This window comes from Bradyrhizobium zhengyangense, assembly GCF_022012555.1.
GTDB classification, from domain to species: Bacteria; Pseudomonadota; Alphaproteobacteria; order Rhizobiales; family Xanthobacteraceae; genus Bradyrhizobium; species Bradyrhizobium zhengyangense.
Genome location: NZ_JAKLTZ010000003.1, coordinates 276,861 through 331,280 on the forward strand (window position 1 = coordinate 276,861; position 54,420 = coordinate 331,280).

Below are 54,420 nucleotides of genomic sequence, written 5' to 3' on the forward strand. Positions count from 1 at the left end.
GATGAAATCATAGGCGAGCCGCTCGAGCGGCGCGTCGGCCGCGAACGTGATCGCGGTGAGCGTCTCGGTGCCGCCGAGCCGCCGCTGCAACATCTCGCGTGGCACCTTGAAGATGCTCTGGGAGAACGTGTCCCTGAACTTCAGCTCATAGGGACGCGTGGTATCGTAGAGTGCGAACTCGCCGGGATGGATCACGGTTTCGCGGCCGTCCTGTGTCACACCACCATCGCCGCGATTGCCAAGTGCAACGAGGACATAGTCCTGATCCGAGCGCGCGATGCGCGAGGGCGTGCGGAAGACGTGTTGGCGCTCGGAGCAGACCTCGGAGCAGACGGCTTTGCCAAGCGGGGCCTGGGTGACCGAGCCGTGAAAAGCGCTGCCGAGGTCGGACTTGCAGTCGAGCCCGACGAACACGTCGCAGACGATGTCCTGCCAGAGGGCGAGCCGCCGGTAACCGGGGCTGCCGTCTGTCGTGAACTGGATTGTCATCGTCAGGCCTCCCTTTCACGTCCAGCAAACCGCATGGTGGCGCAGATCCGCCTGATTGCAGGCAAGTTCCGTACCGGGGCGCGATCCCTACCAGTGTCTTTGCCAGTCGAGTTTTTGTTCCGCCGTGGTCGAGCGCGCGGTCGCCCGGCTTGGCCCAATAGACTGCATCGGACGTGGTTTGGGATCAACCGGCAAGGGAGGCGGCAATGGGCATCGAACATCCGAAATACAAGGTCGCGGTGGTGCAGGCGGCTCCGGCCTGGCTCGACCTCGACGCCTCAATCGACAAATCGGTCGCGCTGATCAGGGAGGCGGCCGAGAAGGGCGCCAAGCTGATCGCGTTTCCGGAGGCGTTCATCCCCGGCTACCCCTGGCATATCTGGATGGACTCGCCAGCCTGGGCGATCGGCCGCGGCTTCGTGCAGCGCTATTTCGATAATTCGCTATCCTATGACAGTCTGCAGGCCGAGCGTCTGCGTGACGCCGTGCGCAAGGCGAAGCTGACCGCGGTGATCGGCCTGTCCGAGCGCGACGGCGGCAGCCTTTACCTCGCGCAATGGCTGATCGGCCCCGACGGCGAGACCATCGCAAAACGCCGCAAATTGCGGCCGACCCATGCCGAGCGCACCGTCTATGGCGAGGGCGACGGCAGCGATCTCGCGGTCCATGCGCGCGCTGATATCGGCCGCCTCGGTGCGCTGTGCTGCTGGGAGCATCTCCAGCCACTGTCGAAATACGCGATGTACGCCCAGAACGAGCAGGTGCATGTCGCGGCCTGGCCGAGCTTCTCGCTCTACGATCCCTTCGCGCCGGCGCTCGGCGCCGAGGTCAACAACGCTGCCTCGCGCGTCTATGCCGTGGAGGGCTCCTGCTTCGTGCTGGCGCCTTGCGCAACGGTGTCGCAGGCCATGATCGACGAGCTCTGCGATCGGCCGGACAAGAATGCGCTGTTGCATGTCGGCGGCGGTTTTGCGGCGATCTACGGCCCCGATGGCAGCCAGATCGGCGACAAGCTCGCACCGGACCAGGAGGGACTGCTGATCGCCGAGATCGATCTCGGCGCCATCGGCGTTGCCAAGAACGCCGCCGATCCTGCCGGGCATTATTCGCGGCCGGACGTCACGCGGCTGCTGCTCAACAAGAAGCCCTACAAGCGCGTCGAGCAGTTCGCGCTGCCGGTCGACACCATCGACCCCGCGGACATTGCCGCGGCGGCGAGCTGATCACCGGGATCGAAGGGAGGAGGTACCAGCATGGAATCTGCAATTCCCGCGCATCTTGAAACCCAGCGCACGCGCCACAAGCGCGTGCCCGATGATTATCAGCCGCCATATCCATCCTTCGTGGCGCGCTACAAGCCCGGTGTGAGCCGCGTGGTGATGGCTTATTTCGGCGTGCAGCATCGCGGGGCGGCGTCGGCGGCTGCGATGGGCGCGCTCGCTGAAATCGCCGGGCTGTTTGCCGGCGAGGGCGGTCCCACGCATTGGGACCGCGCGCACTATGTCGATCAGGCCGGACATACCAACATCGTCACGGTGGCCTATTGGGACGACATCGCACGCTTCGACACCTGGTTTGCGCCAGCGCATCAGGCGTGGACCGGAAAGCCGCGCGACGGCATCGGCACCTTCATTGAGGTGCTGCGCCCCACCGTGGCGCGGCATGAAACGCTGTTCTCCTCGCTCGGCAGGCCCGAAGGGGTCGCAGCGATCGCCGACAGCATGAGCGGCGAGGTCCAGGAGCACGCCTATTGGGGCGGCATGCGTGACCGCATTCCGCTGTCGCAGACCGACCCGATGTCGCCGGGCGGTAATCCTGAGCTGATCCGTGACGGTGCACGCTTGCGCGTGAAGGCGCACGACAATCTTTGCCTGATCCGCTCCGGGCAGGACTGGAGCGATACGGAGGCGTCGGAGCGAAAGCTCTATCTCGACGACGTCGAGCCGGTGCTGCGTGAGGGCATGGATTTCCTGCGCGACGATGGGCTCGGGATCGGTTGCTATGCCAACCGCTACATGCAGGTGCTCTCGGTTGACGGCAAGGCGACTGAAAAATCCTACGGCCAGAGCTGGTGGAAGAGTCTCGCTGCGCTGGAACGCTGGGCGGAATCGCATCCGACTCACGTGAAGATATTCGGCGCGGCGATGAAATATCTCTCGACGCTGGGGCCGTCAGCGAAGCTGCGGCTCTATCACGAGGTCACTGTGGCGGCTGCCGATGAGCAGTTCTTCGAATATCTGAACTGCCATCCGAAGACGGGAATGCTTGCGGCGGTCGAGACGGTGACCGCTTAGCCGACGCAGTGGCCGAGCAGCTCCGGATGCGCGGCGCAGATGTGATGCGCGCCGGCATCCCGGAGCTCGGCCTCGCTGCCATAGCCATAGAGCACGCCGATCGCCGTCATGCCGTTGGTTCGGGCGCCGACGACGTCATGACTGCGGTCGCCGATCATGACGGCGCTGCCCGCATCGACTCTTGCCTCGTCGAGCGCGTAGCGAAGCAGATCCCGTTTGTCGACGCGGGTGCCATCGAGCTCGGAGCCGAACACGCGCTCGAAATACGGCTTCAGGCCGAAATGATCGATGATGCGGGTGGCGTAGACCGCAGGCTTGCTTGTTGCCACAAACATGCGCGTGCCGGTCGCGGCCACCGCCGCCAGCGTGTCGTGGATGCCCGGATAGGGTGTGTTCTCGAACAGCCCGACCTCGGAGAACCGTTCGCGGTAGAGCAGGAGCGCCTGGTCGGCCAGCGCCTCGGTTCCGGTCAGCGCCTTCAGGCTCGCATGCAGCGGCGGCCCGATGCACCAGGTCAATTCGTCCTGGCTCGGGACCGCCATGCCAAGTTTTTTCAAGGCATACTGGATCGAACCGGTGATCCCGGGCTTTGGATCGGTCAGCGTGCCGTCGAGATCAAAATAGATTGTCTGCATCCTGGCCGGGCTCGGCGTTGCTAATTCCTGCCGTTGCTAGTTGCCTTGGGGTCCGAATTCAAGGGCCTATATTGGGAGCGACATGGCGTTCGCCGGGGCTCAGAAGCTGATCTGTTGGCTGCTCGCGGCGGCGTTCGTTTGCACGCCGGTGCTTGCCGAGAATGCCCCGATGCCTCCGACGCAGCTTGGCCCCGAGGCGCCGGCAAAACAGGCGGGGAACGAGCCTGCGCGCGAGAGCGACACGCGGGAGTCGATCTGTCTGATCGTGGAGGCGGCCGCGCGCGATGCCAACCTGCCGCTCGAATTCTTCGCCCGCGTGATCTGGCAGGAGAGCCGATTCCAGGCCGATGCAGTGGGGCCTGTGACGCGCAGCGGCGAGCAGGCGCAGGGGATTGCGCAGTTCATGCCGGGAACGGCGAGCGAGCGCGGACTGCTCAATCCCTTCAATCCGGTGCAGGCGCTGCCGAAGTCGGCCGAGTTTTTGAACGAGCTGCGCAACCAGTTCGGCAATCTTGGCCTCGCTGCCGCCGCCTACAATGCCGGGCCGCGACGGGTGCAGGAGTGGCTCGCCGGCACCGGCGGCATGCCCGAGCAGACGCGCAACTACGTCTACGCCATCACTGGCGCGACGGTCGACGCATGGGCCAAGGTCGGCAGCACGGGCAAGGAACCGCCGAGCTCGCCGCCGACGAGCTGCCGCGACCTGATGGCGCTGCTCAAGCGTGCGCCGAACCCGTTCGTCGCCGAGCTCGAGCAGCATGTCGAGCTCGCTGCCGCGAAGATCTGGGGCGTTCAGCTCGCGGCCGGCTTCGACCGCAACAAGGCGCTGGCGATGTATTCCCGCGCCGTAACGCGCCTCACTGCCGTCATCGGCGACCATGATCCCAGCCTGCTCTCCTCGGTGGTCCGCAGTCGCGGCTCGCACGCCTTCTATCAGGTGCGCATCGGCGCTGACACGCGAAGTGAGGCGGACGATCTCTGTAACCGTATCCGCAAAGCGGGCGGGGCGTGTTTCGTGCTGAAGAACCGCGGCGTCAGCGGGTAGGGAGCACCGTGCATGCCAGCCCCGCCGCAGGCTTCCTTGACGCGGGTGCTTGCATTGCCCGTTATGCAGGCACGATTCCTCTCCGGCCGGCCAGTCTCCCGTGGCGCTTCCTTCGCTCGATTCCCCGCAATGGCAAAGCCCGTGGCGCGCCTTCGCCTGGGGTGTGCGCTCGATCACGCAGACGATCCTCACGCTCGTCCTGTTCGCGACCTATCTTGGCATCGGCGCGCTGGCTCATGACACCCATTTCAGCTTGCTCTGGGCGCTCTGCTCGACGCTGTTCGTCTGGGCGGGGCCCGCGCAGATCATCCTGATCACGACGCTCGGCTCGGGCGCCACCATCATCCAGTCGGCGATCGCGGTCACCGTCAGTGCGATCAGGCTGTTTCCGATGGTAGTCTCGGTGCTGCCGTTGATGCGCACGCCGACGACCAAGCGGCGCGAGCTGTTTTTCGCGGCACATCTGACGGCGGTGACGCTGTGGGTGGAATGCCATCGCTTCCTGCCGCTTGTGCCGCGCGAACGACGCATCGCCTTCGTCAACGGGCTCGGCTTCGGCCTGGTCTCGGTGTGCCTGACCGCGAACACGCTCGGCTATTTCCTCGCCGCCAATCTCACGCAGACATTGGGCGCCGCGATCCTGCTGCTGACGCCGCTGTCGTTCCTGTTCTCGACCGCACGCAATAGCCGCGAGGTCGCAGACGTGGTCGCGCTGACGCTTGGAATTTTGCTCTATCCGCTGGCCGCGAGGATGAACTCCGGTCTCGACATCCTCGTCAGCGGCGTGGCGGCCGGCACGATCGCCTATGGCGTGCACTGGTGGCGGGAGGTGCGCGCATGAGCGCCGCGCAACTGATCGGCGATTGGCAGGCGCTGGTTGTGCTGTTCGTCGCCGGGGTCGTGCCCAACCAGATCTGGCGCATGCTCGGCCTGTGGTTCGGCGGCGGTATCGATGAGGGTTCGGAACTGCTGGTTTGGGTGAGGGCGGTCGCGACCGCGATCCTCGCCGGCGTCATCGCCCAGATCGTGGTCGAGCCGCCCGGTGCGCTCGCCAGCGTGCCGGATGCTCTGCGCTATGGTGCGGTGGCCGCCGGCCTCGTCGTGTTTCTGCTGACCCGCCGTTCGATCTTCGCGGGCGTCGTCGCCGGTGAAGTCTTCATGCTGGCCGGCAAGTGGTGGTTAGGCTAAAACCGCCTCCGAACAGCCAAGGAACAGGAAATATGGTTCGCGAAAACGAGCTCCGCGAGGGCGAGGTCGCCATCGAGCTGCCGTCCACGGAAGATGCCGGCCTCGTCTTCATCGGCCGCATCCGCACGCCCTGGACCTCGCGGCTGGAGACGCCGCGGCAGGGGCGCCAGGACGGCCCGATCTGTCGCCTCGAGATCTTCGAGCCGTTCGTGCCGGCGATCAAGGGCGTCGATTTCTACAGCAATCTCGAAGTGCTCTACTGGCTCGACCAGTCGCGCCGTGACATCGTGCTGCAAAGCCCGAAGAACAACGAGAAGACCCGCGGCACCTTTTCGCTGCGCTCGCCGGTGCGGCCCAATCCGATCGGCACCTCGATCGTCAAGCTCGTCGGCATCGAAGGAAATGCAATTTTGGTGCGCGGGCTCGACTGCATCGACAATACGCCGCTGATCGACATCAAGCCGGATCGTTGCGAGTTCACGCCGCTGGCCGCGCCGCAGCCGGGAGATTTCCAGACGGAGTGACGATCAGCTCTTCAGCGCCGCGATCAGCTTGGCCGCGTTCTCTTCCAGCACCTTGACGTCTTCCTTGCGGCTCGCGGGCGGCAGCATGGCGACGCCGTCATGGCGCGGCATGACGTGCATGTGCAGGTGAAACACCACCTGTCCGCCGGCGGGCTCGTTGAACTGCTGCACAGTGATGCCGTCGGCGTTGAATGCCTTCATCGCGGCCGCAGCAATCTTGTGCGCGCCCCGGGCGACATGGGCATAGTCGTCCGCCTTGATGTCGAGGATGTTGCGGGCAGGAGCCTTCGGGATCACCAGCGTGTGGCCAGGCACGCGCGGCATGATGTCGAGGAAGGCGAAGACATGCTCGTCTTCGTAGACCTTGTGGCAGGAAAATTCGCCGCGCAGGATTTTTGCGAAGATGTTGTTCGGGTCATAGGCGGTCATGGCAGCGGCTCCCAAGAACTCTGCGCTTACTGTCACCAGCGACGGCAAACCGTCAAGGCGCCTCGTCGATGCCTTTCCGGAACGGGCCGAGTTCGGCCAGCTCCCGCCCAGCCTCCGCGACATAGGCGCGCTCGCGCTTGAGATAATCGTCGATGGCGCGGCGCAGGCCCGGATCGGCAATGAAGTGGGCGGAATGGGTCGTTCGCGGCAGGTAGCCGCGCGCGATCTTGTGCTCGCCTTGCGCACCGGCCTCGACATGCGTGAGACCACGCTTGATCGCAAAATCGATCGCCTGGTAGTAGCAGACCTCGAAATGCAGGAAGGGGTGATGCTCGACCGCGCCCCAGTTGCGGCCGAACAGCGTGTCCGAGCCGATGAAGTTGATCGCACCTGCGATCCATCGGTTGTTGCGGCGAGCCATCACCAGCAGCACGTCCTGGCTCATGGTCTCGCCGACCAGCGAGAAGAATTCGCGCGTGAGGTAGGGCCGGCCCCATTTGCGCGAGCCGGTCTCCATGTAGAAATCGAAGAAGGCGTCCCAGGCATCCTCGGTGATGTCCTTGCCGGTGAGCCAGTGGATGGTGATCCCCGCGGCAAGCGCATCGCGCCGCTCGCGCTTGATCGATTTTCGGTGGCGTGAGTTCAGTGTCGCCAGGAAATCGTCAAAGGTCGTAAAGCCCTCGTTGTGCCAGTGGAACTGCTGGTCGGTGCGCTGGAGGAAGCCGTGCTGGGCAAGCAGCTTCCACTCGGCCTCGCGCGCGAAGGTGACGTGCACCGAGGACGCCTTGCTGACGCCGCACAGCGCCACCAGGCCGCTCGCCAGCGCCTCGGTGATGCGCTCGCGATCGACGCCGTCACGCACCAGGAGCCGCGGCCCGGTGGCCGGCGTGAAGGGAACGGAGACCTGAAGCTTGGGGTAATAGCGGCCGCCGGCGCGCTCATAGGCGTCGGCCCAACCGCGGTCGAAAACATATTCGCCTTGGCTGTGTGATTTCAGATAGCAGGGCACGATTCCGGCGACGCGGCCGTCGATTTTGGCCACAAGGTGCCTCGGTCCCCAGCCGGTGCGGATCGTGGCCGAACCCGATTTCTCGACGGCGGAAAGAAAGGCGTGCGAGACGAACGGGTTATAGCCGGACTTTAACAGGCCGAGCGAGTTGCCTGGAAGCCCGGCTGAGATTCCCAAGCCGTGCCCATTGCAGGAATTCTCATTAAGAGCCCTGCCAGGATTAGCGCAGGCGTCCCAATCCTCCGGCGAGACTTCGCCAATGGACGGGACCGCCTCCAAGGTGATTTCGGATGATGCCATTGCGCCCAAGATCGTGCATTGCAGCAGCGACTTCAAGGGTCGCGAACATCAAGCCTACGGCAGGAAGCCCTCGAAAATCATCTGATCGGCATATTGCGCAACCCGAGTCCGCTGCTCCGGTGTACGGGTGGTCCAGCCGAGCAGGGCGCAGCCGAAGACGTTGCGGGCGATCCAGGGGGCGGGCGCCGGCAGGTGATCGACCTTGAAGGCGACGAAATGCGGCTGGGTCTGAAAGCCATGGCGCAGGTACAGCATGCTGTCGCGCTGTTCCTGAGTGAGATAGGTCCAGTATTCGTCCTCATAGCTCCGCTGCGCGACGATACCGCGCGGGCGGGACGGCAGCAGCTCGCGCAGCGCCAGCACCTGGTCGGGGTCGAAGGACATGCCGACCGCATGGCCCTGATAGGACGCCAGCACCTCGGCCATCCTCTTCACCAGCTTGCGGTCGCCGTCAAAATGGCTCTTCACCTCGATCACCAGCGGAACGCGGCCGGCGACCATGGCGCAGAGGTCACTGAGCGACATCATCCGCTCGGGCGTGTCCTTGAACGTGATGGCCTTGAGCTCGGCCGCGGTCTTGGCGACGACCGGGCCAGTGGCGTCGGTGAGGCGGCCGAGCGCATGGTCGTGATGCACCATGGCCTCGCCGTCAGCGGAGAGCTGAATGTCGACCTCGATCGCAAAATTGCCTGCGATCGCGGCCTGCACCGCGCCCGGCATGTTCTCGACGATGCCGCGAGAGATGTCATGCAGACCGCGATGGGCGACCGGCCGCGCTGTCAGCCAATCCGGAGCACGCACGATGCTGACCTCAGGCGACCTCGAACACGCCTTCGACCTCGACTGCCGCGTCCGCGGGCAGCGAGGCGACGCCGACCGTGGTGCGGGCGTGGCGGCCCTTGTCACCGAAGGCGGCGACCATCAAATCGGAGGCGCCGTTCAGCACCTTCGGTCCGTCCACGAAGTCCGGCGCCGAGTTGATGAAGCCGCCGAGGCGCACCACGCGCACGACCTTGTCGAGATCGCCGAGCGCAGCCTTGACCTGCGCGAGCAGATTGACGGCACAGCCGCGCGCGGCTGCGGCACCGTCCTCGATCGAGACGCCGGCGCCCAGCTTGCCCTTGGCGATCAGCTTGCCGGCAGGGTCGAAGCAGACCTGACCGGAGACGAACAGCAAATTGCCGGTACGTACGAACGGGACGTAATTGGCGACGGGAGATGGGGCCTGGTGCAGCTTGATGCCCTGTTCCGCCAGTTTCTGCTCGACCGTGCCTGCCATGTCTCGACCTCGATGTCTGAAAACTCGTCCGTCCGGTGCGTTTGGGTAGCCGCCGGGTGCGCCCTGTTTCGCCCATCGTGCCGCCACATGCAAGCAAGCGGATCTGTCTGCGCGAGGGCCGGGGCGGACTGCATTTTCTTGAGGCAGGTCAGAAGGTTCGACGGAGAGGCGCAACATTACGTGAAACCGCCGCAGTTGCGACGCAATGGAACGGTCATTAAAGTGTCGAATCTGCGCGTCCCCAGGGAACAGATATGGTGCACCTTTTCCGGACTTCACTCGGTGTGATGGCGCTCGCGGCGGCCGCACTCGGCGCCGGCAGCAGCGCGCATGCCGCGAACGGTCCGTTCCTCGCGCACCAGGCGCTCTATGATCTGAGCCTGGTCAAATCGCGCTCGAATTCGATCAACAGCGCGCGCGGCCGCATTCTCTACAATTTCGCAGGCAGTGCTTGCGAGGGCTATACGTCCGAATTCCGCCAGGTCTCCGAGCTCGACAGCGGCGAGGGCAAGATCACGCTCAGCGACCTCCGCTCCAATTCCTGGGAGGATGCCGGCGGAAAAAGCTATCGCTTCAAGATAGAGACACGGATGAACGAGGCCGAGGCCGGCCTCGTCGACGGCTCAGCGGAGCGCGACGGCGACCACATCAACGTCAAGCTGAAATTGCCGGCGCCGAAGAACTTCACCCTCGACGGCAAGATCGTGTTCCCGACCGAACAGATCCAGCGCATCATCGCCGCCGCCAAGGACGGCAAATCGCTGCTCGAGCTCTCCGTCTATGACGGCTCCGACGATGGCCAGAAGGTCTACAACACCTTGACCGTGATCGGTCAGCCGATCCCCGCCGACCGCACCGCCTCGCCAGATCCGTCGACAGCGGACGAGCACATGAAATCGCTGACGCGCTGGCCGGTGACGGTCAGCTATTTCGATCGCGAAGCCCAGCAGAAGGAAGGCGAGCAGACGCCCGTCTACGCGATGTCGTTCGAGCTTTACGAGAACGGCGTCTCCCGCCAGCTCGTGCTCGATTACAACGATTTTGTGATCTCCGGCGCGATGGGCAAGTTCGACGTCAAGGACAGCAAGCCCTGTAATTGAAGAAGCCCTGCAATTGAGCGGCGACACTAGCCCTCAACGCCATCTCCGGTTACGCTCGCTTCCAATCATAAACGTCGGGAGCCAGCCCATGCCCAAGCTCGATCATCTCCGCCCCAGCGGCCTGCATCACAATCCCGCTTATTCCCACGTCGTCACCGCCTCCGGGGCGCGAACGATCTACATCTCCGGTCAGGTGTCGACCGATGAGGAGGGGCGGATCGTCGGCGAGGGCGATATCGCCGCGCAGACCACGCAGGTGATGCAGAATCTCGGTCACGCCTTGAAGGCGGCCGGCGCCACTTACGCCAACATCGTCAAGATCACGACCTTCGTCGTCGGCTACAAGCCGGAGCTGCGCCCGATCATCGGCAAGGCCCGCTCGGCCTTCTTCGAAGGCAGGGAGCCGCCAGCCTCGACGCTCGTCGGCGTCTCTGCGCTGGCCGTGCCGGAGTGGCTGATCGAGATCGAGGCGATCGCGGTCGCGGATTGAGTGCGGTGTTCCCTCCTTGCCGAGCCGTGCCGGCAAGAAGTGGAAAACAACCCCATGCACAGTAGAAGCGCGTTTGGAACGGATGCCGCTAATTCGTATTTTACGAATTTTGTTTGACGCGTCGGGCAAAACAGTGGCATTATGCCATGCTGGTCTTTTTCGAAATGGGCAAGGGTGATAGCCCCACCAGCAACGCCATCGCTTCGTCAGCCCGGTCTGCGGGCACGAAGAGGTGGTCGTGATGAAACGCTGACACGGCGTTGACGCTGATGCCGGCTTCGGCCAGGGGCGCCGTGATTGCCGCAAGGAACCCCACGGCGTCAAGTGCGGAATGGACTGTCAGCGTGATGAGGCGCGAAGCAAATGCATGGTTTAGTCCTGCAGCTTCGGCTTCTTCAAGTGGGATGACCAGCGTCGTTCCTTCCTGCTCGCGAAACGTCAGCAGCGGTGTGACTGTCCCTGGAATGCTCGCGCCTGGCGGAATCGTGCAGAACACGAAGATGCCCAGCCGCAGCTCCGGCTTCATGTTTTGCAGTAGCGCGGTGAGATCGCATTCAGCTGTCACGATTATTCCTGTCATCGCAGTCGGAGGTAAGAACCTATCCCCGTCATCCTGAGGTGCCGGAGCGCAGCGGAGGCGTCGAAGGGTGAACGGCGCGGCTGCGTCTCGGCCGTCTATCCTTCGAGGCTCTCCACCCGGCGCGTTGCGCCACGTGTTTCGCACCTCAGGATGACGGGATCGACACCTCCGTCGCCGCGAGATCACTCCTGCACCTTCTCCGGCCCGTCATAAGCAAGGCCGCGAATGACTGCGGCATTTCCGAACTTCTTGCGCAGACTGTCGACCGCCCGCTCGGCATGGGCGGCGCGGCGGTCGAGCATGTCGGTGTCGTCGGCGGGGGAGCCGTCGCGGAGCGCGCTGACGCCGGCGCCCATCAGGCGGAAGGCGGTGCCGTCGATCTCTTTCGCCAGCATCTCGCGGCAGATCGAGAAGATCTTTGCGGCAAGCTGCGTCGGGGCTGCAATCGACTGCGAGCGCGTGCGCTGGCGGAAGTCAGCCGTCTTCAGCTTCAGCGTGACGGTCGAGCCGGCAAGCTCGCTGCTCTTGAGCCGCGACGACGTCTTCTCGCACAGCCGCCACAGGATCTTCTCCAGCGTCGCGAAATCGCGGATGTCGGTCTCGAACGTGGTTTCGCTGGAAATCGTCTTGGCGCCGCGATCGGCCTCGACGCGGCGATCGTCGATACCGCGCGCCAGCCGCCACAGCCGGCGGCCCTCGCTCGGAAATTGTCGCATCAACTCGATCTCGTCGGCCTTCTGGAGATCGGCGATGATGCGGAAGCCGCGCTGCATGAGACGTTCTTGCGTTGCCGGGCCAACGCCAAAAATGAAGCCGACCGGCTTTTCCGCCAGCATGGTCCGCGCTTCCTCCTGGTCGAGTGCGGCGAAGCCGCGCGGCTTGTCGAGGTCGGAGGCGATCTTGGCCAGGAACTTGTTGCAGGACAGGCCGACCGAAACGGTGATGCCGACGTCGCGCTCGACCTCGCGGGCAAAGCGCGCCAGCACTTTTGCGGGGATCATGCCGTGCACACGCTCGGTGCCGGAGAGATCGAGAAAGGCCTCGTCGATCGACAGCGGCTCGACCAACGGGGTCAGCGCCTGCATGGCCTGCCGAACCTCGCGGCCGACGCGGACATACTTCGCCATGTCAGGCGGAATCACGGTCGCATGCGGGCAGGCCTCCAACGCCTTGAACATCGGCATCGCCGAGCGGACGCCATAGGTCCGCGCGATGTAGCAGGCGGCCGAGACCACGCCGCGTTTGCCCCCGCCGATGATGACCGGCTTGTCGGCGATGTCAGGATTGTCGCGCTTCTCGACCGTCGCATAGAAGGCGTCGCAGTCGACATGGGCGATGGTGAGCCCCGCAAGCGCGTGGTGACGGACGAGGCGAGGGGAGCCACAGGCGGAACAGCGCCGCACACCCATATCCAGATCGGCCAGACAATCCCGGCAGAAGCAGCGGGGTCCGGCCGTATCGGGGGCGGTCACGGCACGTCGCGCTCCCAGGTCCGGTCGCCGAGCGCATCGCCCAGCACCTGCCGCGCGGCGGCAACGTTGGTCGGATGCAGTTCCGAGGCCTTGGCAAAGGCCTTCACGGTGTCGTCATCGCGCAGCACGAAATCGAGCACGCTGAGCAGGAAATTCGGGTCCGAGGCGGCATTCCGGAGCGTCTCCGGACCGACCCCTGTCTCGGCCAGGAACAGGCCCAGCCTTTCAGGCTCGCCGGCGACGAAGGACAGAGCCTGAATCGCAACGATTTCAGCGACTTCGCGGGGGTTGTGAACAGGCTTTTTCAAGGGCCCGGTTTGCCTTTCCGTTAACTTTCGGTGTCTACTTTGGAATATGCCCGAGTCTGGGGACTGAGTCTCGGCCTCGAATCCTGCTGGCCCAAACAAGCAACTGGAAACCACATCGCAGAAAGTGGCCCCTCGGGTTTAACGAAACTCAAGCGAATCTGAGGCTAGTTTGAATCCAGTTTTCGAAGCGCCGGAAAGCGGCGCCTGAGGCGTCACATGCATCGGTCTTTGGACCAAACAGGAGGGCGGGATGGCTAAGACCGTCCTGATCGTGGAAGACAACGAGCTCAACATGAAGCTCTTCCGCGACCTGTTGGAGGCGCACGGCTACCAGACCACCGGCACCAGCAACGGCTACGAGGCGCTCGACCTCGTCCGCAAGATGCGGCCCGACCTCGTGCTGATGGATATCCAATTGCCTCAGGTCTCCGGCCTCGAGGTGACGCGCTGGATCAAGGACGATCCGGAGCTGCGTTCCATTCCCGTCGTCGCGGTCACGGCCTTCGCGATGAAGGGCGACGAAGAGCGCATCCGCGAGGGCGGCTGCGAAGCCTATTTGTCCAAGCCGATCTCGGTCGGCAAATTCATTGAGACGGTCCGGCGTTTTATCGGATAGGAAGTGAGTTCAAAGTGTCCGCGCGTATCCTTGTCGTCGATGACGTTCCCGCCAACGTCAAACTCCTCGAAGCCCGTCTCTCGGCCGAATATTTCGACGTGATGACCGCCTCGAACGGCACCGAAGCGCTGGCCCTGGCCCGCCGCGCCGAATGCGACATCATCCTGCTCGACGTGATGATGCCCGACATGGACGGCTTCGAAGTCTGCCGCCGCCTCAAGACCGATCCGGCTACGCACCACATTCCCGTCGTGATGGTCACCGCGCTCGACAGCCCCGCCGATCGCAACCGTGGCCTCGAGGCCGGCGCCGACGACTTCCTGACAAAACCCGTCTCCGACGTCGTATTGATCGCGCGCGTGCGCTCGCTGACGCGACTGAAGATGATGACGGACGAGCTGCGCATGCGCGCCATCACCTCGCTCGAGATCGGCATGCAGGCGCCCGAGCGCAGTGCCGTGGCCGACACCGGCAAGGGCGGTCGCATCCTCCTGGTCGACGATCGCGCGTCGTCCTACGAGCGGCTGGCGACGATCCTCGCCGCCGAGCACACCGTCGACGTCGAGCCCAATCCGACCGAAGCGTTGTTCCACGCGGCCGAGGGCAACTACGATCTCCTGATCGTCTCGCTCGACCTCAACAATTTCGATGGCCTCAGGCTGTGCAGCCAGGCCCGCTCGCTGGAGCGCACGCGTCACGTGCCGATCCTGGCGATTGCGGAAGCCGAGAACTCCACGCGGCTGCTGCGTGGCCTGGAGATCGGCGTCAACGACTATCTGCTGCGCCCGATCGACAAGACCGAGCTCCTGGCGCGCGCCCGCACCCAAATTCGCCGCCGCCGCTACACCGATCATTTGCGCGACAACGTGCAGAACTCGATCGAGATGGCGATCACCGACGCGCTCACCGGCCTGCACAATCGCCGCTACATGGAAAGCCATCTGGCAACGCTCGCCGAGCAGGCATCCACGCGCGGCAAGCCGCTGGCGCTGATGATTTTGGACATCGACTTTTTCAAGTCGATCAACGACAATTTCGGCCACGACGGCGGCGACGACGTGCTGCGCGAGTTCGCGGTGCGCGTGCGCAAATCGATCCGCGGCATCGATCTGGCCTGCCGCTACGGCGGCGAGGAGTTCGTCATCGTGATGCCGGAGACCGATCTCCACGTCGCCGGCATGGTCGCCGAGCGCCTGCGCCGCTCGATTGCCGGCGAGCCCTTCGCCATCCACAAGGGCACCAAGCGGGTCGAGGTCACGATCTCGATCGGCCTGACCACGCTGGAGCAGAAGGGCGAGGCGGTCGCCGACGTCCTCAAGCGTGCTGATATGGCGCTGTATCGTGCCAAGCACGATGGGCGCAATCGGGTGGTGTCGCAGGCGGCGTGATAGTCGTGTGCAGTCGCTAGCGCCACACCCTCCGCTGTCATTCCCCGCGCAGGCGGGGAATCCAGTACGCCGCAGCCTCTCGTTCAATCACAACTGCCTCTGGAATACTGGATCACCCGCTTTCGCGGGTGATGACATCTGGGCATGCTGCGACAGCGGTTATTGCGGCGCGCGCTTGCCCTTCACGGCCGGCTTCGCATCACCCCCCACATCCACCCCCGCATTCCGCAACAACACCTTCGCCGCTTCCTTGGCTGCCCGCGCCATCGCTGGATCGTCGCGCACCAAATCCTGCGCGATCGAGCCGTCGACCAGCAGCACGAGTTGCGTTGCGAGCGCATCTGCTTCCGCAACCCCTAGCTCGTTCAGCCGTTCGCGAAACCAGACGCGGCGGCTTTCCTTGAAGGCGATGGCGATCTTCTTCACGGCGCGGTCCGTGGGGCCGAGCTCGGCGACCGCATTCACGAACGGGCAGCCGCGAAAATCCTTGGCTGAGAAACGCCGCTCCAGCGAATCGAAGGTGCCGAGAATCTGCTCGACCGGCGGCCTGTCGGAGGGGCGGGCGCAGACGAAGCGGCGCTCCAGATAGGCCGCGATCAGCGCATCCTTGGACGGGAAGTGGTTGTAGAGCGTGCGCTTGGAGATGCCGATCTCGGCTGCGATGGTGTCGACGCCGATGGCGCGAATGCCCTGCAGATAGAACAGCTTGTCGGCGGTCTGAAGGATCCGCTCTTTCATCGTCTGTGGGGCGGGCGGGGGAGCCATGCGTCGTGATGCGTCCTGTTGGCTTGACAGCGCCGGCCTCTTATAGACTAATTACACAGGTCTGTGTAATCAAAATCAACGCGAAATGCGGATGCCGGCGCGCCTGAAGCGCCCATGAGGGAGAACAAAAATGCCCCTGTTGCAGGTCCTGCGTCCGACATTGCCGATCCTGATCGGCGCCTCGATCATGCTGACGCTGAGCATGGGTCTGCGGCAATCGCTCGGCATCTTCATGCAGCCGCTGACGCACGACATCCACCTCTCGGTATCGGACTTCACGCTGGCGCTTGCGGTTCAAAACCTCGCCTGGGGCTTCCTCCAGCCGCTCGCCGGCGCGATGACGGTGCGCTTCGGCTTCCGCCCGATCATGATCGTGGGCGCGCTGATGTACATTGTCGGCCTCATCCTGATGGCGACCGCCAACGGTCTCGTCAGCATCATGATCGGTGCCGGCGTGCTGATCGGCACCTCGCTGGCCTGCACGGCTGCGGCGATCGCGATGTCGGTGGCGGCGCGCGCGGTCCCTGCAACAGTGCGCTCGACCGTGCTCGGCATCGTCTCCGGCGCCGGCTCGCTCGGCGCGCTGCTGTCGGCCCCGATCGGGCAGATGCTCAATGAAGGTTTTGGCTGGCGTATCGGCCTTGCCGGCTTCGTCGTCATGTCGGTGCTGATGATCCCCGCCGCGTGGTATGCTGGCCGTGTTGACGCCATTCCACTGCCGAAGCCGGCCGCTGACGACCTCGGCGATGCCACGGCAGCGTCCGTAGCGAAGGCCGCGTTCGGCAATGCCGCCTTCGTGGTGATGACTTGCGCCTATCTCGTCTGCGGCATGCAGCTCGTGTTCCTCACCACGCATCTGCCGTCGTATCTGGCGATCTGCGGCCTAGATCCGATGCTCAGCGCGCAGACGCTCGGCATGATCGGCGGCTTCAACGTGCTGGGCTCGCTGTTCTTCGGTTGGGCCGGCCAGCGCTGGAACAAGCTCGCGCTGTTAGGGGCGATCTACGTCCTGCGCTCGCTGGCGCTCGCCTGGTACTTCATGCTGCCGGCGACGCCGTTCTCGACGCTGCTGTTCGGCGCCATCATGGGCTTTCTGTGGATGGGCGTCGGCCCGCTGGTTGCGGGAGCCGTCGCCGAGATGTTCGGCCTGCGCTGGCAGGCCATGATCCAGGGCCTCGCCTTCATGAGCCATCAGATCGGCAGCTTCCTCGGCGCCTACGGAGGAGGGCTGATCTACGACGCGCTCGGCTCCTACAGCATGGCCTGGCGTATCGGCGTCGCGCTCGGCCTTGCCGGCGGCGTCATCCAGGTCGCGTTCGCGCTGATCCGTCCGTCGCAGCCGCCGGCGCCGGTGCTGCGGACGGCCTGAGTCACTTGGTATTTCATTGTCACCTCCGCGCAACTGCGCCGCGTGGCTCGCACCTCAGGATGACGGATCAGAAAATTACCGGCCCCGCGTAGCAGCGTTGCCGGACGATGTCGCGCATCGCCTAGGCTGCAGCGAGTCCGGGACACGAGCGGTGGTGACTTGATCACACCGGCAGGAGCAAAGCCTGATCCTGCTTTGACCGCCACGCTGAAACCCGGCCCTCCAATTCGTCGCGAACGTTCTCCACGACGCCAGTCCAGTCCCCTCGCTGCGTTTGCCTGAACAGCCGCATCGACTGATACCACGGGCTGTCATCGCGCTCGAGCAGCCAGCGCCAATCAGGATTGAAGGGCACCAGCGTCCAGACGGGGGCTCGAAGCGCGCCGGCGAGGTGGGCGACGCTGGTGTCGACGGAGATCACGAGATCGAGACAGGAGATCAGCGCCGCTGTTTCGCTGAAATCGGTGAGCTGCTCCGTGAGGTCGACGATGTCACGGCGTTCGGCGAGGAAGGCACGGTCCTGATCGCGTACGCCTTTTTGCAGGGAGACGAACTGGACGTCGCAATCAAGTAGCGGCGCGAGCGTGCGCAGCGCCATCGATCTGTTGTGATCGTTCTTGTGATCAGGGTTGCCCGCCCAGACCAGGCCGACGCGAAAGCGATCGTGGGGGCCAAGCCGGTCTTGCCATGCCTTTACGCGCGCTGCCGGCGGGGCAGGGATATAGCCTTGCGCGAGTGGGATCGTATCGAGCCGCGTCCCGAATGCCAGCGGCAGCGTTCCCAAGGGGCAGTGCAGGTCGAAGGCTGGCGTCGACGATCGGCCGATGCACTCTGCGACTCCTTCGATGCCGCCCAAAAGCTGCTGGATCGGAGGCTCGACCTCCAGGATGACGTGCGCGCCTGATGCCGCCACCATCGGCACATAGCGGGCGAACTGGATCGCATCGCCTAGCCCCTCGTCGGAGTGCAGCAGGATGGTCTTGCCTTCGAGCGGCCGCTCGCCGCGCCAGAGCGGTTTTGAAAAGCCGCGATCGACCAGGCCGACTGACGGCAATCTCCAGCGCGCCTCGCGAGCGGGCCAGCCGCGCTCGAAATCGCCGGTGAGGAGCTGAAGCGTCGCCAGATAGAACAGCGTCTGCGCATCGTCGGGGGCGGCCGCGAGCGATCTGTGCAGGGTCGCGAAAGCCTCGTCCAGCATTTGCAGGTGCAGCAACACCACGGCCTTGTTGTTGAGCACGGCATGGGAATCCGGGCGAAGCGCCAGCGCCCGATCGAAGCAGGCAAAGGCCTGTTCCAGCCGGCCAAAGCGCCAATGCAAGAGGCCGAGATTGTTGTGCGTCTCCGCGAGGTTCGGATCGAGCGCGATGGACTTTTCGTAGTCGGCCTCCGCTTCGTCGAAGCGGTTGAGCGCGGAGAGACAAACGGCGCGCATCTGATGCAGGGCTGCGGAAGTTCGATTCAGTTTCTCGGTGACATCAAAGCATTCGACGGCTTCCGCATGCCGGCCGAGTTCAAGAAGCAGCATGCCACCATTGTGCGCGGCTTCCCAGTAATTCGGATTGAGCTTCAAGGCCTGCTGCAAGTGCTTTGCGGCTTCGTCCTTGTGCCCGAGTTGCCAGAGCAGATTGCCGATGTGATTCCAGAGGCTGGCATCATCGGGTTTGAGACTCGAGGCCTTGCTGAAATGCTGGCGAGCGTCCTCGAGCCGGCCCTGTCGCTCCAGCACCGTGGCAAGGCTGAGGAGATATTCTGCCTTCGGCGCCTGTTGGACGGCGCGGTCAATCCATTCCACGGCTGCGTCAGGTTGTTGCGCGTGAAAGCAGAGCGCCCCGAGCAGGTGAAGCGCATCCGGATGTTGCTCGTCGAGCGTCAACGCCTGCCGGCAGCACAGCTCGGCTTCGGCAATGCGTCCCGATTGAAGATGCGCAAAGCCGGCCTGGCAGAGTGTGGCCGGCGTGACCCTTCCGGAATGTTTGGCCGCGGTGGCTCGGCGCTCTCTGCGATTCATGGACGGTTAGAGTGGAGGAGTATCCACCCCGCAATGGAAGGCCGCGAGGCTACTCCTTCTAACCATGCCGGGATTTCGCGAGGCTGGCGGCGTGCTGCGCGTCCGGGACAGGAGAGGGGCGCGTGCTGCCACTCCATGCTCGCAATGACGTGTGGAGAGATTGGGCCCCGAACGAAAACGGGGCCCGAAAGGGCCCCGCAAAACTCATCGCTATCGCCGATCTTACTTGATCTTGGCTTCCTTGAACTCGACATGCTTGCGCGCGACGGGATCGTACTTCTTCTTGACCAGCTTGTCGGTCATGGTGCGCGAATTCTTCTTGGCGACGTAGTAGAAGCCGGTGTCGGCCGAGGACACGAGCTTGACCTTGATGGTGACCGCTTTGGCCATGTTCTGAACCTCAGAAAATTGGGGAATCTGGAGCCGGCCAAACGGCCCGCGTTGGCCGGCAACCTAGCCAGAAACCGCCTGATGTCAAGGTTTTAGGGCTGGAAAACCACTCAAATCGGGCCGATTACCCCTCGAAGAAGCGGTTTTTTGGCCGCGGAAGGCCCAGATTCTCCCTCAAAGTAGCGCCTTCATACTCTTTGCGGAAAATCCCGCGCTTTTGCAGCTCCGGGACGACCTTGTCGACGAAATCGTCGAGGCCGGCGGGCAGGAACGGGAACATGATGTTGAAGCCGTCGGAGCCGCGTCCGACCAGCCATTCCTCCATCTGGTCGGCGATGGTTTTCGCCGTGCCGACGAAGGACAGCCCGCCGTAACCGCCGACGCGCTGGGCGAGCTGGCGCACGGTGAGCTTGTCGCGCCGGGCGAGGTCGACCATGCGCTGGCGGCCGCTCTTGCTGGCGTTGGTCTCGGGAATCTCCGGCAGCTGTCCATCAGGATCGAAGCCGGAGGCATCGGTGCCGAGGATGACGGAGAGCGACGCGATGGCGCTGTCGTAGTGCACGCGGCTATCGAGCAGCGCGCGCTTCTCCTTCGCCTCGTCGACGCTGTCTCCGACCACGACGAAGGCGCCGGGGAGAATCTTCAGGTGTTCGGGGTCGCGGCCGATCTTCTCCATGCGGCCCTTGATGTCGGCATAGAGCTTCTGTCCGTCGGCGAGGCTGCCGCCGCCGGTGAACACGGCCTCCGCGGTCTCGGCCGCGAGCTGCTTGCCGTCTTCGGAGGCGCCGGCCTGCACGATCAGCGGCCAGCCCTGCACGGGACGGGCGATGTTGAGCGGGCCGCGCACCTTCAGATATTTGCCCTGGTGGTCGAGCACGTGCATCTTTGCGGGATCGAAGAACAGCCCGCTCTCGACGTCGCGCACGAAGGCGTCGTCGGCGAAGGAATCCCAGAGGCCCGTGACGACGTCGTAGAACTCGCGGGCGCGCTTGTAGCGCTCGGCGTGCTCCATGTGGTCGTCGAGGCCGAAATTCAGCGCCGCATCCGGGTTGGAGGTGGTGACGATGTTCCACCCCGCACGGCCGCCGCTGAGATGGTCGAGCGAGGCGAAGCGGCGGGCGACGTGATAGGGCTCGTCGAAGGTGGTCGAGCCGGTCGCGATCAGGCCGATGCGCTCGGTGACGGCGGAGAGCGCCGAGAGCAGCGTGAACGGCTCGAACGAGGTCACGGTGTGGCTGCGCTTGAGCGCATTGACCGGCATGTTCAGCACGGCCAAATGATCGGCCATGAAGAAGGCGTCGAACTTGCCGGCCTCGAGCTTCTGGATCAGCTGCTTGATGTGACCGAAGTTGAAGTTAGCGTCGGGCCAGGCCCCGGGATAGCGCCAGGCGCCGGTGTGGATGCTGATCGGGCGCATGAACGCGCCAAGCTTGAGTTGCCGTTGTGCCATCGCGCCCTGGTCCGTTCTTGATGTCGTTCGGAAACACATAGGCACGCCGGGGAACTCCGCCATTGGGATGGCTAAGAGAATTTTTTGTTTTTCGCGACACGCTCAGCACAATCGCGTCATTGAGGGCCATGAGGGGACGAGAGCGGGGCGGCTCTCGAACCAATCGGCCGGTCGATCCGACCAAGCCAAGAACCGAAGGGAAGCATGACATGGCCAGCGCAATGACCGTAGACGGCAGCATCGTCCGGATCGACCGGCCGATGCCGTGGTTCGGCCGGCTGCTCTCGCTGCCGCTGCTGGCGGCCAGCGGCTATCTGCTCTGGAATGTCGCGCTCGGCCTGCGCCAGGATTTCTCCGGCTTCGGCCGGTTGGCCGACGATCTCGTGCCGGTGCTGGTGTTTTCGGGTCTCGGGCTGCTCGTCGGCATTCCCGGCCTGATCCTGCTGACCTTCCGCACCTTCGTCGTGCTCAACGAGGCGTTGCGCCAGATCGTCGTCACCAGGCAGTTCGGCCCGCTGAATTTTCGAAAGTCCCGTGATCTCGCCGATTATCACTTCATCAGCATCACCGACGACTATGATCCTCAACTGACCACCTACGACGTCAATCTCTGCGGCAACAAGGGCACCGAAGCGATTTCGCTGATGAGCTTCACCAAACGCGAGGACGCCAACCAGCTTGCTCGGGACCTCGGGCGTGCCCTGAATTTGCCGGCGCGCGATTATGTCGGCACGGAGCCGGACGCGGATTGAAAGTCTTGTTTTGACGCGTTTTCTTCACGCGAACCGGTAGCCACTTCGCTTGAAAACGCTACGTCAAGACATCCTTCTGCATCTTGCCGCCGTAGAAGTGGAAGAACGGCACCGGCCCATCGTGACGCAGCGGGCCGGTGGCAAGACGCGTGTCGAGCTCGTTGAGGACATTCCGTGTCATGGGATGCAGATCGGCGAGCGGCTTTGAGCCGAGTTCGACCCAGACCAGTTCGACCAGCTCCGCATCCGCATGGATCACGCCCTCGACATGGTGGGTGATCGCGGAGGCATCTGCCGTGAAGAAGCGCGTGTCGAACCGCTTCACGCGGCCGGGCGGGGTGATCGCGCGCGCGATCAGGAACAGGCTGGAGGGATCGGGCAGGAGGCCAGCATCGGCGAACGGCTTCCAGGGGCCTTCGAGTTTTGCTTTGCCTTCATTCTTGCGGCCGAGGCAGAGGCCGGTCTCCTCGCAGGCTTCGCGGATCGCGGCAATCGCCAGCGATTTGGCGCGCGAGGCCGGCGTCTTCGGGCTGCCCTTGGCGAGATTGGCTTCGAGCTCGGCGGTGATGGGGGCAGCACACGGCACGCGGTGATCGTCCTTGTCGACGCGGCCGCCTGGGAAGACGAATTTGCCGGGCATGAACACCACCTTGTCGTGGCGCTTGCCGACCAACACCTTTGGAGTGCCGCCGCTGCGATCGACCAGGATCAGCGTCGCCGCATCCCGCGGGCGGAAATAGGGATGGTGATCGGCTTCCTTTTCCTCGTGGACTTTTGCCTTCTCGGTCGTCTGCGCCGTGTCGCTCATATCCTCACCCGGACTGTTCTTGCTTATTGTGCTTACACAGGCGGAATACCATCAGGCGGGTTCTCGTCAAACCCGTGCATGCGCAGAGCCCATTGCAAGCCGACCACAGCTCCCTTCACCGGCTGCAGCAGGGCGAGCGACGCAAAGAAGGTGAACGGCAGGTAGGCCACGAAGCTGAGCCAGACCGGCGTCGTGTAATTGGTCTCGATCCAGAGGATCGTGGGCACCACGATGTGGCCGACGATGACGATCACGAGATAGGCGGGCAGATCGTCGGCGCGGTGCGGCGTGAAGTCGAGGCCGCAAGCTGCACAATTGTCCGCCGTCTTGAGGAAGGCGCGGAACAGCTTTCCCTGGCCGCAGCGCGGGCAGCGGCCGCGAAAGCCGCGCTTCATCGCGGCCCAGAGATCGCGCTTCTCAACGAGGCCGGTCTCGCGCGTCCAGATTTTTGGCGCCGTGCTCATGGTCACCATGCCTTGCCCTTCTTGCCCTTGCTCTTGCCCTTGTTCTTACCCTTGCCCTTCTTGCCGGGCTTGGGCTTTGACGGCTTGCGTTTTTTATCCGGACTGCGGCCCGGATGCGCCTTGAACGAGGGACGACGTTGCGGGCCGGGTCGCCTGCGATCGCGCGGGCTCGTCTCGCTTGAGGACGACAGCAACTCGAAACGCAGCGCGCCGGCGATGGGGGCCGCTTCAATCAGCCTGATGTCGACGACGTCGCCGAGCTGGTACATGGTACCGCTGCGCGTGCCGATCAGCGCGTGGCGGCTCTCGTCATAGTTGAAATATTCCGTGCCGAGGGATCGGATCGGGATCAGGCCGTCGGCGCCGGTCTCGCTCAGCTTGACGAACAGGCCGGCGCGGGTGACGCCGGAGACGCGGCCCTGGAAAGTCGAACCGATACGGTCGGCGAGGTGATGGGCGATCAGGCGGTCGACGGTCTCGCGCTCCGCCTTCATCGCACGCCGCTCGGTCAGCGAAATATGCGCGGCGACTTCGCCCAGCGATTCCGCGGTCTCGCTGTCGGGCAGGGCGCCTTCGCCCAGGCCCAATGCGCGGACCAGCGCGCGATGGACGACGAGGTCGGCATAGCGGCGGATCGGCGAGGTGAAATGCGCGTAGCGGCGCAAATTCAGGCCGAAATGCCCGTAATTCTCGGAGGAGTATTCCGCCTGCGCCTGGGCGCGGAGCACCACCTCGCTCACCAGCGGGAAGTGGTCGTGGCCCTCAAGCTGCGCCAGCACGCGGTTGAACAGGGCCGGGCGCAACGCGCCTGATTTGGCGAAGGGAACATCGAGCGTTTGCAAAAATTCCGAGAGTGCGTGGACTTTTTCGAGCGTCGGCTCGTCATGCACGCGGTAGATCAGCGGGAGCGATTTCTTCTCCAGCATCTCGGCCGCCGCGACATTGGCGAGGATCATGAACTCCTCGATCAGCTTGTGCGCATCGAGGCGCTCGGGCACGACGACGCGGTCGACCGTGCCGTCGCTCTTCAGCAGGATCTTGCGCTCGGGCAGATCGAGATTGAGCGGATCGCGCTCGTCACGGGCCCGCTTGACGCAGGCATAGGCTGCATAGAGCGGCCTCAGGATCGGATCGAGCAGGGGGCCGGTGGTGTCGTCAGGCCGTCCATCGATCGCGGCTTGTGCCTGCGCGTAGCTCAGCTTGGCGGCCGAGCGCATCAGGATGCGATGGAAGCTGTGCGAGCGCTTGCGGCCGTCGGGCGCAATGATCATCCGCACCGCGAGCGCGCCGCGCGGCTCGCCCGGCACCAGCGAGCAGAGATTGTTGGAGATGCGCTCGGGCAGCATCGGCACGACGCGGTCGGGGAAATAGACCGAGTTGCCACGGTCGAGCGCGGCGCGATCGAGCGCGGTGCCCGGCTGCACGTAGAAGCTCACATCCGCGATGGCGACGTCGACGATGAAGCCGCCCTTGTTGTTCGGATCGGGATCGGCCTGCGCGTGCACCGCGTCGTCGTGATCCTTGGCGTCAGGCGGATCGATGGTGACGAGCGGCACGTCGCGCCAGTCCTCGCGTCCCCTAAGGTTAGCCGGCTCCGCCGCTTCCGCCTCGCGCTCGGCGGCGGAGGAGAATTGCAAGGGGATGTCGTGGGCGTAGATCGCGATCAGGCTGATCGCCTTCTCCGACTTGACCGAACCGAGCTTCTCCTTGACCCGGCCCGAAGCCAGCCCGAAACTACGGGTGCGGACGATGTCGACGCTCACGAGGTCGCCGTCCTGCGCGTCGCGCGTGTCGGCGGCTGCGATGTTCAGCTCGCGGTCGGCGGACTTCTTGTCGACAGGGACCAGCCGTCCGCCACCTTCAGGCAGACTGCGGAAGACCCCGAGGATGCGGCTCTTGGTCTTGTCGAAGACCTTGATGATATGGCCGCGATAGGCCGGGCCTTCGTTCTCGTTGGTCGGCTCGACCCGCAGCAGTGCGCGGTCGCCGACGCCGGCGGCGGTACCCGGCTTCGGCCGGCGCGGCATTGTGATGAGGATCTTTGGCGGCTCGCCGCTCTCGACCTCGTCCCATTCGCTGGGGGAGGCGATCAGTTCGCCGTCAGAATCGCGACCAGTGATGTCGGCGACCAGCGTCGTCGGCAGGCTGTCCGGCTCGGAGACGGTGTGGCGCTTCTTCTTGATGGTGCCGTCGTCGGCAAGCTCGCGCAAAATGCGCTTGAGCTCGATGCGATCGGCGTTCTTCAGGCCGAACTCGCGCGCGATGTCGCGGGTTCCGACCTTTCCTGGATGTGCCTTGATGAAGGCGACGATGGCTTGCCTGTCGGGAAAGCCATGGTCATTCTTGCGTTTCACTTAACCTCTAATTGGTGCCGGCACTCTTCTTGGCCGGAGCTTTGGCTGCGCCACCTGACTTGGTCGCCGAGGTCTTTGCCGTCGACGCCACGCCTGCGCGCGCCTTGCTGGTGGATTCGGTTTTGGTTTTGGCCGCGGTTTTCTTCGCGGCCGGTTTCTTTGGCTTCGGCGCGGTGTCGTCACCGTCCGCGGCCTTCTCTGCAGTCTTCTTGGCCTTGGCCGGCTTCGCAGCCTTCTTTGCCGTCTTGGTGGTTGTCTTGGCCTTGCCGCCGCCCTTGGCGGCGCGCTCGTCGATCAGTGCGATCGCCTGTGCCAGCGTCACCGTGTCCTTTTCGAACTCGGCCGGGATCGTCGCGTTGACGCCGCCCGCGGTGACATAGGCACCGTAGCGGCCGCTCTTCACGGTGACGGTGCCGAGCGAGGGGTGATCGCCGAGCGCCTTGCCGGGATCGGCGCCGAAGCGACGGCTCGGGCCCTTGGCAACCTTTTCCGCGATCAGCGTCACCGCGCGATTGAGGCCGATGTCAAAGACCTCGTCTCCGGCCTCAAGGCTGGCATAGGTCTTCTCGTGCTTCACGAACGGCCCGAAGCGGCCGAGGCCGGCCGTGATCGGTTGGCCGGTCTCGGGATGCTTGCCGATCTCGCGCGGCAGCGACAAGAGCTTGAGCGCAAGCTCGAGCTCGATATCGCTGGGCGATGTGCCCTTGGGGATGCCTGCGCGCTTCGGCTTCTCGCCTTCCTCATAATCCTTCTGCTCGCCGAGCTGGATGTAGGGGCCGAAGCGGCCGGCCTTGACCCAGACATCGCGACCCGTCTCCGGATCCTGGCCGAGCGAACGGTCGGCGGTGGTCTCGCTGTCGGCGGCGAGCTGGCGCGTGTAGCGGCACTCCGGATAGTTCGAGCAGCCGACGAAGGCGCCGAACTTGCCGGCCTTGAGATTGAGCCGGCCGTTGCCGCAGCTCGGGCACTGCCTGATGTCGCCGCCATCCGTGCGCGGCGGATAGATGTGCTGGCCCAGCATGTCGTCGAGCACGTCGAGCACCTGTGCGACGCGCAGATCCTTGATCTCGTCGACAGCGCCGATGAAGCCGGTCCAGAAATCCTTCAGCACCTGCTGCCAGGAGATCTCGTTGTTGGAGATGCGGTCGAGCTGCTCTTCGAGATTGGCCGTGAAATCGTATTCGACGTAGCGGCTGAAGAAGCTCTCCAGGAACGCCACCACGACGCGGCCCTTGTCCTCGCCGTGCAGGCGCTTCTTCTCCAGCTTGACGTAACCGCGGTCCTTCAGCACCTGGAGGATCGAGGCATAGGTCGAGGGCCGGCCGATGCCGAGCTCTTCCATGCGCTTGACCAGCGATGCTTCCGAGAAGCGCGGCGGCGGCTCGGTGAAATGCTGGGTGACGGAAAGCGACTGCCGCTTGAGTGCGTCGTTCGGGCTCATCGCGGGCAGGCGGCGGGAGTCCTCGTCTTCCTCGTCGTCGCGGCCTTCTTGATAGAGTGCCAGAAAGCCGTCGAACTTGACGACCTGGCCGGTGGCGCGCAGCTCCAGCGTGCGACCGCCGGCCTTCGCCGTGATGTCGACGGTGGTGCGCTCGAGTTCGGCCGATTCCATCTGGCTGGCGATAGTGCGCTTCCAGATCAGCTCATAGAGCCGCGCCTGATCGGCATCGAGCTTGCGGCTCATGCTGTCGGGGCGGCGGGAAAGATCGGTCGGGCGGATCGCTTCGTGCGCTTCCTGGGCGTTCTTGGCCTTGGCCTGATACTGGCGCGGTGCATCCGGGACGTAGGCGTTGCCATAGTCCTCGCCGATTACCTTGCGCGCCTGGGTGATCGCAGAGGGATCAATCTGCACGCCGTCGGTACGCATATAAGTAATGAGTCCGGTGGTCTCGCCGCCGATGTCGATGCCCTCATAAAGGCGCTGCGCGATGCGCATGGTGTGCGCCGGCGCAAAGCCGTATTTGCGGCTGGCTTCCTGCTGCAAGGTCGAGGTGGTGAAGGGGGCCTGCGGATTGCGGCGCGCCGGCTTGGCATCGACCGCGGTCACCGCGTAGGTCGCCAGTTCCAGCGCCTTCTTGAAGTCTTCGGCCTCAGCGCCGCTGCCGATGTCGAGGCGCTGGATCTTCTTGCCGTCGGCACCGACGAGGCGCGCCTCGAAGGCATCGCCGCGGGGCGTCAGCAGGGTCGCGATCAGCGACCAATATTCGCGCGGCACGAACTTCTCGATCTCGAGCTCGCGGTCGCAGACGAGGCGCAGCGCCACCGACTGCACACGGCCCGCCGAGCGGGCGCCCGGCAGCTTGCGCCACAGCACGGGAGAAAGGGTGAAGCCGACCAGATAGTCCAGCGCCCGGCGCGCCATATAGGCGTCGACCAGGGCGCCATCGATCTGGCGCGGGTTCTTCATCGCGTCGGTGACGGCCTGCTTGGTGATGGCGTTGAACACCACGCGCTCGATCTTCTGATCCTTCAGCGCGCGCTTCTCTTTCATCACCTCCAGCACATGCCAGGAGATGGCTTCGCCCTCGCGATCAGGGTCGGTCGCCAGAATCAGGCGGTCGGCACCCTTCAGGGACTTGGCGATATCGTTGAGCCGGCCGGCCGCCTTGGGGTCGACCTCCCAGATCATCTTGAAATTGGCGTCGGGATCGACGGAACCGTTCTTCGCAGGGAGGTCGCGGACATGGCCAAATGAGGCCAGAACCTCATAGGACGAGCCCAAATACTTGTTGATCGTCTTGGCTTTCGCCGGCGACTCCACAATGACGATATTCATGTAGTTCCAGTAACTTACGGGGAAATATTGGGCCGATTTCCTCTAGATTCGGGTCGGCCGTTTCGTCCCGAACATGGGTGGTGGGGCGGGTCCTGTCAAATCGAAGGGTGTTGAAAGCCCGCGGATTGGGAAAAGTTTCATATCGAGAAAGTTGCAAATTACCACCTTGGAGTTGCGGCCGCTATCGGCGTAATGTCCCCGCGGGGCATGGATTCGGGTGGGGCTGGTGGCAAAGCCAGAGAAGAAGCGGGCGCGCGCCGCGTCGGGCGCACAAGCAGTTTCGCGCAACGAGGAACCGGGCGAGGGCGGGGCTGATGAGGCGGTTGCCTTCATTGCCGAGCAGGTCGCCAGCTTGCGCAAGCTCGCCGAGCGCCACAAGCTGGACGTGCTCCATTATCTCCTGGGCATGACCAAGCTCGAGGCCGACGAGCATTTGCGGCTACGGAGCAAGCGGAAGCTGTCGTGAGGGTGGCTGTCGCTCCACAACATTCGTCATTCCCCGCGAAGGCGGGGAATCCAGTATGCCGCAGCTTATCGGGGAATCACGACCGCCTCTGGAATACTGGATCGCCCGCCTTCGCGGGCGATGACATCGAGTGTTTGGTCACGGCTTTGCCACAGAGCGACTGGTACGATAGTTATCCCGCCGACCGCCGCCGCGGTGCCGGCCGCGGCTTCAGCGTGATGTCGGCGAGGCTGAGCAACCGTCCATCCTCGGCGTGCAGCTCGAGCTTCTTCACCGGACGGCCTTTGGCACGATCGATCATGATGGTGTCGATCTCCTCGGGCGCATCGTCGAACTCTTCGCTCCATTGCCGGAGCGCGACCAGGATTGGGAACAGGCCGCGTCCCTTCGGCGTCAGCAGATAATCCTGATAGGCGCTGCCGTCGGAGGCGGGGGCTGTTTCCAGAATTCCGTGGTCGACCATTGATCGCAGCCGCGCGGACAGGATGTTCTTGGCCACGCCCAGCTTGCTCTGAAACTCGCCGAAGCGACGCAAGCCGAGCATCGCATCGCGGATGATTATGAGTGACCACCAATCGCCGATCACCTCCAGCGATCGCGCGATCGGGCAGCCATCGCCCTCAAAGCTCGTTCGTTTCACCATCGTCCTGGTCCTATCGCGTTCGCACGATGTTGGGGCGGATCACGCGGATGTGTGGTTGCATCATAAAACCATTCGGCCTAGATGGCAACATAGTTTCATTATGCAACCACTGGAGGCGAACATGAGGCTGACGAATAAGACGGCACTGATCACCGGCGGCAATAGCGGCATTGGCCTGGCAACGGCAAAGCTGTTCGTGGCCGAGGGCGCGAAGGTGACCATCACAGGGCGCAACAAGGAAACGTTGGAGGCGGCCGCAAGGGAACTCGGCCCGAACGCGATCGCGCTCGCTGCGGATGCGACCGACATCGCCGCGACCGAAGCTGCGATCAAGAAGGGCACCGACAAGTTCGGCAAGCTCGACATCTTGTTTGTAAATGCCGGCATCCCCGGCGGCACACCGCTCGGCTCGACGACGCGTGAGATGTTCGAGAAGGTGATCAGCACCAATCTCACCGGCGTGTTCTTCACGGTGCAATCGGCGCTGCCTTATCTCAACGACAACGCCTCGATCATCCTCAATGGATCGGTGATCTCAGTGCTCGGCAATCCCGGCTACTCCGCTTATGGCGCGGCGAAGGCGGGTGTGCGGGCGATGGCGCGGATCATGGCCTCGGAACTCTCGCCGCGCGGCATCCGCGTGAATGTCGTTGCGCCGGGTGCGATCCGCACGCCGATCTGGGGCGCCGCGATTGCAACGCCCGACGCGGAGAAGGCGTTCGAGAAGCGCATCGGGCTCGCGACGCCGCTCGGCCGCATTGGTGAACCCGATCACATCTCGAAGACGGTGCTGTTCCTCGCCTCCGACGATGCCGGGCACATTCAGGGACAGGAGATCTTCGTCGACGGCGGCGCGGTGGCCTCGCCGAGCGGTGCGCCGATCTATCGCTGATGATCAAGTGAAGTGAAAATTGAATCGGCTGGTGCGCCGAAAATGGTTGCGCCGGCCGGTTCCCGCGTCTTGCGAGATGTATTTTCTGAACCTTGCGTGATGCGTTGAACCTTCGCGTGCGCTGCCAAGACCTTTCTACGGGCAGGGGGTCATAAGACCCATTAAAGGGAGCCCGTTATGCCGAAAGCAGCACGCATTTTTGCTCCGATTTCAGACCCGCGTATTTACACTGAACGTTCCGCAGTTCCCGCCAGGCACTCCGACATGTCGGAATTCATTGGGGTTGCCATATTCTCGGGCATCGGCTTGCTCATGTCGCTCGTTGCCGTGATCCTCGGCGTGCAGGGCGCCTGGTTTTAGCTTTGTCGATCTTTCAGCCGCCGCCGGGGTCCGGCAGCGGCTGTCGTCGGCGCAGCCTTACGCCGCTCGCAAGGAGGTGGCCGCCTGGAGCGCGCCGGCCAACGCTTTCTCGCGATGGTCGGGGCCAACCTGGATTCCGTCAGCGACGATGAATTCGGGGTTGGTGATGCCCATGAACGCGAACACGCCGCGCAGATAGCTCTCGAGATGTTCGAGTGAGGCTGCCGGAGTGCCCGGACCGTAGTAGCCGCCACGCGAGATCGCCACGACCACGCGCTTGCCGCCGGCAAGGCCCTGCGGGCCGTTGGCGTCATATTTGAAGGTCTTCCCCGCCACGAGCACGCGATCGATCCAGGCCTTGAGCTGGCTTGGAATCGTAAAATTGTACATGGGTGCGCCGATCACGACGACGTCGGCCGCGAGGAACTCGTCCAGCACGGCTGCGCTTGCCGCGAGATCGGGTCCGAGTTCCGCCGGCGCCGGCGCGCCCTGGGCGGCCGCAAGATGCGATCCGGAGAGATGCGCGAGCGGGGTCTGGGTCAGGTCACGGTAGACGAGGTCGAGCGAGGGCGTCGCCTGTCTGAGCCGGTCGACGATGGCGGCAGAAACCTGTCTGGAGACGGAGTGGGGGCCGAGGACGCTGGAGTCGATATGGAGGAGTTTCATTGGGGTCACCCATGGTATAGATTTGTAACCAGCACTACATGAGTGACTGTCAAAACTCCCGCAAGAACGCACTTTTTTGAGCCATGGGCACATCTTTGGAACCGACACACATCGATTTTCCTGCCGAGCGGAGGCCGGATCCCAACCATTCCGACTGCCGCAGCGTCGCTTCGATCCTCGCGCGCGTCGGGGACAAATGGAGCGTGTTCGTCATCATGATGCTCAGCGACGGACCGAAGCGCTTCAATGAGCTGAAGCGCATGATCAACGGCATCTCGCAGCGGATGCTGACCTTGACGCTGCGCGGGCTGGAGCGCGACGGCCTCGTCACGCGCACGATTTTCCCGACCATTCCGCCGCGCGTCGACTACGAGCTGACCGATCTCGGCCGCGGATTGCAGCAACCGGTGAAGGCACTGGGCGAGTGGGCGATGACCCACCAGGACCAGATCGCGGCGGCAAGAACGCGGTTTGACGAGCGGAACGGCGGCTAGAGCAGCGACACAAGTCCGCCGCCGTGGCGCTCGAGCCGACCGGCGAGCTCGAGCTCCAGCAGCACCATGCGCACGATCGCGGGCGAGGCGCCGGACATCCGCACGATATCGTCGATCGAGATGGGGGCGGGGCCGAGCAGGCCGGTGATCTGATCGCGGTCATGTCCTTGCGGATCGCTCTCGAACGGTTCGCCGTCGGGCTCGCTCGCAGGCCTCATCAACGGCCGCTCCATGATCGGCTGAACCGCGTTGATGATGTCGGACGCTTCGGTGACGAGCGTTGCGCCCTGCTTGATCAGATCGTTGGTGCCGGCGGCGCGCGGATCGAGCGGCGAGCCGGGGACCGCGAACACCTCGCGGCCCTGTTCGGCGGCCATGCGCGCGGTGATCAGCGAGCCCGAGCGGTGCGCGGCTTCCACCACGACCACGCCAAGCGATGCGCCCGAGATCAGCCGGTTGCGGCGGGGGAAGTCGCGGGCGCGCGGCTCATGGCCGAGCGGCATTTCGGAGATCGCTGCGCCCGCGTGATCGAGGATCGCGCCGAGCAGATCGCCATGCTCTGGTGGATAGATGCAGTCGTGGCCGCCGGCGAGCACCGCGATGGTGCCGCTCTCGACGCTGGCGCGATGCGCCGCCTGGTCGACGCCGCGGGCAAGGCCGGAGATGACGATGAAGCCGGCTTCGCCGAGCTCGCGCGCGAGTTGCCCGGCGAATTTCAGGCCGGCGCCGGAAGCATTGCGCGAGCCGACGATCGCGATCATCGGACGCATAAGCGTTGCGACGTCGCCGCGTACGGCGAGCAATGGCGGGGCATCGTCGAGCGTCGCGAGCCGCGCCGGATATCCGTCCTCGCCGGGTGCGAGCCAGGCGATGCCGAACTTGCGGCTTGCGGCGAGCTCGGCCTTCGCATCATCCACGCTGCAGATACGGCCGGATCGCTGTGCGCCGCCGCGGCGCGCCAGATCCGGCAGCCGCTCCAGCGCTGCGCGCGCCGAGCCGAAATGTTCGACCAGTGACCGGAAGGTGCGTGGCCCGACATTGTCGGTGCGGATCAGCCGCAGGCGGTCGATCCGCTCTTGCTCGGTCAGCTCGCTGCTCGGATTGATGGCGTCCACGGTGTCTCCTTGTAGAGGCAGCATGGAACAACCTGAAGGCGTGAGCAAGCGTGGCATGCGCTTGCGCGGCCTTGTCGCAATGCTAAAAGCGATGCCAATAACAAGGGTATTGCCATGATTTCACTTGCCGATCTCCAGCGCCGCATTGAAGCTGGCGAGCTTTCGCCCGATGCCGCGATCGCCCAGTCGCATGCGGCGATCGAGGCCAGGGAGAAGGACGTTCGCGCTTTCGTTCGTCACGACAAGTCGGCGAAAGCGCAGGCCTCCGGACCGCTGCGCGGTATCGCGGTCGGCATCAAGGACATCATCGACACCGCCGATATGCCGACCGAGATGGGCTCGGAGATCTATCGAGGCTGGCAGCCGCGCGCGGATGCGGCTGTGGTGATGATGCTGAAGCGGGCGGGTGCCACCATCATCGGCAAGACCACGACCACGGCGTTCGCCTCGCGCGATCCGACGCCGACCCTCAATCCGCACAATCCCGGCCACACGCCGGGAGGTTCGTCCTCGGGATCGGCGGCCGCGGTCGGCGCCGGCATGATCCCGCTGGCGCTGGGCACCCAGACCGGGGGCTCGGTGATCCGGCCTGCCGCCTATTGCGGAGCTGCTGCGATCAAGCCGTCGTTCCGGATGCTGCCGACGGTCGGTGTGAAATGCTATTCGTGGGCGCTCGACACGGTCGGCCTGTTCGGATCGCGCGCGGAAGATCTCGCGCGCGGACTTTTGGGAATGACCGGCCGCACCGAGTTCTCCGGCATCGTCGCGGCGAAGTCGCCGCGCATCGGCGTGGTCAGGCAGGAGTTTGCCGACGCCGTCGAGCCGGCGGCAGAGGAGGGCTTGCTGGCCGCGATCAAGGCGGCCGAGAAGGCGGGGGCCAGCGTGCAGATTGTCGATCTGCCTGAAGCGGTCAAGGAAGCCTGGCGCATCCATCCCATCATCCAGGATTTTGAGGCGCATCGCGCGCTCGCCTGGGAGTTTGACCAGCACCATGACGAGATCGCGCCGCTGCTGCGCGCCAGTCTCGATGAGACCGTCGGACTGACACCGAAGCAGTACGACGATGCGCGCCGCATCGCCCGCCGCGGCCGTCGCGAGATGGCTGAACTGTTCGAGGGTTTCGACGTGCTGCTCACTTATTCCGCGCCGGGCACGGCGCCGGCCAAGGAGCTCGCCTCGACCGGCTCGCCCCGATACAACCGGCTGTGGACGCTGATGGGCAATCCTTGCGTCAACGTGCCGGTGATGAAGGTCGGAGGCCTGCCTGTTGGCGTGCAGGTGATCGCGCGCTTTGGCAACGATCCCGGCGCGCTCGCTGCGGCGTGGTTTTTGGAGAACGCGCTGGCGAAATCAGGCTAGCGCCGGCTCGGCCACGGGCAAAGCGCGTCGGGCTTCAGTGCCTGTCGTGCCTTGCCTGAGCCAGCGCTCGGCGGCCTCGCGGCCGCTCCTGTGCAAAGTGCGAATGAAGCCGCGGCCGAGATCGGCGGATGAGCGCTGCGCGAGCCCGTCAACGGAGTCTTCGGCCGCGATCCTTGAGAACCGCAGCGTTGGCGCCGCGTGCGCCTGCGCCCATTCGATCGCGGCGATCTCGGCCTTGAGCGCGGCGTTGGCCGCGATCTGGTCGAGACGGCGATCGATCGCGGCGAGCGTGATGGGCACGTAAGCATCGCGCGTCGGCGTGACCTGAACGAGGAGCAAGTCGGCGGTCGTCGATTGCTGCGCCAGCTTGATCAGCGGCGGATTGCCGCCGAAGCCCCCATCCCAATAGGCCTCGCCGTCGATCTCGACCGCGCAGTGCACCAGCGGCGGGCAGGTCGAGGCCAGCGCGACATCGGCGGTGATGACGTCATTGCCGAAAATCTGCAGCTCGCCGTCGCGGATTCGCGTCGCCGCGATCAGCAGCTTCGGGCATTTCGCGTCGCGCAAGGCGGCAAAATTGATGTCGCGCGAGAGCGTCTGGCGCAGCGGGTCGAGATCGAACGGATCGAACTGGCCGGAGCGCAGCGTCGCCCCGAAGGCGACGGAGCTTCCCGCCGGCGAGAAGCCGCCGACCAGCATCAGCGAGCGGAACGAGGCCTCGTGCATCAGCCGGGTCCAGAACCGGTTCAGACGATTGCGGGCGCCTTCGCGGCCGCCTTCGGCAAGGCCGCAGCCGAGCAGCAGCGCGTTGATGGCGCCGGCGCTGGCGCCGCTGACGGTGTCGAATTCGATGGACGGCTCTTCCAGCAGCCGCTCCAGCACGCCCCAAGTGAAGGCGGCAAAGGTGCCGCCGCCTTGGAGCGCCAACGAAAGTTTTCGCGGTGGCCATTGGTTCGCACGCGTTCGCACGGGTGCGGGCCTCGGTGCCACGTCGACCGTTACAGGGGCTTGCGCGATGCGAGCAGGCTGCGGCGGCGGAACGGGAGCTGGCTCTGGGGCCGGAGGCGGCGAGGGCGCATCCGACCAGACGTTGGTCAGCGAGAGCAGGCGGCTTGCCGCAGTGCCCTGCGAGCCACCACCATCATGCGTGCCGTCAATCTTCTCGCTCATTCTGAGCTACCGCGTAACGCCATGTCCACGGTCAGGATGACAGGCAAGGAACCTGACCGCCACTAGCTCCCGCGAGTCGGATGAAAGTTGCGAACAGGATTTGGCATATAATGCGGAGAGGGCGCGGCGGTATCCGTACTTTTTCCGGTCTCGGAATCGAAAGCGGGACTTAAGCCTTCTCGCCGATGCGGCCTTCTTTTCCTGATTGCAGCCGCTTGATGTTCTCGCGATGCATGTAGAACAGCAGCAGCGTCAGCACGGCGGACAGCGAGGCCAGGGCAAGGTGGCCGAACCACCACAGGAACAGCGGCGTGATGAACGCCGCCACCAGCGCCGAGAGCGAGGAGTAGCGGGTGGTGAAGGCAGTCGCCAGCCAGATCACGCAGAACACCAGCGCTGCCGGCCAGAACAGGCCGAGCAGGATGCCGATATAGACGGCGACGCCCTTGCCGCCCTTGAACTTGAGCCAGACCGGGAAGAGGTGGCCGAGGAAGGCGCCGAGTCCCGCCAGCATCGCGGCATTGGGGCCGGCGAGATAGCCCGAAATCACCACCGCCGCGGTGCCCTTGAGCGCGTCGAGCAGCAGGGTTGCCGCGGCGAGGCCCTTGCGGCCGGTGCGCAGCACGTTGGTGGCGCCGATATTGCCGGAGCCGATCGAGCGCAGATCCTGCGTGCCGGCGAGCTTGGTCAGCACCAGCCCGAATGGAATCGAGCCGAGGAGGTAGCCGATGACGAAGGCCACCGGCAGGAATGCATCAAGCCCCACGGCGGCCTCTCCATGGCTGACATAACCAGCGCCCATTAGACATGCTCGTAAACCGTTCGTCCGCCGACGATGGTCCTGATGGCGCGGCCTGTAAAGCGCGCTTCGTCGAACGGGGTGTTCTTGCAGGGTGATTTGAGGTCGGCGGGATCGACCACCCAGGGGACATCAGGGTCGATCACCACGACATCGGCCGGGCTGCCCACGCGCAGGGTTCCGCCTGCTAGACCCAGCAATTCGGCCGGCCGTGTCGACATCGCCCGGATCAGCGTCTTGAGGTCGAGCTCGTCATTGTGCACCAGCCGCAGGCCCGCCGGCAGCATGGTCTCGAGCCCGATGGCGCCGGGAGCGGCTTCCGCGAAGGGCAGACGCTTGACCTCGACGTCCTGCGGATTGTGATCGGACATGATGACGTCGACGAGGCCGGAGGCCACCGCCTCGACCAGCGCGCGGCGATCGTCCTCGCTGCGCAGCGGCGGCGACAATTTCAGGAAGGACCGGTAGGGCCCGATGTCATTCTCGTTCAGCGCAAGATGATTGATCGAGACCGAGGCGCTGACGGCAAGGCCGGCGTCGCGGGCGCGCTTCAGGATCTCGAGCGAGTCGACGCAGGACAGCGAGGCCGCGTGATAGCGGCCGCCGGTGAGCGCGACGAGGCGCATGTCGCGCTCCAGCATCACGGCCTCCGCGGCGTTCGGGATGCCCATCAGGCCGAGCCGGCTCGCGAACTCGCCTTCGTTCATCACGCCTTCGCCGACGAGGTCGGGGTCCTCGGTGTGATGCACGATCAGCGCGTCGAAATCGCGGGCGTAGGTCAGCGCGCGCCGCATCACCTGCGAATTGGTCACGCTGCGGTCGCCATCGCTGAAGGCAATCGCGCCGGCGGCCTTGAGCAGGCCGAACTCGGTCATCTCCTCGCCGCGCATGCCTTTGGTCAGCGCGGCCATCGGCTGGATGTTGACGATCGCGGTGTCGCGTGCGCGGCGCATCACGAAGTCGACGGTCGCCGAGTTGTCGATGACCGGCGACGTTTCGGGCTGGCAGATGATGGTGGTGATACCGCCGGTCGCGGCCGCCTGGCTCGCCGACGCAAAGGTTTCGCGATGGCTGAAGCCAGGCTCGCCGACAAAGGCGCGCATGTCGATCAGGCCGGGGGCCACGATCTTGCCGGAGCAGTTGACGACGTCGGTACCTTCGGGGACGCCGGCAGCACCAATGCCGCGGCGGGTCTCGCGGATGATGCCGTCGGCAATCAGGACGTCGCCGGGGCCGTCGAAATCCCTCGAGGGGTCGACGACGCGGGCGTTGGCGAGCAGGATCGGGCGGCGGTCGGTCAGCATGGGCATCACGCGTTCGGAAGGTTACGGGCGAGCGCTTCCAGCACCGCCATGCGCACGGCAACCCCCATCTCCACCTGTTCGCGGATCAGGGACTGCGCGCCGTCGGCAACCGCGGTGTCGATCTCGACGCCGCGGTTCATGGGACCCGGATGCATCACCAGCGCGTCGGGCTTGGCGTAGGCGAGCTTCTTCTGGTCGAGCCCAAAATAGTGGAAATATTCCGAGGTCGACGGCACGAAGGAGCCGTTCATGCGCTCGCGCTGCAGCCGCAGCATCATGACGATGTCAGCGCCGTTGAGGCCCTCGCGCATGTCGCGCGCGACTTCGACGCCCATCCGCTCGATGCCGGGCGGCAGCAGCGTGGAGGGGCCGACGACGCGGACGCGGGCGCCCATGGTGTTGAGCAGGATGATGTTGGAGCGGGCGACGCGCGAATGCAGCACGTCGCCGCAGATCGCGACGACGAGGCCCTCGATCCGGCCCTTGTTGCGGCGGATGGTGAGCGCGTCGAGCAGCGCCTGGGTCGGATGCTCATGCGCGCCGTCGCCGGCATTGATCACGGAACCGTCAACCTTGCGCGCCAGCAGTTCCACCGCGCCGGAGGCGTGATGGCGCACCACCAGGATATCAGGGTGCATGGCGTTCAGCGTCATCGCGGTGTCGACCAGCGTCTCGCCCTTCTTGATGGACGAGGAGGACACCGACATGTTCATGACGTCGGCGCCGAGGCGCTTGCCTGCGAGCTCGAACGAGGATTGGGTCCGGGTGGAGGCCTCGAAGAAGAGGTTCACCTGCGTCCGTCCACGCAGGACGGTGCGCTTCTTGTCAACCTGGCGGTTGAGCTCGACATATTCTTCGGACAGGTCGAGAAGGCCGGTAATGTCGGCCGCGGAAAGGCCCTCGATGCCCAGCAAATGCCGGTGGCCGAGGACGAAGGTCGATTTCGATGTCATTAAAGCGAGAGCTATAGGCGCGGATGGCGGGGGGAGCAAGGGCCAATGCCGGGGCGGGGAGTTATCCCCTGATCTGTCTGACTTCTCGCCGCAAAAAGGGCTTGGATGGCCGGGACAAGCCCGACCAGGCGATGCAGGGGCATTCCGTGAAATCAATTCGAATTGCAATTGTACTGATCGCGACCGTTTCCGCAGCCCACGCCCAGTCACTCCCCGGCGGCTTCGTCTATCTGCGCGATATCGATTCCAGCATCATCCAGGACATCCGCTATGCGACTGCGAACAATTTCGTCGGCCGTCCGCTCGCCGGCTACGGCGCCGGTGAGTGCGTGGTGAAGCGGGACGTGGGCTTGCGGCTGAAAGCGGTCCAGCAGGAACTGGCTGCGCAGAACCTGTCGCTGAAAATGTTCGACTGCTACCGGCCGGCGCGCGCCTCGCTCGACATGGTGAGATGGTCGCAGAACGGCCATGAGAGCGCAGCAGATCGACGCTATAACCCGCGGATCGCCAAGACCGAGCTGTTTCGTCTCGGCTATATCGCAAGCCGCTCGCAGCATTCGACGGGCGCGGCGCTCGACCTCACGCTGGTCGATCTGAAGGCCGACAATTCGGCCAGGATTGATCCCGCAAAATCCTACGCCGATTGCACGGCGCCGGTCGCGGCGCGGCTGCCGGAAGGCAGCGTCGACATGGGCACCGGCTATGACTGCACCGATGAGAAAGGGCATACCGCAGCACCGTCGATCTCGCCCGATCAGCGCGCCTGGCGCAAGCGGCTGGTGGCGGCGATGGCGAGGCAAGGCTTTGTGAACTATTCGAAGGAGTGGTGGCATTTTTCCCTGCCGGGGGCGGGCGGGGCGGCCTATGATTTCCCGATCCAGCCGCGGCGGAACTGATTCCGGTCCGAGACCCGTCATGACCCAGCCTGTATTCGCGACCCACGAGGTCTTCAACCAGTCGCCACCCTTTGAGGATGTCGACCTGTTTGCCGTGGACCGTCCGCTGGTCGAGGCCGTGAAGGCCAATGGTGGCGCCGCAGCGGAACGGGAGCTGTCGGAGTTCGGCAAGCATTGGGGCTCGGCGGCGATGGCCGATCGCGGGCGCGTCGCGAACGAGAACACGCCGAAGCTCCGCACCTTCGATGCCAAGGGCAACCGCCGCGACCATGTCGAGTTTCATCCTGGATATCACGAGCTGATGGCGCACAGCGCGCACGCGGGCCTGCACAATTCGACGTGGACCGCGGACGGGAAGCCTGTGGGCGACGCCGCCGAAGTCATACGTGCGGCAAAATTCTACATGGCCGCGCAAGTCGAGACCGGCCATCTCTGCCCGATCACGATGACGCGCGCCTCGGTCGCCGCGCTGGCGATGCAGCCGGACCTGCTCGGCAAGGTGATGCCGGTGCTGTCGACCAAAAGCTACGATCCGAGCTTTGCGCCGTGGTGGGACAAGCGCGGCATGACACTCGGCATGGGCATGACCGAGAAGCAGGGCGGCACCGACGTGCGCGCCAACATGACGCGCGCGGTGCGCGATGGGAATGCTTATCGCGTCACCGGCCACAAATGGTTCATGTCGGCACCGATGTGCGATGCGTTCCTGGTGCTGGCACAGGCCGAGCAGGGACTGACCTGCTTCTTCATGCCGCGCTTTGCGCCTGATGGCTCAGTCAATGCGATCCAGTTCCAGCGGCTGAAGGACAAGCTCGGCAATCGTTCGAACGCGTCGTCCGAGGTCGAGTTTGTCGGCGCCTATGCCGAACGCGTCGGCGAGGAGGGCAAGGGCATCCGCACCATCATCCAGATGGTGCAGCTGACGCGGCAGGATTGCGCGATTGCCTCTAGCGGCCTGATGCGCTCAGGCCTCGCCCATGCGTTGCATCACGCCCGTCACCGCAGCGTGTTCCAGAAGCATCTCGCCGATCAGCCCTTGATGCAGGCCGTCCTCTCCGACATGGCGCTGCATGTGGAGGCTAGCATAGCGCTGGTGATGCGGCTTTGCCGCGCTTTCGACCGCGCGCCGCATAATGCGGCGGAGGCCGCCTATATGCGGCTGTTGACGCCCGCGATCAAATACTGGACCTGCAAGAGTGCGCCGCCATTCCTTTACGAGGCGATGGAGTGCCTCGGCGGCAACGGCTATGTCGAGGACGGCATTCTGGCGCGCCATTACCGGGAGTCGCCGGTCAATGCGATCTGGGAAGGTTCGGGCAATGTGATGTGCCTCGACGTACTCCGCGCGCTCTCGCGCGAGCCGGAGGCGGCGATGGCCGTGCTGCAAACGCTGGCGGCCGAGACGAAAGGCCTGCCCGGGGCAGGCGAGGTTGTCGCCTTCATCGGCAAGACCTTCCGCCGCGCCGATGGCGAGCGCGTTGCGCGGCTGGCGGTCGAGAAGCTGGCGCTGCTGGCTGCGGCCGCTGCGCTCAACGACATGTCGCCTCACAACGCTGAACTGTTCGCCACCACCCGCCTCGCCACCAATCACGCCAGCATGTATGGCGCAGTCGAGCTCGAGGGTGGCGACGTGCGCGCGCTGCTCGGGCGGGCGCTGCCGTGAATCTTTTTGCATCCACATCTGCACCGTCATTCCGGGGCGCCCGAAGGGCGAACCCGGAATCTCGAGATTCCGGGTTCGATGCTGCGCATCGCCCCGGAATGACGGCAGTCCGTTAACGAAAGTCTCCTGATGGACTCCCTCAATCCCGACCATCCGTCGTTGACCATGACGCCGGCGCGGCCGCGCGTCTGGAAGTTCTGGGGCACGGCGTTGTGGGGCTTTTTGCTCCTTGTCGCGATGTTCGTCGGGCAGCTCGGCGCGGTCGTGTTGCTCGTGGTGGGTCGCGGTCTGTCTCTCAACCTCGCATCGATGCAGGTCGTCGGCGCCGAGCCTAAAGCGCTCGCCCTGTCGGTCATCATGGGGCTGCCCGCGACGCTTCTCGTTGCGTGGCTCGCCATTCGTATCAGGAAGGCCTCCTTCGTCGATTATCTCGCGCTGCATTGGCCGTCATGGCGGCAAATCGTGCTTGGCGCGGTCGGTCTCATCCTGATCGTGCTCGCCTGGGAAGTTGTCTCCCGCTCGCTGGGCCGCGAGGCGACGCCCGGCTTCATGACCGATCTCCTCAAATCGGGGCGCGACAAGGGCGGCGCGCTGCTGCTCCTGCTGGCGTTCAGCCTGGCCGCGCCGATGTCGGAGGAGGTGCTCGCGCGCGGATTCCTCTATCGCGGCTGGTCGGAAACCTTTCTGCGTGTGCCCGGCGCGATCGTACTGTCGTCGCTGGTGTGGACGGTGGTGCACATCCAGTACGATCTCTACTTCCTCGCCGAGGTTTTCTCGATTGGTCTGTGGTTCGGCTATATGCGTTATCGCGCGGGCTCGTTGTGGCTCACCATCGTGCTGCATGGGCTGAACAACATGACCGCGGTGGTGCTGACGACGTGGTTGGGAAGCTAGCCGAGCGCTCGCCCCACGTTCCGTCATTGCGGGCCACCGGGTCCGCGCGAAGCGCGGCCCGATGACGAGGCGTGAGAGGTGCGCTTGCGCCGACGAACTCTACGCCACCAGCGCGATCGCGATCGGCATCGTGATCGCCGCCAGGATCGTCTGCAGCGTGATGATCTGGGCCAACAGCGGCGCATCGCCACCCATTTGGCGGGCCAGCACATAGGCGCTCGGCGAGGTCGGCACCGCCGCGCAGATCGCGACGATCGCGAGGTTGGTGCCTGACAGTCCGAACCAGATGGCGAGCGCCAGTGCGAGCACCGGCATCAGGGCCAGCTTGAACGCCACGCCGATCGACGCGCCCAGGCTCGGACGGAGCAGACCCTTGAGCTGAAGGCCGGCGCCGGTGACGAGCAGGCCAATGGCGAGCGAGGAGCGGCCGAGCGCGTCAGCGACCTCGTGCCAGATCTTTGGCAGCGGCAGATGGACGACATTGATGCCCATGCCGATGACGCAGGCCCAGATCAGGGGATTGCGGATCACGGTCATGGCGATCGCGCGCGCGGATTGCTTCTCGGGCGATGCGTAATGCGCGAGCACGGCGACGCTGAACACGTTCACAAGGGGGATGATCGCGACCATGGCGACAGAGGCCAGGGCCAGGCCGACGTCGCCGTACAGATTCGCAGAGACGGACAGCGCCACATAGGTCTGCCAGCGCGTCGCTCCCTGGAAGATCGAGGTGAAGGCGGGACCGTCGATGTCGAGCCGCGACAGGGCCGGGCGCAGCGCAAGGCAGAGCAGCGACATCGCGAGTGCCGCCAGCAGCAGCGCGCCGCCGACGCCGGCGACCGGCACTTTTGAGAGATCGGCCTTCACCAGCGTCTGGATCAGCAGCATCGGGAACAGCACGAAATAGGTCAGCCGTTCCAGCCCGTGCCATTGCGTGTCGAGCCGCATCAGGCTGTGCCGGAGCACCACGCCGATCACGATGAGAATGAAGACCGGCAGCAGTGCCGCGATCACGACGACCATGGATCAGCCAGCCCCTGGGCTGGCGCGCAGATTGGCGAGCCGGTCGAGCGCGCCTTGCAGGATGAAGATCGCGGCGTGCTCGTCGATCACCTCGGCGCGCTTGGCGCGGCTGACGTCCATGCCGATCAATTCGCGCTCGACGGCCGCGGTTGACAGACGCTCGTCCCAGAGACCAATGGGGAGCGTGGTCAGATTGGCCAGATTGCGGGCGAAAGCGCGAGTCGATTGCGCGCGCGGCCCCTCGCTGCCGTCCATGTTGATGGGAAGACCGAGCACGATGCCGACCACCTTGCGTTCGGTTGCAATGGCGAGGAGGCGGGCTGCGTCCTGCTTGAATTGCTTGCGTTGAATGGTTTCGACACCGGTCGCGAGGCGGCGGTCCGGATTGGACACGGCGACACCAATGGTCTTGGTGCCGAGATCGAGGCCGATCAACCCGCCGCGTTCGGGCCAGTGGGTTGCAGCATCGATGAGAGGCAGGATAAGAGCCGGCATGGTTTAGCGCATATCACGCGGCGCGCTGCGGAGTGAACCGGGAACATGGATGCGCTGACATTATTCGGTCTGTTTGCGGTGACGGCGATGCTGGTCACTTACGCCTTCGAGGACCGCAGTCCCTGGTTCGTGCTGTTGTTCGCGGCCTCCTGTGCCCTCGGTTCGGCCTACGGCTTCCTGCAAGGGGCTTGGCCGTTCGGCCTGGTTGAGGCGATCTGGGCCGTGGTGGCATTGCGGAGGTGGTCCATCAGGCCGCGATGATTTCGTCGTCCTTGGTCAGGCAGGATACAAAGCCTTCGAGCGCGCTGGTTTGATGGCCGGCGCGCCGCTGGATGAACAGTGTCTCGACGCGCCCGTGCGAGGGGCTCAGCGCGTGCATCGTCACGCTGCCGGTCATCGCGCTGCGCTCGACCACCGCGCGGGGCAGCAACGTGACGCCCATATCGGCAGCGACGCAGCCGATCATGCCATCCAGCGTGCCGAGCTCGAAGCGCGCGGCCGAAGGCCAGCCGAATTCGACGAAGATCTGTTCGAGGCGCTGGCGATAGGTGCAGCCGGTGCGGAACACCAGGGCGGTCGGGCCCGACTCGGGCGTGCCTGCGCGCAACTCGGCAAGCGAGGCCCAGCGCCGCGCGCTGACCAGCACCAGCTCTTCCCGGAATGCGCTTGTCACGGAGAGGTCGTCATGCGCGATGGGGCCGGCGACGAAGGCGCCATCGAGCGTGCCTTCGAGCACACCGGCGACGAGATCGGCGGTCGTTGACGTGCGCAGGCTGAGGCGTACTGCCGGGAAGCGACGGTGGAAGTCGGCGAGCAGCGGCGGCAATCGCACTGCCGCGGTCGTCTCCATCGAGCCGATCGAAAGCGGTCCTTTCGGCTCGCCATCGTCGCGCGCCGCGAGCAGGGCTTCGCGCGACAGCGCGGCCATCCGATGCGCGTAGGGGAGGAGGCGCTTGCCGGCGCCTGTCAGCGCCATGCCGCGGCTGTGACGCTCGAACAATGGCGTGCCGATCTCGGCCTCCAGGGCTTTGATGCGCTGGGTGACATTGGATTGCACCGTGTTGAGCTCTTCGGCGGCGCGGGTGATGCCGCCGGTGCGGGCGACCGCGGCAAAGGTCTGGATGTCGCTCAGTTCCATGGCGTCGTTTCGCTTTTGTGATGGCAGCGTTCGCAACAATTCATTTTTCGAGAATGCTAGTTGGGCTTACTCTTCCTGTCCAGAGTGGGAGACCCCATGCCGATCGCCACGCCGTTGACGGAGCTTCTCGGGATCAAGCATCCGATCCTGTCGGCGCCCATGGATACGATCGCGGGCAGCCGGCTAACCCGTGCCGTGAGCGAGGCGGGTGGCTTCGGCATTCTGGGTGGCGGCTACGGTGACCGCGCCCGGCTTCAGTCCGAGGCCGCGGAGCTGAAGGGCTTTGCACCGTTCGGGATCGGCTTCATCACATGGAGCCTGGCAAAGCAGCCCGAGCTTCTCGACATTGCGCTCGAAGCGCACCCTCAAGCCGTCATGCTGTCGTTCGGCGATCCCGCGCCGTTCGCGCCGCGGATCAAAGTGAGTGGGGCGCGCTTGATCTGCCAGGTGCAGAACGAGGACATGGCGAAGCAGGCGCTCGATTCCGGCGCGGAGATTTTGGTCGCGCAGGGGACCGAGGCAGGCGGCCATGGCGCCTCGCGCACGACGGTCGATATCGTGCCTGCGATCGTCGATCTCGCGGCCGGGCGCATCCCAGTCGTTGCGGCCGGCGGCATTGCCGATGGTCGGGGGCTCGCAGCGATGATGATGTTAGGCGCATCCGGCGTGCTGGTCGGCACGCGTTTCTATGCGAGCGTCGAGGCCAATGGTGCCGACGCAGCCAAGGAACGCATTCGCGCGGCCGACGGCAACGGCACCGTGCGCGGCGTCGTCCCCGATTGGTCGCGAAAACTGTTCTGGCCGACGCCGTTCACTGCGCGCACGCTGGTCAACAACCATATCAAGACCTGGACCGGCCGTGAGATCGAGCTGCTGCAGCGCGCGGACGAGATTGCCAAGGACTATGCCGCGGCAAAAATGGCGGGCGATTTCGAAATTGCGGCCGTCTTTGCCGGAGAAGCGGTCGGCCTGATCCATGATATTCCACCGGCGGCCGAGATCGTGGAACGGATTGCGTCCGAGGCCGAGCAGTTGCTGGACGGCCGGCGCAATTCCATCGCGTCGCTCGCCTGAACCAAGAGAGAACAACCATGTGGCCTGACCGTCGACTGATCGATCTGTTCAAGACCGAATTCCCGATCGTGCTGGCGCCGATGGCCGGCGTGATGGATGCGGAGCTGGTGATCGCCGTGGCCGAGGGCGGCGGACTTGGCTCATTGCCGAGCGCAATGCTGTCGCCGGAGAAGGCGCGCGAGCAGGTCAACGTCATTCGCCAGCGCGTGAAGGCGCCGGTGAACATGAACTTCTTCTGCCACACGCCGATCGAGCTCACGGCGGAGGCTGAGGCGCGCTGGAAGCAGCGGCTCACTGGTTACTACACCGAGCATGGTCTCGATCCGGCGGCGCCCATCAATGCGGCCAACCGGGCGCCATTCGATGCCGCCTTCTGCGAGGTCGTCGAGGAGCTGAAGCCGGAGGTCGTCAGCTTCCATTTCGGCCTGCCGGAGCAGGCGCTGCTCAAGCGCGTCAAGGCGGCGGGCTGTCTCGTCATTTCGTCCGCCACGACCGTGCAGGAAGCGGTCTGGCTCGAGCAGCATGGCGCTGATGCCGTCATCGCACAGGGCGCCGAAGCGGGCGGCCATCGCGGCATGTTCCTGACCGAGAAGATCGCGGAGCAGCCCGGCACCTTTGCGCTGGTGCCGCAGGTCGCCGATGCCGTGAAGGTGCCTGTCATCGCCGCGGGTGGCATCGCGGACGGACGCGGCATCGCCGCGGCCTTCGCACTTGGCGCCTCCGGTGTGCAGATCGGCAGCGCCTATTTGCGCTGCCCGGAGTCCAAGGTCAGCGCGGGCGGCCGCAAGGCACTCGCCGAGGCGCGGGACGATTCCACCGTCATCACCAATGTGATGACCGGCCGCCCGGCGCGCGGTGTCCAAAACCGCCTGATGCGCGAGGCGGGCCCGATCTCGCCGGACGCGCCGCCGTTTCCCCATGCCGCGACGGCCCTGGCGCCGCTCAAGGCTGCTGCCGAGAAGCAGGGCAAGGTGGACTTTACCAATCTGTGGGCCGGGCAAGCCGTCGCCCTGGGCCGTGAGGTCCCTGCGGCCGAATTGACCCGGGATTTTGCCAAATCGGCGCTGGCCCGCATGAAAGCGCTGGCCGGCTAGGGCGCGATATGATCATCGCGCTTTAGGTTATTGTTTGCGCATGATCTTTCGGAAAACCGCTGCGCACTTTTCCGGATCATGCGCCCGCGCCGGTTGCGGCGCAAAACCGGCCTCTGCTATACGGCACATAGGTTTTGCCGTGAGAGGCCTTATATAATGTCCGTCGACGCCGCTACCGTCCGCCGCATCGCGCATCTAGCGCGCATTGCGGTTGCTGAGGACGAGGTTCCGCATCTGCAAGGCGAGCTCAACGCCATGCTCGCCTTTGTCGAGCAGCTCTCGGAGGTCAATGTCGAGGGTGTGGAGCCGATGACCTCGGTGACCCCGATGCAGATGAAGAAGCGGCAGGACGTGGTCACCGACGGCGAGATCGCCGACGATATCGTTGCCAATGCGCCGGCGACCGAAGGTCACTTCTTCCTGGTGCCCAAGGTCGTCGAATAATTCCCAGGACGCCTCCCGATGTGCATGCTTTGCGACGATGAGAAGGCCTATCAGGCCTACATGAACTACCTCGACAAAATGGAGCGGCAGGGCAAGGCTGCCGATCCCAATGTCGCCGTCAATGCCGTGCTCGACGAGCTCCAGGCCGCCGCGAATGTGGCCGAAAAAAAAGACGACCCGGCCAACGACAAGACCCTGTCTCCGTTCTTCTGCAGCCCGATCAATAAATGACCGATTTGACATCGCTGACGCTCGCCGAGGCCCGCAAGGGTCTCGCCGACAAGACTTTCACGTCACTCGAGCTGACTGACGCGCATCTTTCCGCGATCGAGAAGGCGCGCCTGCTCAACGCCTTCGTTCTGGAGACGCCCGACCAGGCGCGCAGCATGGCACGGGAGGCCGACGCCAAGCTCGCCAAGGGCGAGGCTGGCCCGCTCGCCGGCATTCCGCTCGGCATCAAGGACCTGTTCGCGACCAAGGGCGTGCGCACGACGGCCTGCTCGAAGATCCTCGGCAATTTCGTGCCGACCTATGAGTCCACGGTGACCTCGCAGCTCTGGCGCGACGGCGCCGTGATGCTCGGCAAGCTCAACAATGACGAGTTCGCGATGGGCTCGGCCAACGAGACCTCGTGCTTCGGTCCCGTCGGCAATCCCTGGCGGCGTGAGGGAAGCAATACGACGCTGGTGCCGGGCGGCTCATCCGGTGGCTCTGCGTCGGCTGTCGCCGCGCTGCTCTGCATGGGCGCGACCGCGACCGACACTGGCGGCTCGATCCGCCAGCCGGCGGCGTTCACCGCGACCGTCGGCATCAAGCCGACCTATGGCCGCTGCTCGCGCTGGGGCATCGTCGCCTTCGCGTCCTCGCTCGACCAGGCAGGCCCGATTGCGCGCAGCGTGCGAGACAGCGCAATGCTGCTGCGTTCGATGGCCGGTCATGACCCGAAGGACACCACCTCGGTCGACATCGCGGTGCCTGATTACGAGGCCGCGATCGGCAAGTCGGTGAAGGGCATGAAGATCGGCATCCCCAAGGAGTATCGTCTCGACGGCATGCCGGCCGAGATCGAGAAGCTGTGGAGCGAGGGCGCGGCCTGGCTGAAGGCGGCCGGCGCCGAGCTGGTCGAGGTGTCGCTGCCGCACACGAAGTACGCGCTGCCGGCTTACTACATTGTGGCACCCGCGGAGGCGTCCTCGAACCTCGCGCGCTATGACGGCGTCCGCTACGGCTTGCGCGAGCAGGGCAAGAGCATCACCGAGCTCTACGAGAATACCCGCGCTAGCGGCTTTGGTGCCGAGGTGCGCCGCCGCGTCATGATCGGCACCTATGTGCTCTCGGCCGGTTATTACGACGCCTATTATCTGCGGGCCCAGAAGGTGCGCACGCTGATCAAGAAGGACTTTGAGGATTGCTTCGCCAAGGGCGTGGACGCGATCCTGACGCCCGCGACCCCGTCGGCCGCCTTCGGCATCGGCGAGAAGGGCGGCGCCGACCCTGTCGAGATGTATCTCAACGACATCTTCACGGTGACCGTGAACATGGCGGGCCTGCCGGGCATCGCGGTCCCATCAGGCAAGGACGCGCAGGGCCTGCCGCTCGGGCTTCAGTTGATCGGCCGCCCGTTCGACGAGGAGACGCTGTTCTCGCTCGGCGAGGTGATCGAGCAGGCCGCCGGCCGCTTCACGCCCGCGAGGTGGTGGTGAATGTCGCCGATTTCATCGCGAGCCTCGACGGCGCGGCACCCGCGCCTGAGCTGAACGCGCCGCTCAGAGGTCTCTGGTGGGCTGCGAAAGGCGACTGGGACCAGGCGCACAAGATCGTCCAGGACGATCAGGGTCGCGACGCCGCCTGGGTGCACGCCTATCTGCACCGCGTCGAAGGTGACCTCGGAAATGCCGGCTACTGGTATCGCCAGGCTGGCCAGCCGGTCGCAATGGATTCATTGGAAGCGGAGTGGCAGCGGATCGCTGCCACGCTGCTCGGGAGCAAGACATGAGCACGGCCACGCACAAGCTTCTCAAGGGCGCCACCGGTGACTGGGAGGTGGTCATCGGCATGGAGATCCATGCCCAGGTGACATCGAACTCAAAGCTGTTCTCGGGCGCCTCCACCGCGTTCGGTGGTGAGCCGAATACGCAGGTGTCGTTGGTCGACGCCGCGATGCCGGGCATGCTCCCCGTCATCAACGAGGAATGCGTCAGGCAGGCTGTCCGGACCGGGCTTGGGCTGAACGCGAAGATCAATCTTCGCTCGGTGTTCGACCGCAAGAACTATTTCTATCCCGATCTGCCGCAGGGCTATCAGATCAGCCAATACAAGTCGCCGATCGTCGGCGAGGGTGAGGTGCTGCTCGAGCTCGAGGGCGGCAAGACCGCCACCGTCGGCATCGAGCGGCTGCATTTGGAGCAGGACCCGGCGAAAATGCTGCACGACAAGTTGCCGTCGCAGTCATTGATCGATCTCAATCGCTGCGGCGTCGCGCTGATGGAAATTGTCTCCAAGCCTGATATCCGCGATGCCGAGCAGGCCAAGGCCTATGTCACCAAGCTGCGCTCGATCCTGCGCTATCTCGGCACCTGCGACGGCGACATGGAGAAGGGGTCTCTGCGCGCTGACGTCAACGTCTCCGTGCGCAAGCCGGGCGCGCCGCTTGGCACCCGCTGCGAGATCAAGAACCTGAACTCGATCAACTTCATCGGTCAGGCGATCGAGTACGAGGCGCGGCGCCAGATCGAGATCATCGAGGACGGCGGCAAGATCGACCAGGAGACGCGCCTGTTCGACGCCAACAAGGGCGAAACGCGCGCGCTGCGCTCCAAGGAGGAGGCACACGACTACCGCTACTTCCCCGATCCGGATCTGTTGCCGCTGGAGTTCAGTCAGAGCTTCGTCGACGAGCTGAAGGCGAAGCTGCCGGAGCTGCCGGACCAGAAGAAGGCGCGCTTTGTCGCAGACTTCGGCCTGTCGGCCTATGATGCGAGCGTGCTGGTGGCCGAGCGCGAGAGCGCGATGTTCTACGAGACGGTGCTCGACAGGCTCGCCAACCGCGTTCGCGACGCCAAGATGGCGGCGAACTGGGTGATCAACGAGCTGTTCGGCCGTCTCAACAAGGAAGGCCGGGATATTACGGGCTCTCCAGTGTCATCCGAGCAGCTCGCGGCGATCATCGACCTGATCGGCGAGGGCACGATCAGCGGCAAGATCGCCAAGGATCTTTTCGAGATCGTCTGGCAGGAGGGCGGAGACCCGCGCGCGCTGGTCGAAAGCCGCGGCATGAAGCAGGTGACGGATCTTTCGGCGATCGAAAAGGTTGTCGACGACATCATCGCAGCCAATCCCGACAAGGCCGCGCAGGTGAAGGACAAGCCGCAGTCGCTGGGCTGGTTCGTCGGCCAGGTGATGAAGTCATCAGGCGGCAAGGCCAACCCGCAGGCGGTCAACGAGCTGCTGAAGTCCAAGCTCGGCGTCTGATCTCGCGCGATCGGACGAGGTGACGACATGCTTCGTCACCTCGCGATGCGACGCACGCACGCGTCATCGACGGCAAGCATCATCCCATTCGAGCGCGCAGCTCCACCGAATCGCAGTCCGCGCGATTCGCTCAAAACGGCGACTTGCACACGCTCAGACGAGCGCTTCCGCCGTTAAGCATGAAAATAATTTCGTTGCCAAAAAACGCGACTCAGAGTCCGCGACTCTGCCTTGCGAGGCAATCGTGCGCGTTGTCGCGCGCTTCATCGCATCGATCGCGCGCGATGTGCGCGCGCAGAATCTTACTTGCTGCATAGTGTTTTCTTGCAATCGCAGTGCTCGACAACGTCGATGCTGCGCGACGCATTTGCAATCGTAGACGCGTGTTGCCGCTGATCGGCAAATCAAGCGCGGCTGGCGCACGGGCGCTGCGTCGTCAACACTTCCTTAAGTGAGAAGATGTTTTTTTCGTCGTGTTGGTGTATTCGGAATGAGTGTGCACTCGATCCCCGAATGCATGCAGCGATTAAAGCCATCTCACACATCGGAGGGCAACATGGCCAAGAAAGCGAAGAAGGCGAAGAAGGCGAAGAGCGCAGTGAAGAAGACTGCGAAGAAGACCCGCAAGGTCGCGAAGAAGAAGAAGTAACTTCGACTTCTGAAGTTGCCGGCTCCTAGCAGCCGGCACGTCATCAGCGCCTCCTAGAGGTTCTGGTCGACGATAGAGGGTGTCGGCGAGACATCAGGTCAACGGTCGGATCGTTCGACTTTACGGTCCGGCAGAAGAAACAGAGTTTTCTTCGTTCGGTGCGGGTCTCCTTCAAAAGAGCTCCGCAATTCCACAAGCGGCCTTCGGGCCCATTTGGAATCTGGTCCTGACGTGTTCGCCGACGCCCTCGTTCCCTGAGGCCGGGGTATTGCCGGCAATCCCTTTCCCGACATTGTTGACCTGACCGCGGTGCCGTCGCTTTGCGTGGCTGGCCGTCGAGGCTTGGCCCGCCGGCATGATTGCGAGCGGGCCTTGGTGCGAGGCGGCCTTTCCCGCGCGTCGCCTCCCCACAGGATGTAACCACCGTACTGATGTCTCCGTGCGCGATGGTTATCGATGTCCGAAAATCACAGGGTAAACGTATCCTGAGGAATCGCAGAAGTGCCTGCAAATCGGGGACTTCTTGAAGTTCCCGCGCGCCGGGCGCGGCCCCGCGTTTACGTCTGCTTCATCGCGATACTTAAACTGCCATTCAAATTTGCCCGCCATCATCTCCTCCAACAAGCCGGCAAACGGCAATGGGGATGAGTTGAACAACGCGCGGTCCAGAAGGATCACGCTGATCAGAGTGGGACGGGAGCCGCGCTCGGGGGATTCGAGGCGGCCATAAGAAAAAGGGGATGCGTTATGTTTCAGGGTACTTTCGATCTCGATACGGCGACGCCAATCGATGCAAGCGCGCTGTCGGACGTTCTGTTCGAGCGCGGAATCTACTGGGCGAGCGGTCGCGCGGGCCTGGTCGACCTCGTTGCCGCGCATAAATGGTTCAACCTCGCCGCCCTGAAGGGCCGCAAGGACGCCGTGGCGCTGCGCCAGGAAGTGGCCGGCCAGATGTCGGAAGCCGAGATCTCGGCCGCGCAGCGCGACGCAAGGGCCTGGGTGTCCGCCCATTGAGCCATCTCCGTCCTAGGGAACGGGGACGGCGCCGTTGACCTTGTTTCTGACGGCGAGGCGGAACGAGACCGCCCGTTCGCGCTCCATCAGCGGAGCGCTAGCCCGAGACGCGCGAGACACCTGCCGCTGGCTTTCAGCGGTACGATCAGGTCGCGGGTCATTTGAATTGGGTGGCGGAGAGAGAGGGATTCGAACCCTCGATACAGCTTGAGACCGTATGACGCTTTAGCAAAGCGTTGCCTTCAGCCACTCGGCCACCTCTCCGGTGCGAGCCTTATGCATCTATTTGCTTGGGCTGGTCAATTTCGAAGCGCGTGTTTGGGCCCGAATTTTCCCAGCGATTTTTGCAACCCATGCATCTGAAGCGCCGCCATGCCCGTTCCTGCTCCAAAGGGAGCTCGGGGGAGGGCTGGGGTCAGTTCAGAAAGCTAAATCAAAACAATACGATAAGGATGCCCTGGCGGCTGCTTGTGCTGTTTGTGCAACACTGACCGAAATCGGCGCCTGTGAGGCTTCAATATCTTTGACAAATGGATCGGAGGAGGCCCGCTATTCCACGCTGCCAGCGCCGCGGCGCAAATCGGCCTCGATCTGCAGGCGCGTGCCACCGCCGAAGCGGGCGCGGTAGACCTGAAGATTCTCCATGATCCGCTGCACATAGTTGCGCGTCTCGGAGAACGGGATCAGCTCGACCCAGTCGACTGCGTCGACCTTGGGGTCGCGCGGGTCGCCATAGCGGTCGATCCATTTCTTCACGCTGCCGCGACCGGCATTGTAGGCCGCAAAGGTCATGATGTAGGAGCCGCGATAATCCTCAAGCAGGCCGCCGAGCTCGGCCGCGCCGAGCGTGGCGTTGTAGGACGAGTCGTTCTTCAGCCGCGACAGGTCATAGGTTGCGCCGTGCCGCTTGCAGACATAGCGCGCGGCATCGGGGGTGACCTGCATCAGGCCATAGGCCTGGGCCGGCGAGACCACGGCCGGATTGAACGCGCTTTCCTGCCGCGCGATGGCGTAGACGATGCTCCGCTCGACCTCGGGACCGATCTGGCTGAACTGCGGAATGCCGTTGACGGGGTAGGCATAGAAGTCGAACGGCAGCCCGCGATTGAGCGCGGCCTTGCCGAGCAGCAGCATGCCGCGCGCGTCGCTATAACGCTGGGTCAGCTCGCCGAGGCCGGTCAGCGCTTCGGGATCGCCGTTCTCGCCCATGTCGGCGAGAAGAGGCACCGCGAGCTCGCGCTCGTCGAGCTCGTAGAGCAATTGCGCCGCGCGCACGATCTCGAGCCGCTCGGCGCCACGGCCGCGCGGCTGGCTGTTCAGCTCGATCTGCGGCAGGCCGAGCTTGGCGCGCGCAAGCTGTCCGTAATAGCTGGTCGATTGCTCGGCGGCGCGGGCATAGGCGTTGCGCGCCTCCTGCTGGCGGCCCGCGGCTTCCGCCGCGCGGCCTTGCCAGTAACCGGCGCGCGCCAGCGTGGTCGGATTGACGCTGCCGACGCCGATACGGGCAAAGTGTTGGGCGGCAGCGGCGGGATCGTTGAGGAAGCGCAGCGCGATCCAGCCGGCGGTGAACTCCTGCTCGGTCTTGTAGATGTCGCGCGAGGGCAGCGCCGCATCGCGCGCGATCAGATAGGCGCTGCGGAAGTCCTCGGTGTCGATCATCTTGCGGGCCAGCAGGCGCCGCTCGATCCACCATTCATCGAGATTGTAGAGCCGGTTCGGATCCTTCGGCGCCGACAGCATCAGCTGGGCTGCTTCGGGAAACTTCTCTTCGCGGCGCAGAAGCTGGATCTTGCTGAAAATGAAGCCGGGATCGCTGTGCAGCTCGCGCGGCACCTCTTCGAGCAGCGCGCGCGTGTTCGGGGCTTTCTTGAAGGAGGCGATACGGGCTTTCGCGAGCGCGACGTAGCCGGCGCCGAGGCGCCTTGCGGCGCGCATCGCCGCCTCGTGCTCGCTGCCGTAAAGCAGCGTGTCCATCCGCGCCTTCTGGTCGCCGGGCGTCAGCAGCGCGCCGAACTGGTCGAGCGCGTTGTTCTCGGTGTCTTCCGACATCGGATCGTTGCGC

The 54,420-nt window shown here is 64.5% G+C and carries 57 protein-coding genes and 1 tRNA gene (2 of these 58 running past the window's edge); 29 read left to right on the plus strand and 29 right to left on the minus strand.

Annotated features, from left to right (window positions below; genetic code table 11):
* A protein-coding gene (locus L6639_RS11860; protein ID WP_237861612.1) for an AraC-like ligand-binding domain-containing protein crosses the window boundary here: on the minus strand, nucleotides 1–489 show its 5' portion. Its footprint begins 468 nt before the window's first position; only the first 489 of its 957 coding nucleotides appear in the window; it begins with the start codon at nucleotides 487–489; its stop codon lies off the left edge, out of view.
* 206 nt (nucleotides 490–695) lie between these two features.
* On the opposite strand from L6639_RS11860, the gene L6639_RS11865 reads away from it, so the two are divergent.
* Both L6639_RS11865 and L6639_RS11870 read left to right on the plus strand, forming a co-directional pair.
* Entirely contained in the window at nucleotides 696–1,712 is a 1,017-nt protein-coding gene (locus tag L6639_RS11865) for a carbon-nitrogen hydrolase family protein (RefSeq protein ID WP_237861613.1), read from the plus strand.
* A gap of 30 nt (nucleotides 1,713–1,742) precedes the next feature.
* Complete coding sequence (locus L6639_RS11870; protein WP_237861614.1) at nucleotides 1,743–2,783, plus strand: phenylacetaldoxime dehydratase family protein; 1,041 nt, start codon at nucleotides 1,743–1,745, stop codon at nucleotides 2,781–2,783.
* Here the strand turns inward: L6639_RS11870 and L6639_RS11875 are convergent.
* A complete protein-coding gene (locus L6639_RS11875) occupies nucleotides 2,780–3,418 on the minus strand; it encodes an HAD family hydrolase (protein ID WP_237861615.1) in 639 nt (212 codons plus the stop codon). The two genes, L6639_RS11870 and L6639_RS11875, sit on opposite strands and share 4 nt — an antisense overlap.
* Nucleotides 3,419–3,587: 169 nt before the next feature.
* Here L6639_RS11875 and L6639_RS11880 point away from each other — a divergent pair, with 169 nt between their 5' ends.
* The 4 genes from L6639_RS11880 (at nucleotide 3,588) to tsaA (ending at nucleotide 6,175) form a co-directional block, all read left to right on the plus strand.
* Entirely contained in the window at nucleotides 3,588–4,463 is an 876-nt protein-coding gene (locus tag L6639_RS11880) for a lytic transglycosylase domain-containing protein (RefSeq protein WP_237862554.1), read from the plus strand.
* A 100-nt stretch (nucleotides 4,464–4,563) separates the two neighbouring features.
* The gene (locus L6639_RS11885) at nucleotides 4,564–5,304 is read left to right on the plus strand and encodes an AzlC family ABC transporter permease (RefSeq protein ID WP_237861616.1); all 741 of its coding nucleotides are present in this window, start codon (nucleotides 4,564–4,566) and stop codon (nucleotides 5,302–5,304) included.
* Nucleotides 5,301–5,651: an AzlD domain-containing protein gene (locus L6639_RS11890; protein WP_237861617.1), complete on the plus strand. Its 351-nt coding sequence runs from the start codon at nucleotides 5,301–5,303 to the stop codon at nucleotides 5,649–5,651. Before L6639_RS11885 ends, L6639_RS11890 begins: the two co-directional genes overlap by 4 nt.
* 32 nt (nucleotides 5,652–5,683) lie before the next feature.
* Nucleotides 5,684–6,175: a tRNA (N6-threonylcarbamoyladenosine(37)-N6)-methyltransferase TrmO gene (tsaA, locus tag L6639_RS11895; RefSeq protein ID WP_237861618.1), complete on the plus strand. Its 492-nt coding sequence runs from the start codon at nucleotides 5,684–5,686 to the stop codon at nucleotides 6,173–6,175.
* Between the two features lie 3 nt (nucleotides 6,176–6,178).
* Here the strand turns inward: tsaA and L6639_RS11900 are convergent, their stop codons facing one another.
* The 4 genes from L6639_RS11900 to L6639_RS11915 are packed head-to-tail and all read right to left on the minus strand — an operon-like array spanning nucleotide 6,179 to nucleotide 9,192.
* On the minus strand, nucleotides 6,179–6,604 hold the full coding sequence (locus L6639_RS11900; RefSeq protein WP_237861620.1) for an HIT family protein: 426 nt from the start codon (nucleotides 6,602–6,604) through the stop codon (nucleotides 6,179–6,181).
* Between the two features lie 52 nt (nucleotides 6,605–6,656).
* Nucleotides 6,657–7,913: a GNAT family N-acetyltransferase gene (locus L6639_RS11905; protein WP_237861621.1), complete on the minus strand. Its 1,257-nt coding sequence runs from the start codon at nucleotides 7,911–7,913 to the stop codon at nucleotides 6,657–6,659.
* Nucleotides 7,914–7,967: 54 nt separating this feature from the next.
* A complete protein-coding gene (locus L6639_RS11910) occupies nucleotides 7,968–8,714 on the minus strand; it encodes a glycerophosphodiester phosphodiesterase (protein WP_237861622.1) in 747 nt (248 codons plus the stop codon).
* A gap of 10 nt (nucleotides 8,715–8,724) precedes the next feature.
* A complete protein-coding gene (locus tag L6639_RS11915) occupies nucleotides 8,725–9,192 on the minus strand; it encodes a RidA family protein (RefSeq protein WP_237861623.1) in 468 nt (155 codons plus the stop codon).
* Between the two features lie 254 nt (nucleotides 9,193–9,446).
* On the opposite strand from L6639_RS11915, the gene L6639_RS11920 reads away from it, so the two are divergent.
* Entirely contained in the window at nucleotides 9,447–10,292 is an 846-nt protein-coding gene (locus L6639_RS11920; RefSeq protein WP_237861624.1) for a cell envelope integrity EipB family protein, read from the plus strand.
* A gap of 88 nt (nucleotides 10,293–10,380) precedes the next feature.
* Complete coding sequence (locus L6639_RS11925; RefSeq protein ID WP_237861625.1) at nucleotides 10,381–10,782, plus strand: RidA family protein; 402 nt, start codon at nucleotides 10,381–10,383, stop codon at nucleotides 10,780–10,782.
* Between the two features lie 139 nt (nucleotides 10,783–10,921).
* Here the strand turns inward: L6639_RS11925 and L6639_RS11930 are convergent, their stop codons facing one another.
* The 3 genes from L6639_RS11930 to L6639_RS11940 form a co-directional block, all read right to left on the minus strand.
* Entirely contained in the window at nucleotides 10,922–11,347 is a 426-nt protein-coding gene (locus L6639_RS11930) for an ACT domain-containing protein (protein WP_237861626.1), read from the minus strand.
* Nucleotides 11,348–11,544: 197 nt separating this feature from the next.
* On the minus strand, nucleotides 11,545–12,834 hold the full coding sequence (locus L6639_RS11935; RefSeq protein ID WP_237861627.1) for a DNA polymerase IV: 1,290 nt from the start codon (nucleotides 12,832–12,834) through the stop codon (nucleotides 11,545–11,547).
* Nucleotides 12,831–13,142: a DUF3572 domain-containing protein gene (locus L6639_RS11940; RefSeq protein ID WP_128951365.1), complete on the minus strand. Its 312-nt coding sequence runs from the start codon at nucleotides 13,140–13,142 to the stop codon at nucleotides 12,831–12,833. Before L6639_RS11940 ends, L6639_RS11935 begins: the two co-directional genes overlap by 4 nt.
* A gap of 250 nt (nucleotides 13,143–13,392) precedes the next feature.
* On the opposite strand from L6639_RS11940, the gene L6639_RS11945 reads away from it, so the two are divergent.
* Together L6639_RS11945 and L6639_RS11950 are read left to right on the plus strand one after the other, a co-directional pair.
* Nucleotides 13,393–13,758: a response regulator gene (locus tag L6639_RS11945; protein ID WP_007603272.1), complete on the plus strand. Its 366-nt coding sequence runs from the start codon at nucleotides 13,393–13,395 to the stop codon at nucleotides 13,756–13,758.
* Nucleotides 13,759–13,772: 14 nt separating this feature from the next.
* Nucleotides 13,773–15,146 carry a PleD family two-component system response regulator gene (locus L6639_RS11950; RefSeq protein WP_237861628.1) on the plus strand — a complete coding sequence of 458 codons (1,374 nt, stop codon included), beginning with the start codon at nucleotides 13,773–13,775 and terminating at the stop codon, nucleotides 15,144–15,146.
* Nucleotides 15,147–15,305: 159 nt separating this feature from the next.
* On the opposite strand, the gene L6639_RS11955 is transcribed toward L6639_RS11950, so the two are convergent.
* Nucleotides 15,306–15,911 (minus strand): TetR/AcrR family transcriptional regulator, encoded by a 606-nt coding sequence (locus L6639_RS11955; protein ID WP_237861630.1) that lies wholly within the window; start codon nucleotides 15,909–15,911, stop codon nucleotides 15,306–15,308.
* 130 nt (nucleotides 15,912–16,041) lie between these two features.
* On the opposite strand from L6639_RS11955, the gene L6639_RS11960 reads away from it, so the two are divergent.
* Nucleotides 16,042–17,280, plus strand: coding sequence for an MFS transporter (locus tag L6639_RS11960; RefSeq protein ID WP_237861631.1), 1,239 nt, complete (start codon nucleotides 16,042–16,044; stop codon nucleotides 17,278–17,280).
* Between the two features lie 163 nt (nucleotides 17,281–17,443).
* Here the strand turns inward: L6639_RS11960 and L6639_RS11965 are convergent, their stop codons facing one another.
* From L6639_RS11965 to L6639_RS11975, 3 genes are all read right to left on the minus strand, one after another.
* Nucleotides 17,444–19,288 (minus strand): tetratricopeptide repeat protein, encoded by a 1,845-nt coding sequence (locus L6639_RS11965; RefSeq protein WP_237861632.1) that lies wholly within the window; start codon nucleotides 19,286–19,288, stop codon nucleotides 17,444–17,446.
* Nucleotides 19,289–19,510: 222 nt separating this feature from the next.
* Nucleotides 19,511–19,678: a 50S ribosomal protein L33 gene (gene rpmG / locus L6639_RS11970; RefSeq protein WP_057756569.1), complete on the minus strand. Its 168-nt coding sequence runs from the start codon at nucleotides 19,676–19,678 to the stop codon at nucleotides 19,511–19,513.
* A 124-nt stretch (nucleotides 19,679–19,802) separates the two neighbouring features.
* Nucleotides 19,803–21,128 carry an LLM class flavin-dependent oxidoreductase gene (locus L6639_RS11975; RefSeq protein ID WP_237861633.1) on the minus strand — a complete coding sequence of 442 codons (1,326 nt, stop codon included), beginning with the start codon at nucleotides 21,126–21,128 and terminating at the stop codon, nucleotides 19,803–19,805.
* A gap of 209 nt (nucleotides 21,129–21,337) precedes the next feature.
* On the opposite strand from L6639_RS11975, the gene L6639_RS11980 reads away from it, so the two are divergent.
* Nucleotides 21,338–21,880, plus strand: coding sequence for a hypothetical protein (locus L6639_RS11980; RefSeq protein ID WP_237861634.1), 543 nt, complete (start codon nucleotides 21,338–21,340; stop codon nucleotides 21,878–21,880).
* Between the two features lie 58 nt (nucleotides 21,881–21,938).
* Here the strand turns inward: L6639_RS11980 and L6639_RS11985 are convergent, their stop codons facing one another.
* Genes L6639_RS11985 through topA form a run of 4 tightly spaced genes read right to left on the minus strand, consistent with a single transcriptional unit; the run spans nucleotide 21,939 to nucleotide 28,282 of the window.
* Nucleotides 21,939–22,688: an NUDIX hydrolase gene (locus L6639_RS11985; RefSeq protein WP_237861635.1), complete on the minus strand. Its 750-nt coding sequence runs from the start codon at nucleotides 22,686–22,688 to the stop codon at nucleotides 21,939–21,941.
* A gap of 32 nt (nucleotides 22,689–22,720) precedes the next feature.
* Complete coding sequence (locus L6639_RS11990) at nucleotides 22,721–23,161, minus strand: DUF983 domain-containing protein (protein WP_237861636.1); 441 nt, start codon at nucleotides 23,159–23,161, stop codon at nucleotides 22,721–22,723.
* Nucleotides 23,155–25,506, minus strand: a complete 2,352-nt coding sequence (gene rnr, locus L6639_RS11995; protein WP_237861638.1) for a ribonuclease R — start codon at nucleotides 25,504–25,506, stop codon at nucleotides 23,155–23,157. Before rnr ends, L6639_RS11990 begins: the two co-directional genes overlap by 7 nt.
* Before the next feature lie 7 nt (nucleotides 25,507–25,513).
* Nucleotides 25,514–28,282 (minus strand): type I DNA topoisomerase, encoded by a 2,769-nt coding sequence (gene topA / locus L6639_RS12000; RefSeq protein WP_237861640.1) that lies wholly within the window; start codon nucleotides 28,280–28,282, stop codon nucleotides 25,514–25,516.
* 226 nt (nucleotides 28,283–28,508) lie between these two features.
* On the opposite strand from topA, the gene L6639_RS12005 reads away from it, so the two are divergent.
* Nucleotides 28,509–28,748 (plus strand): hypothetical protein, encoded by a 240-nt coding sequence (locus tag L6639_RS12005; protein WP_237861642.1) that lies wholly within the window; start codon nucleotides 28,509–28,511, stop codon nucleotides 28,746–28,748.
* Between the two features lie 172 nt (nucleotides 28,749–28,920).
* Here the strand turns inward: L6639_RS12005 and L6639_RS12010 are convergent, their stop codons facing one another.
* Entirely contained in the window at nucleotides 28,921–29,391 is a 471-nt protein-coding gene (locus L6639_RS12010; protein ID WP_237861644.1) for a winged helix-turn-helix transcriptional regulator, read from the minus strand.
* A gap of 121 nt (nucleotides 29,392–29,512) precedes the next feature.
* On the opposite strand from L6639_RS12010, the gene L6639_RS12015 reads away from it, so the two are divergent.
* On the plus strand, nucleotides 29,513–30,283 hold the full coding sequence (locus L6639_RS12015) for an SDR family NAD(P)-dependent oxidoreductase (RefSeq protein WP_237861645.1): 771 nt from the start codon (nucleotides 29,513–29,515) through the stop codon (nucleotides 30,281–30,283).
* 177 nt (nucleotides 30,284–30,460) lie between these two features.
* Nucleotides 30,461–30,643, plus strand: a complete 183-nt coding sequence (locus L6639_RS12020; RefSeq protein WP_237861646.1) for a hypothetical protein — start codon at nucleotides 30,461–30,463, stop codon at nucleotides 30,641–30,643.
* A gap of 57 nt (nucleotides 30,644–30,700) precedes the next feature.
* Here L6639_RS12020 and L6639_RS12025 read toward each other — a convergent pair whose 3' ends face one another.
* A complete protein-coding gene (locus L6639_RS12025) occupies nucleotides 30,701–31,309 on the minus strand; it encodes an FMN-dependent NADH-azoreductase (RefSeq protein ID WP_237861647.1) in 609 nt (202 codons plus the stop codon).
* An 83-nt stretch (nucleotides 31,310–31,392) separates the two neighbouring features.
* Here L6639_RS12025 and L6639_RS12030 point away from each other — a divergent pair, with 83 nt between their 5' ends.
* Nucleotides 31,393–31,803 carry a winged helix-turn-helix transcriptional regulator gene (locus L6639_RS12030; protein WP_237861648.1) on the plus strand — a complete coding sequence of 137 codons (411 nt, stop codon included), beginning with the start codon at nucleotides 31,393–31,395 and terminating at the stop codon, nucleotides 31,801–31,803.
* Here L6639_RS12030 and dprA read toward each other — a convergent pair.
* Complete coding sequence (dprA, locus tag L6639_RS12035; protein WP_237861649.1) at nucleotides 31,800–32,942, minus strand: DNA-processing protein DprA; 1,143 nt, start codon at nucleotides 32,940–32,942, stop codon at nucleotides 31,800–31,802. The two genes, L6639_RS12030 and dprA, sit on opposite strands and share 4 nt — an antisense overlap.
* Nucleotides 32,943–33,032: 90 nt before the next feature.
* Here dprA and L6639_RS12040 point away from each other — a divergent pair, with 90 nt between their 5' ends.
* On the plus strand, nucleotides 33,033–34,277 hold the full coding sequence (locus L6639_RS12040; RefSeq protein WP_237861650.1) for an amidase: 1,245 nt from the start codon (nucleotides 33,033–33,035) through the stop codon (nucleotides 34,275–34,277).
* Here the strand turns inward: L6639_RS12040 and L6639_RS12045 are convergent.
* The 4 genes from L6639_RS12045 to L6639_RS12060 form a co-directional block, all read right to left on the minus strand.
* Nucleotides 34,269–35,447 (minus strand): patatin-like phospholipase family protein, encoded by a 1,179-nt coding sequence (locus L6639_RS12045; RefSeq protein ID WP_237861652.1) that lies wholly within the window; start codon nucleotides 35,445–35,447, stop codon nucleotides 34,269–34,271. The genes L6639_RS12040 and L6639_RS12045 overlap by 9 nt on opposite strands.
* Nucleotides 35,448–35,616: 169 nt before the next feature.
* Nucleotides 35,617–36,213, minus strand: a complete 597-nt coding sequence (gene plsY / locus L6639_RS12050; RefSeq protein WP_237861654.1) for a glycerol-3-phosphate 1-O-acyltransferase PlsY — start codon at nucleotides 36,211–36,213, stop codon at nucleotides 35,617–35,619.
* A gap of 35 nt (nucleotides 36,214–36,248) precedes the next feature.
* A complete protein-coding gene (locus L6639_RS12055) occupies nucleotides 36,249–37,550 on the minus strand; it encodes a dihydroorotase (protein WP_237862555.1) in 1,302 nt (433 codons plus the stop codon).
* Between the two features lie 5 nt (nucleotides 37,551–37,555).
* A complete protein-coding gene (locus tag L6639_RS12060; protein ID WP_143845774.1) occupies nucleotides 37,556–38,503 on the minus strand; it encodes an aspartate carbamoyltransferase catalytic subunit in 948 nt (315 codons plus the stop codon).
* 131 nt (nucleotides 38,504–38,634) lie between these two features.
* Here L6639_RS12060 and L6639_RS12065 point away from each other — a divergent pair, with 131 nt between their 5' ends.
* The 3 genes from L6639_RS12065 to L6639_RS12075 all read left to right on the plus strand — a co-directional run bounded on the left by L6639_RS12065 (nucleotide 38,635) and on the right by L6639_RS12075 (nucleotide 41,956).
* Entirely contained in the window at nucleotides 38,635–39,399 is a 765-nt protein-coding gene (locus L6639_RS12065) for a M15 family metallopeptidase (RefSeq protein ID WP_237862556.1), read from the plus strand.
* Nucleotides 39,400–39,418: 19 nt separating this feature from the next.
* Nucleotides 39,419–41,062 (plus strand): acyl-CoA dehydrogenase family protein, encoded by a 1,644-nt coding sequence (locus L6639_RS12070; RefSeq protein WP_237861656.1) that lies wholly within the window; start codon nucleotides 39,419–39,421, stop codon nucleotides 41,060–41,062.
* A 129-nt stretch (nucleotides 41,063–41,191) separates the two neighbouring features.
* Complete coding sequence (locus tag L6639_RS12075; RefSeq protein WP_237861657.1) at nucleotides 41,192–41,956, plus strand: CPBP family intramembrane glutamic endopeptidase; 765 nt, start codon at nucleotides 41,192–41,194, stop codon at nucleotides 41,954–41,956.
* A 99-nt stretch (nucleotides 41,957–42,055) separates the two neighbouring features.
* On the opposite strand, the gene L6639_RS12080 is transcribed toward L6639_RS12075, so the two are convergent.
* Both L6639_RS12080 and ruvX read right to left on the minus strand, forming a co-directional pair.
* Complete coding sequence (locus L6639_RS12080; RefSeq protein WP_237861658.1) at nucleotides 42,056–42,979, minus strand: AEC family transporter; 924 nt, start codon at nucleotides 42,977–42,979, stop codon at nucleotides 42,056–42,058.
* 3 nt (nucleotides 42,980–42,982) lie between these two features.
* On the minus strand, nucleotides 42,983–43,474 hold the full coding sequence (ruvX, locus tag L6639_RS12085) for a Holliday junction resolvase RuvX (RefSeq protein WP_237861659.1): 492 nt from the start codon (nucleotides 43,472–43,474) through the stop codon (nucleotides 42,983–42,985).
* A gap of 45 nt (nucleotides 43,475–43,519) precedes the next feature.
* Here ruvX and L6639_RS12090 point away from each other — a divergent pair, with 45 nt between their 5' ends.
* Complete coding sequence (locus tag L6639_RS12090) at nucleotides 43,520–43,735, plus strand: hypothetical protein (protein ID WP_237861660.1); 216 nt, start codon at nucleotides 43,520–43,522, stop codon at nucleotides 43,733–43,735.
* On the opposite strand, the gene L6639_RS12095 is transcribed toward L6639_RS12090, so the two are convergent.
* Entirely contained in the window at nucleotides 43,722–44,612 is an 891-nt protein-coding gene (locus tag L6639_RS12095) for a LysR family transcriptional regulator (RefSeq protein WP_237861661.1), read from the minus strand. The genes L6639_RS12090 and L6639_RS12095 overlap by 14 nt on opposite strands.
* A 96-nt stretch (nucleotides 44,613–44,708) precedes the next feature.
* Here L6639_RS12095 and L6639_RS12100 point away from each other — a divergent pair, with 96 nt between their 5' ends.
* The 8 genes from L6639_RS12100 (at nucleotide 44,709) to L6639_RS12135 (ending at nucleotide 52,358) form a co-directional block, all read left to right on the plus strand.
* Nucleotides 44,709–45,686 (plus strand): NAD(P)H-dependent flavin oxidoreductase, encoded by a 978-nt coding sequence (locus tag L6639_RS12100; RefSeq protein ID WP_237861662.1) that lies wholly within the window; start codon nucleotides 44,709–44,711, stop codon nucleotides 45,684–45,686.
* Between the two features lie 17 nt (nucleotides 45,687–45,703).
* A complete protein-coding gene (locus tag L6639_RS12105; RefSeq protein ID WP_237861664.1) occupies nucleotides 45,704–46,780 on the plus strand; it encodes an NAD(P)H-dependent flavin oxidoreductase in 1,077 nt (358 codons plus the stop codon).
* 156 nt (nucleotides 46,781–46,936) lie between these two features.
* On the plus strand, nucleotides 46,937–47,224 hold the full coding sequence (gatC, locus tag L6639_RS12110; RefSeq protein ID WP_237861665.1) for an Asp-tRNA(Asn)/Glu-tRNA(Gln) amidotransferase subunit GatC: 288 nt from the start codon (nucleotides 46,937–46,939) through the stop codon (nucleotides 47,222–47,224).
* Nucleotides 47,225–47,242: 18 nt separating this feature from the next.
* A complete protein-coding gene (locus L6639_RS12115) occupies nucleotides 47,243–47,455 on the plus strand; it encodes a hypothetical protein (RefSeq protein WP_237861667.1) in 213 nt (70 codons plus the stop codon).
* The gene (gene gatA, locus L6639_RS12120; protein WP_237861669.1) at nucleotides 47,452–48,927 is read left to right on the plus strand and encodes an Asp-tRNA(Asn)/Glu-tRNA(Gln) amidotransferase subunit GatA; all 1,476 of its coding nucleotides are present in this window, start codon (nucleotides 47,452–47,454) and stop codon (nucleotides 48,925–48,927) included. Before L6639_RS12115 ends, gatA begins: the two co-directional genes overlap by 4 nt.
* Nucleotides 48,918–49,220 carry a hypothetical protein gene (locus tag L6639_RS12125; protein ID WP_237861671.1) on the plus strand — a complete coding sequence of 101 codons (303 nt, stop codon included), beginning with the start codon at nucleotides 48,918–48,920 and terminating at the stop codon, nucleotides 49,218–49,220. Before gatA ends, L6639_RS12125 begins: the two co-directional genes overlap by 10 nt.
* Nucleotides 49,217–50,695: an Asp-tRNA(Asn)/Glu-tRNA(Gln) amidotransferase subunit GatB gene (gene gatB, locus L6639_RS12130; protein WP_237861672.1), complete on the plus strand. Its 1,479-nt coding sequence runs from the start codon at nucleotides 49,217–49,219 to the stop codon at nucleotides 50,693–50,695. Before L6639_RS12125 ends, gatB begins: the two co-directional genes overlap by 4 nt.
* 1,396 nt (nucleotides 50,696–52,091) lie before the next feature.
* The gene (locus L6639_RS12135) at nucleotides 52,092–52,358 is read left to right on the plus strand and encodes a hypothetical protein (RefSeq protein ID WP_237861674.1); all 267 of its coding nucleotides are present in this window, start codon (nucleotides 52,092–52,094) and stop codon (nucleotides 52,356–52,358) included.
* A gap of 171 nt (nucleotides 52,359–52,529) precedes the next feature.
* Here the strand turns inward: L6639_RS12135 and L6639_RS12140 are convergent.
* Nucleotides 52,530–52,622 (minus strand) — tRNA-Ser (locus tag L6639_RS12140).
* A gap of 285 nt (nucleotides 52,623–52,907) precedes the next feature.
* Nucleotides 52,908–54,420 carry the 3' portion of a lytic transglycosylase domain-containing protein gene (locus tag L6639_RS12145; RefSeq protein ID WP_237862557.1) on the minus strand. Its footprint extends 926 nt past the window's final position, so the window shows 1,513 of its 2,439 coding nt (coding positions 927–2,439); its start codon lies off the right edge, out of view — the gene reads right to left on this strand; the stop codon is at nucleotides 52,908–52,910.

Excerpts from the sequence above, each read along its gene's own strand:
- L6639_RS11865 (WP_237861613.1), top strand. The coding sequence starts at position 696 with ATGGGCATCGAACATCCGAAATACAAGGTCGCGGTGGTGCAGGCGGCT.
- L6639_RS11870 (WP_237861614.1), top strand. The coding sequence starts at position 1,743 with ATGGAATCTGCAATTCCCGCGCATCTTGAAACCCAGCGCACGCGCCAC.
- L6639_RS11875 (WP_237861615.1), bottom strand. The coding sequence starts at position 3,418 with ATGCAGACAATCTATTTTGATCTCGACGGCACGCTGACCGATCCAAAG.
- L6639_RS11880 (WP_237862554.1), top strand. The coding sequence starts at position 3,588 with ATGCCTCCGACGCAGCTTGGCCCCGAGGCGCCGGCAAAACAGGCGGGG.
- L6639_RS11890 (WP_237861617.1), top strand. The coding sequence starts at position 5,301 with ATGAGCGCCGCGCAACTGATCGGCGATTGGCAGGCGCTGGTTGTGCTG.
- tsaA (WP_237861618.1), top strand. The coding sequence starts at position 5,684 with ATGGTTCGCGAAAACGAGCTCCGCGAGGGCGAGGTCGCCATCGAGCTG.
- L6639_RS11900 (WP_237861620.1), bottom strand. The coding sequence starts at position 6,604 with ATGACCGCCTATGACCCGAACAACATCTTCGCAAAAATCCTGCGCGGC.
- L6639_RS11905 (WP_237861621.1), bottom strand. The coding sequence starts at position 7,913 with ATGGCATCATCCGAAATCACCTTGGAGGCGGTCCCGTCCATTGGCGAA.
- L6639_RS11915 (WP_237861623.1), bottom strand. The coding sequence starts at position 9,192 with ATGGCAGGCACGGTCGAGCAGAAACTGGCGGAACAGGGCATCAAGCTG.
- L6639_RS11920 (WP_237861624.1), top strand. The coding sequence starts at position 9,447 with ATGGTGCACCTTTTCCGGACTTCACTCGGTGTGATGGCGCTCGCGGCG.
- L6639_RS11925 (WP_237861625.1), top strand. The coding sequence starts at position 10,381 with ATGCCCAAGCTCGATCATCTCCGCCCCAGCGGCCTGCATCACAATCCC.
- L6639_RS11945 (WP_007603272.1), top strand. The coding sequence starts at position 13,393 with ATGGCTAAGACCGTCCTGATCGTGGAAGACAACGAGCTCAACATGAAG.
- L6639_RS11955 (WP_237861630.1), bottom strand. The coding sequence starts at position 15,911 with ATGGCTCCCCCGCCCGCCCCACAGACGATGAAAGAGCGGATCCTTCAG.
- L6639_RS11960 (WP_237861631.1), top strand. The coding sequence starts at position 16,042 with ATGCCCCTGTTGCAGGTCCTGCGTCCGACATTGCCGATCCTGATCGGC.
- L6639_RS11965 (WP_237861632.1), bottom strand. The coding sequence starts at position 19,288 with ATGAATCGCAGAGAGCGCCGAGCCACCGCGGCCAAACATTCCGGAAGG.
- rpmG (WP_057756569.1), bottom strand. The coding sequence starts at position 19,678 with ATGGCCAAAGCGGTCACCATCAAGGTCAAGCTCGTGTCCTCGGCCGAC.
- L6639_RS11975 (WP_237861633.1), bottom strand. The coding sequence starts at position 21,128 with ATGGCACAACGGCAACTCAAGCTTGGCGCGTTCATGCGCCCGATCAGC.
- L6639_RS11980 (WP_237861634.1), top strand. The coding sequence starts at position 21,338 with ATGGCCAGCGCAATGACCGTAGACGGCAGCATCGTCCGGATCGACCGG.
- L6639_RS11985 (WP_237861635.1), bottom strand. The coding sequence starts at position 22,688 with ATGAGCGACACGGCGCAGACGACCGAGAAGGCAAAAGTCCACGAGGAA.
- L6639_RS11990 (WP_237861636.1), bottom strand. The coding sequence starts at position 23,161 with ATGGTGACCATGAGCACGGCGCCAAAAATCTGGACGCGCGAGACCGGC.
- topA (WP_237861640.1), bottom strand. The coding sequence starts at position 28,282 with ATGAATATCGTCATTGTGGAGTCGCCGGCGAAAGCCAAGACGATCAAC.
- L6639_RS12010 (WP_237861644.1), bottom strand. The coding sequence starts at position 29,391 with ATGGTGAAACGAACGAGCTTTGAGGGCGATGGCTGCCCGATCGCGCGA.
- L6639_RS12015 (WP_237861645.1), top strand. The coding sequence starts at position 29,513 with ATGAGGCTGACGAATAAGACGGCACTGATCACCGGCGGCAATAGCGGC.
- L6639_RS12020 (WP_237861646.1), top strand. The coding sequence starts at position 30,461 with ATGCCGAAAGCAGCACGCATTTTTGCTCCGATTTCAGACCCGCGTATT.
- L6639_RS12025 (WP_237861647.1), bottom strand. The coding sequence starts at position 31,309 with ATGAAACTCCTCCATATCGACTCCAGCGTCCTCGGCCCCCACTCCGTC.
- L6639_RS12030 (WP_237861648.1), top strand. The coding sequence starts at position 31,393 with ATGGGCACATCTTTGGAACCGACACACATCGATTTTCCTGCCGAGCGG.
- dprA (WP_237861649.1), bottom strand. The coding sequence starts at position 32,942 with ATGCTGCCTCTACAAGGAGACACCGTGGACGCCATCAATCCGAGCAGC.
- L6639_RS12040 (WP_237861650.1), top strand. The coding sequence starts at position 33,033 with ATGATTTCACTTGCCGATCTCCAGCGCCGCATTGAAGCTGGCGAGCTT.
- L6639_RS12045 (WP_237861652.1), bottom strand. The coding sequence starts at position 35,447 with ATGAGCGAGAAGATTGACGGCACGCATGATGGTGGTGGCTCGCAGGGC.
- L6639_RS12055 (WP_237862555.1), bottom strand. The coding sequence starts at position 37,550 with ATGCTGACCGACCGCCGCCCGATCCTGCTCGCCAACGCCCGCGTCGTC.
- L6639_RS12060 (WP_143845774.1), bottom strand. The coding sequence starts at position 38,503 with ATGACATCGAAATCGACCTTCGTCCTCGGCCACCGGCATTTGCTGGGC.
- L6639_RS12065 (WP_237862556.1), top strand. The coding sequence starts at position 38,635 with ATGCAGGGGCATTCCGTGAAATCAATTCGAATTGCAATTGTACTGATC.
- L6639_RS12070 (WP_237861656.1), top strand. The coding sequence starts at position 39,419 with ATGACCCAGCCTGTATTCGCGACCCACGAGGTCTTCAACCAGTCGCCA.
- L6639_RS12075 (WP_237861657.1), top strand. The coding sequence starts at position 41,192 with ATGGACTCCCTCAATCCCGACCATCCGTCGTTGACCATGACGCCGGCG.
- L6639_RS12080 (WP_237861658.1), bottom strand. The coding sequence starts at position 42,979 with ATGGTCGTCGTGATCGCGGCACTGCTGCCGGTCTTCATTCTCATCGTG.
- ruvX (WP_237861659.1), bottom strand. The coding sequence starts at position 43,474 with ATGCCGGCTCTTATCCTGCCTCTCATCGATGCTGCAACCCACTGGCCC.
- L6639_RS12090 (WP_237861660.1), top strand. The coding sequence starts at position 43,520 with ATGGATGCGCTGACATTATTCGGTCTGTTTGCGGTGACGGCGATGCTG.
- L6639_RS12095 (WP_237861661.1), bottom strand. The coding sequence starts at position 44,612 with ATGGAACTGAGCGACATCCAGACCTTTGCCGCGGTCGCCCGCACCGGC.
- L6639_RS12100 (WP_237861662.1), top strand. The coding sequence starts at position 44,709 with ATGCCGATCGCCACGCCGTTGACGGAGCTTCTCGGGATCAAGCATCCG.
- L6639_RS12105 (WP_237861664.1), top strand. The coding sequence starts at position 45,704 with ATGTGGCCTGACCGTCGACTGATCGATCTGTTCAAGACCGAATTCCCG.
- gatC (WP_237861665.1), top strand. The coding sequence starts at position 46,937 with ATGTCCGTCGACGCCGCTACCGTCCGCCGCATCGCGCATCTAGCGCGC.
- L6639_RS12115 (WP_237861667.1), top strand. The coding sequence starts at position 47,243 with ATGTGCATGCTTTGCGACGATGAGAAGGCCTATCAGGCCTACATGAAC.
- gatA (WP_237861669.1), top strand. The coding sequence starts at position 47,452 with ATGACCGATTTGACATCGCTGACGCTCGCCGAGGCCCGCAAGGGTCTC.
- gatB (WP_237861672.1), top strand. The coding sequence starts at position 49,217 with ATGAGCACGGCCACGCACAAGCTTCTCAAGGGCGCCACCGGTGACTGG.
- L6639_RS12135 (WP_237861674.1), top strand. The coding sequence starts at position 52,092 with ATGTTTCAGGGTACTTTCGATCTCGATACGGCGACGCCAATCGATGCA.